The organism is Pseudomonas sp. BF-R-24, from assembly GCF_019947335.1.
GTDB classification, from domain to species: domain Bacteria; phylum Pseudomonadota; class Gammaproteobacteria; order Pseudomonadales; family Pseudomonadaceae; genus Aquipseudomonas; species Aquipseudomonas jessenii.
In genome coordinates this window covers 57,672-115,342 of record NZ_JAGYGG010000005.1, presented here as the reverse complement: position 1 = coordinate 115,342, position 57,671 = coordinate 57,672, and the positions used below count along the sequence as shown (strand labels likewise).

At 60.8% G+C, this 57,671-nt stretch carries 52 protein-coding genes and 1 pseudogene (2 of these 53 cut by a window edge); 23 read left to right on the top strand and 30 right to left on the bottom strand.

Annotated elements, in window-relative coordinates; translation table 11 throughout:
* Positions 1 to 555: the 3' portion of a lipid II-degrading bacteriocin gene (locus KGA98_RS05915; protein WP_223501833.1), read on the top strand. Its footprint begins 387 nt before the window's first position; the window shows 555 of its 942 coding nt (coding positions 388-942); its start codon lies off the left edge, out of view; its stop codon occupies positions 553 to 555.
* 543 nt (positions 556 to 1,098) lie between these two features.
* Here the strand turns inward: KGA98_RS05915 and KGA98_RS05910 are convergent.
* The gene (locus KGA98_RS05910) at positions 1,099 to 1,998 is read right to left on the bottom strand and encodes a LysR family transcriptional regulator (RefSeq protein ID WP_223501832.1); all 900 of its coding nucleotides are present in this window, start codon (positions 1,996 to 1,998) and stop codon (positions 1,099 to 1,101) included.
* A gap of 118 nt (positions 1,999 to 2,116) precedes the next feature.
* Between KGA98_RS05910 and KGA98_RS05905 the strand changes: the two genes are divergently transcribed.
* On the top strand, positions 2,117 to 3,397 hold the full coding sequence (locus tag KGA98_RS05905; protein WP_223501831.1) for an MFS transporter: 1,281 nt from the start codon (positions 2,117 to 2,119) through the stop codon (positions 3,395 to 3,397).
* Here the strand turns inward: KGA98_RS05905 and gspM are convergent.
* The 23 genes from gspM to KGA98_RS05790 all read right to left on the bottom strand — a co-directional run bounded on the left by gspM (position 3,390) and on the right by KGA98_RS05790 (position 30,404).
* Positions 3,390 to 3,821 (bottom strand): type II secretion system protein GspM, encoded by a 432-nt coding sequence (gspM, locus tag KGA98_RS05900; protein ID WP_223501830.1) that lies wholly within the window; start codon positions 3,819 to 3,821, stop codon positions 3,390 to 3,392. The genes KGA98_RS05905 and gspM overlap by 8 nt on opposite strands.
* A complete protein-coding gene (gspL, locus tag KGA98_RS05895) occupies positions 3,818 to 4,924 on the bottom strand; it encodes a type II secretion system protein GspL (protein ID WP_223501829.1) in 1,107 nt (368 codons plus the stop codon). The genes gspM and gspL overlap by 4 nt, the downstream gene beginning before the upstream one ends.
* Positions 4,921 to 5,772: a type II secretion system protein GspK gene (locus tag KGA98_RS05890; protein WP_223501828.1), complete on the bottom strand. Its 852-nt coding sequence runs from the start codon at positions 5,770 to 5,772 to the stop codon at positions 4,921 to 4,923. Before KGA98_RS05890 ends, gspL begins: the two co-directional genes overlap by 4 nt.
* The gene (locus tag KGA98_RS05885) at positions 5,769 to 6,311 is read right to left on the bottom strand and encodes a type II secretion system protein GspJ (RefSeq protein ID WP_223501827.1); all 543 of its coding nucleotides are present in this window, start codon (positions 6,309 to 6,311) and stop codon (positions 5,769 to 5,771) included. The genes KGA98_RS05890 and KGA98_RS05885 overlap by 4 nt, the downstream gene beginning before the upstream one ends.
* A complete protein-coding gene (gene gspI, locus KGA98_RS05880) occupies positions 6,304 to 6,687 on the bottom strand; it encodes a type II secretion system minor pseudopilin GspI (RefSeq protein WP_223501826.1) in 384 nt (127 codons plus the stop codon). Before gspI ends, KGA98_RS05885 begins: the two co-directional genes overlap by 8 nt.
* The gene (gene gspH / locus KGA98_RS05875) at positions 6,680 to 7,147 is read right to left on the bottom strand and encodes a type II secretion system minor pseudopilin GspH (protein WP_154910322.1); all 468 of its coding nucleotides are present in this window, start codon (positions 7,145 to 7,147) and stop codon (positions 6,680 to 6,682) included. Before gspH ends, gspI begins: the two co-directional genes overlap by 8 nt.
* A 3-nt stretch (positions 7,148 to 7,150) precedes the next feature.
* Positions 7,151 to 7,606 (bottom strand): type II secretion system major pseudopilin GspG, encoded by a 456-nt coding sequence (gspG, locus tag KGA98_RS05870; RefSeq protein WP_090452696.1) that lies wholly within the window; start codon positions 7,604 to 7,606, stop codon positions 7,151 to 7,153.
* A gap of 3 nt (positions 7,607 to 7,609) precedes the next feature.
* Positions 7,610 to 8,815: a type II secretion system inner membrane protein GspF gene (gene gspF, locus KGA98_RS05865; protein ID WP_223501825.1), complete on the bottom strand. Its 1,206-nt coding sequence runs from the start codon at positions 8,813 to 8,815 to the stop codon at positions 7,610 to 7,612.
* A 3-nt stretch (positions 8,816 to 8,818) separates the two neighbouring features.
* Positions 8,819 to 10,291: a type II secretion system ATPase GspE gene (gspE, locus tag KGA98_RS05860; RefSeq protein WP_223501824.1), complete on the bottom strand. Its 1,473-nt coding sequence runs from the start codon at positions 10,289 to 10,291 to the stop codon at positions 8,819 to 8,821.
* Between the two features lie 4 nt (positions 10,292 to 10,295).
* A complete protein-coding gene (gspD, locus tag KGA98_RS05855; protein ID WP_223501823.1) occupies positions 10,296 to 12,215 on the bottom strand; it encodes a type II secretion system secretin GspD in 1,920 nt (639 codons plus the stop codon).
* Between the two features lie 8 nt (positions 12,216 to 12,223).
* Positions 12,224 to 12,778, bottom strand: coding sequence for a type II secretion system protein N (locus KGA98_RS05850; protein ID WP_223501822.1), 555 nt, complete (start codon positions 12,776 to 12,778; stop codon positions 12,224 to 12,226).
* A gap of 58 nt (positions 12,779 to 12,836) precedes the next feature.
* Positions 12,837 to 14,303 carry an N-acetylglucosamine-binding protein GbpA gene (gene gbpA / locus KGA98_RS05845; RefSeq protein ID WP_223501821.1) on the bottom strand — a complete coding sequence of 489 codons (1,467 nt, stop codon included), beginning with the start codon at positions 14,301 to 14,303 and terminating at the stop codon, positions 12,837 to 12,839.
* Between the two features lie 290 nt (positions 14,304 to 14,593).
* Positions 14,594 to 15,661 carry a uroporphyrinogen decarboxylase gene (gene hemE, locus KGA98_RS05840; protein WP_057712346.1) on the bottom strand — a complete coding sequence of 356 codons (1,068 nt, stop codon included), beginning with the start codon at positions 15,659 to 15,661 and terminating at the stop codon, positions 14,594 to 14,596.
* 252 nt (positions 15,662 to 15,913) lie between these two features.
* The gene (locus KGA98_RS05835; RefSeq protein WP_007997363.1) at positions 15,914 to 17,332 is read right to left on the bottom strand and encodes an FAD-dependent oxidoreductase; all 1,419 of its coding nucleotides are present in this window, start codon (positions 17,330 to 17,332) and stop codon (positions 15,914 to 15,916) included.
* Between the two features lie 32 nt (positions 17,333 to 17,364).
* Entirely contained in the window at positions 17,365 to 21,810 is a 4,446-nt protein-coding gene (gene gltB, locus KGA98_RS05830; RefSeq protein WP_223501820.1) for a glutamate synthase large subunit, read from the bottom strand.
* A 349-nt stretch (positions 21,811 to 22,159) separates the two neighbouring features.
* Entirely contained in the window at positions 22,160 to 23,761 is a 1,602-nt protein-coding gene (locus tag KGA98_RS05825; RefSeq protein ID WP_223501819.1) for an AAA family ATPase, read from the bottom strand.
* 10 nt (positions 23,762 to 23,771) lie between these two features.
* Positions 23,772 to 24,872, bottom strand: a complete 1,101-nt coding sequence (gene aroB / locus KGA98_RS05820; RefSeq protein WP_057712349.1) for a 3-dehydroquinate synthase — start codon at positions 24,870 to 24,872, stop codon at positions 23,772 to 23,774.
* A gap of 151 nt (positions 24,873 to 25,023) precedes the next feature.
* Positions 25,024 to 25,542, bottom strand: a complete 519-nt coding sequence (gene aroK, locus KGA98_RS05815; RefSeq protein ID WP_057712350.1) for a shikimate kinase AroK — start codon at positions 25,540 to 25,542, stop codon at positions 25,024 to 25,026.
* Between the two features lie 4 nt (positions 25,543 to 25,546).
* Positions 25,547 to 27,616, bottom strand: a complete 2,070-nt coding sequence (pilQ, locus tag KGA98_RS05810) for a type IV pilus secretin PilQ (RefSeq protein WP_218495245.1) — start codon at positions 27,614 to 27,616, stop codon at positions 25,547 to 25,549.
* A gap of 13 nt (positions 27,617 to 27,629) precedes the next feature.
* Positions 27,630 to 28,157, bottom strand: a complete 528-nt coding sequence (locus KGA98_RS05805) for a pilus assembly protein PilP (RefSeq protein WP_223501818.1) — start codon at positions 28,155 to 28,157, stop codon at positions 27,630 to 27,632.
* The gene (locus tag KGA98_RS05800) at positions 28,154 to 28,777 is read right to left on the bottom strand and encodes a type 4a pilus biogenesis protein PilO (RefSeq protein WP_223501817.1); all 624 of its coding nucleotides are present in this window, start codon (positions 28,775 to 28,777) and stop codon (positions 28,154 to 28,156) included. The genes KGA98_RS05805 and KGA98_RS05800 overlap by 4 nt, the downstream gene beginning before the upstream one ends.
* On the bottom strand, positions 28,774 to 29,340 hold the full coding sequence (locus KGA98_RS05795) for a PilN domain-containing protein (protein ID WP_223501816.1): 567 nt from the start codon (positions 29,338 to 29,340) through the stop codon (positions 28,774 to 28,776). The genes KGA98_RS05800 and KGA98_RS05795 overlap by 4 nt, the downstream gene beginning before the upstream one ends.
* Entirely contained in the window at positions 29,340 to 30,404 is a 1,065-nt protein-coding gene (locus KGA98_RS05790; protein WP_223501813.1) for a pilus assembly protein PilM, read from the bottom strand. Before KGA98_RS05790 ends, KGA98_RS05795 begins: the two co-directional genes overlap by 1 nt.
* 219 nt (positions 30,405 to 30,623) lie before the next feature.
* Here KGA98_RS05790 and KGA98_RS05785 point away from each other — a divergent pair, with 219 nt between their 5' ends.
* Positions 30,624 to 33,062, top strand: a complete 2,439-nt coding sequence (locus KGA98_RS05785; RefSeq protein ID WP_411736655.1) for a penicillin-binding protein 1A — start codon at positions 30,624 to 30,626, stop codon at positions 33,060 to 33,062.
* A gap of 266 nt (positions 33,063 to 33,328) precedes the next feature.
* On the opposite strand, the gene KGA98_RS05780 is transcribed toward KGA98_RS05785, so the two are convergent.
* The 3 genes from KGA98_RS05780 to rpmE form a co-directional block, all read right to left on the bottom strand.
* Complete coding sequence (locus KGA98_RS05780; protein ID WP_008047852.1) at positions 33,329 to 34,597, bottom strand: malic enzyme-like NAD(P)-binding protein; 1,269 nt, start codon at positions 34,595 to 34,597, stop codon at positions 33,329 to 33,331.
* A 183-nt stretch (positions 34,598 to 34,780) separates the two neighbouring features.
* A complete protein-coding gene (locus KGA98_RS05775) occupies positions 34,781 to 35,569 on the bottom strand; it encodes a thermonuclease family protein (protein ID WP_223501809.1) in 789 nt (262 codons plus the stop codon).
* A 35-nt stretch (positions 35,570 to 35,604) separates the two neighbouring features.
* Positions 35,605 to 35,823 carry a 50S ribosomal protein L31 gene (gene rpmE / locus KGA98_RS05770; RefSeq protein WP_008047849.1) on the bottom strand — a complete coding sequence of 73 codons (219 nt, stop codon included), beginning with the start codon at positions 35,821 to 35,823 and terminating at the stop codon, positions 35,605 to 35,607.
* 294 nt (positions 35,824 to 36,117) lie between these two features.
* On the opposite strand from rpmE, the gene KGA98_RS05765 reads away from it, so the two are divergent.
* From KGA98_RS05765 to KGA98_RS05720, 10 genes are all read left to right on the top strand, one after another.
* On the top strand, positions 36,118 to 38,337 hold the full coding sequence (locus tag KGA98_RS05765) for a primosomal protein N' (RefSeq protein WP_090452665.1): 2,220 nt from the start codon (positions 36,118 to 36,120) through the stop codon (positions 38,335 to 38,337).
* 251 nt (positions 38,338 to 38,588) lie between these two features.
* Positions 38,589 to 40,325, top strand: coding sequence for an arginine--tRNA ligase (gene argS / locus KGA98_RS05760; protein ID WP_223501807.1), 1,737 nt, complete (start codon positions 38,589 to 38,591; stop codon positions 40,323 to 40,325).
* 1 nt (position 40,326) lies between these two features.
* Positions 40,327 to 41,040 carry an SPOR domain-containing protein gene (locus KGA98_RS05755; protein ID WP_223501805.1) on the top strand — a complete coding sequence of 238 codons (714 nt, stop codon included), beginning with the start codon at positions 40,327 to 40,329 and terminating at the stop codon, positions 41,038 to 41,040.
* Positions 41,041 to 41,273: 233 nt separating this feature from the next.
* Positions 41,274 to 41,804, top strand: a complete 531-nt coding sequence (hslV, locus tag KGA98_RS05750) for an ATP-dependent protease subunit HslV (RefSeq protein WP_007975582.1) — start codon at positions 41,274 to 41,276, stop codon at positions 41,802 to 41,804.
* Positions 41,805 to 41,858: 54 nt separating this feature from the next.
* Positions 41,859 to 43,196: an HslU--HslV peptidase ATPase subunit gene (gene hslU, locus KGA98_RS05745; RefSeq protein ID WP_057712360.1), complete on the top strand. Its 1,338-nt coding sequence runs from the start codon at positions 41,859 to 41,861 to the stop codon at positions 43,194 to 43,196.
* A gap of 143 nt (positions 43,197 to 43,339) precedes the next feature.
* Complete coding sequence (locus KGA98_RS05740; protein ID WP_223501798.1) at positions 43,340 to 43,711, top strand: gamma-butyrobetaine hydroxylase-like domain-containing protein; 372 nt, start codon at positions 43,340 to 43,342, stop codon at positions 43,709 to 43,711.
* A 259-nt stretch (positions 43,712 to 43,970) separates the two neighbouring features.
* Positions 43,971 to 45,650 carry a class II poly(R)-hydroxyalkanoic acid synthase gene (gene phaC / locus KGA98_RS05735; protein WP_223501796.1) on the top strand — a complete coding sequence of 560 codons (1,680 nt, stop codon included), beginning with the start codon at positions 43,971 to 43,973 and terminating at the stop codon, positions 45,648 to 45,650.
* Between the two features lie 157 nt (positions 45,651 to 45,807).
* Positions 45,808 to 46,662 (top strand): poly(3-hydroxyalkanoate) depolymerase, encoded by an 855-nt coding sequence (gene phaZ, locus KGA98_RS05730; protein WP_057712363.1) that lies wholly within the window; start codon positions 45,808 to 45,810, stop codon positions 46,660 to 46,662.
* 115 nt (positions 46,663 to 46,777) lie between these two features.
* A complete protein-coding gene (gene phaC / locus KGA98_RS05725; RefSeq protein ID WP_223501792.1) occupies positions 46,778 to 48,460 on the top strand; it encodes a class II poly(R)-hydroxyalkanoic acid synthase in 1,683 nt (560 codons plus the stop codon).
* Positions 48,461 to 48,519: 59 nt separating this feature from the next.
* Positions 48,520 to 49,140, top strand: a complete 621-nt coding sequence (locus KGA98_RS05720) for a TetR/AcrR family transcriptional regulator (RefSeq protein ID WP_057712365.1) — start codon at positions 48,520 to 48,522, stop codon at positions 49,138 to 49,140.
* Positions 49,141 to 49,306: 166 nt separating this feature from the next.
* On the opposite strand, the gene KGA98_RS05715 is transcribed toward KGA98_RS05720, so the two are convergent.
* The 3 genes from KGA98_RS05715 to KGA98_RS05705 all read right to left on the bottom strand — a co-directional run bounded on the left by KGA98_RS05715 (position 49,307) and on the right by KGA98_RS05705 (position 51,095).
* A complete protein-coding gene (locus tag KGA98_RS05715) occupies positions 49,307 to 50,143 on the bottom strand; it encodes a phasin family protein (RefSeq protein ID WP_223501785.1) in 837 nt (278 codons plus the stop codon).
* Between the two features lie 10 nt (positions 50,144 to 50,153).
* Positions 50,154 to 50,576 (bottom strand): phasin family protein, encoded by a 423-nt coding sequence (locus KGA98_RS05710; RefSeq protein ID WP_057712367.1) that lies wholly within the window; start codon positions 50,574 to 50,576, stop codon positions 50,154 to 50,156.
* A gap of 243 nt (positions 50,577 to 50,819) precedes the next feature.
* Positions 50,820 to 51,095 (bottom strand): polyhydroxyalkanoic acid system family protein, encoded by a 276-nt coding sequence (locus KGA98_RS05705; RefSeq protein WP_150811973.1) that lies wholly within the window; start codon positions 51,093 to 51,095, stop codon positions 50,820 to 50,822.
* Between the two features lie 155 nt (positions 51,096 to 51,250).
* Here KGA98_RS05705 and ubiE point away from each other — a divergent pair, with 155 nt between their 5' ends.
* The 10 genes and pseudogenes from ubiE to KGA98_RS28625 all read left to right on the top strand — a co-directional run.
* Positions 51,251 to 52,021, top strand: coding sequence for a bifunctional demethylmenaquinone methyltransferase/2-methoxy-6-polyprenyl-1,4-benzoquinol methylase UbiE (ubiE, locus tag KGA98_RS05700; protein WP_007975568.1), 771 nt, complete (start codon positions 51,251 to 51,253; stop codon positions 52,019 to 52,021).
* Entirely contained in the window at positions 52,021 to 52,644 is a 624-nt protein-coding gene (locus tag KGA98_RS05695) for an SCP2 domain-containing protein (RefSeq protein WP_223501783.1), read from the top strand. Before ubiE ends, KGA98_RS05695 begins: the two co-directional genes overlap by 1 nt.
* Positions 52,641 to 54,245, top strand: a complete 1,605-nt coding sequence (ubiB, locus tag KGA98_RS05690) for a ubiquinone biosynthesis regulatory protein kinase UbiB (RefSeq protein WP_223501781.1) — start codon at positions 52,641 to 52,643, stop codon at positions 54,243 to 54,245. Before KGA98_RS05695 ends, ubiB begins: the two co-directional genes overlap by 4 nt.
* An 81-nt stretch (positions 54,246 to 54,326) precedes the next feature.
* Entirely contained in the window at positions 54,327 to 54,728 is a 402-nt protein-coding gene (gene hisI, locus KGA98_RS05685; RefSeq protein WP_007989281.1) for a phosphoribosyl-AMP cyclohydrolase, read from the top strand.
* Entirely contained in the window at positions 54,721 to 55,053 is a 333-nt protein-coding gene (locus KGA98_RS05680; RefSeq protein WP_007975564.1) for a phosphoribosyl-ATP diphosphatase, read from the top strand. The genes hisI and KGA98_RS05680 overlap by 8 nt, the downstream gene beginning before the upstream one ends.
* A gap of 25 nt (positions 55,054 to 55,078) precedes the next feature.
* Positions 55,079 to 55,360, top strand: coding sequence for a twin-arginine translocase TatA/TatE family subunit (locus tag KGA98_RS05675; RefSeq protein ID WP_223501776.1), 282 nt, complete (start codon positions 55,079 to 55,081; stop codon positions 55,358 to 55,360).
* Positions 55,361 to 55,370: 10 nt separating this feature from the next.
* Positions 55,371 to 55,814 (top strand): Sec-independent protein translocase protein TatB, encoded by a 444-nt coding sequence (tatB, locus tag KGA98_RS05670; protein ID WP_150811974.1) that lies wholly within the window; start codon positions 55,371 to 55,373, stop codon positions 55,812 to 55,814.
* The gene (gene tatC, locus KGA98_RS05665) at positions 55,811 to 56,605 is read left to right on the top strand and encodes a twin-arginine translocase subunit TatC (protein ID WP_057712372.1); all 795 of its coding nucleotides are present in this window, start codon (positions 55,811 to 55,813) and stop codon (positions 56,603 to 56,605) included. Before tatB ends, tatC begins: the two co-directional genes overlap by 4 nt.
* Positions 56,602 to 57,309, top strand: coding sequence for a 16S rRNA (uracil(1498)-N(3))-methyltransferase (locus KGA98_RS05660; RefSeq protein WP_223501774.1), 708 nt, complete (start codon positions 56,602 to 56,604; stop codon positions 57,307 to 57,309). Before tatC ends, KGA98_RS05660 begins: the two co-directional genes overlap by 4 nt.
* Positions 57,310 to 57,513: 204 nt before the next feature.
* A pseudogene (locus KGA98_RS28625) lies at positions 57,514 to 57,671 on the top strand (methyl-accepting chemotaxis protein) (its annotated part continues 904 nt past the right edge of the window); the annotation flags it as partial.

Sequence of the window (57,671 nt, the reverse complement as noted above, 5' to 3'; positions counted from 1 at the left end):
TTCAGCGCGAGAGAGGCTATTATTGCAATTGCCAACTCCGGGCATGCAGACAGTACTTCATACAAGCTAGAAACACCAAAACTTTCTGGAGGCACGTTCAGTTCTGTCAAGGCACTTGGGCATTATCTATGGGGTAAGGGGCAAAAGCTTGAAGTCGATATTAACACCATCGGACTTAATATTTTAGAGCACAAACTTCCATTATTAAGACAGGCTATTGAACACACGAAATCACCTGGCGTATATAATCTTATCGACCCACGCATTGGATACGACACACTGGAGGACAGTATTGCAACCGCGGCTTATTTGGGCAGAATCACTTTGAGCATGGCCGGCGACTTTATACGAAGCCATGATGGGTCTTGGCGATTCATTGGCGTCATAAAGGCCTACCATGATATATATGATTTCGACAAGAGTGACAGACCACTTGCATTAGAAGAGTTAACTACTGCTGGCAGAGCACTGCCAGGAACACGTTACGAAATAGACATTTCAGGTGAACACAAAATACATTTGATTGGCAAAGGCTATCAACCACAGCTTTTCTAACTTTTATCAAGGCAGCCAGATCATACCTGACTGCCTTTTCAATAGAGCACTATGACTATGACCAACAAAAAACTTCGAGCATTTTACCTCACAACATTGCTCACCTCTTCAACCACGAACTGCTACATAATCTATTTGAATTATGCAAGCGAAATTTATCCTAGCACACAAGACACAATAGCAATTCCTTTGATTTCTATAATTGGAGTAATGACTATACTTATAATACTATCCATCGTCCAAAATCCGTTTTACAAACAGCAACGCGACCAAAAAACAACAAAAATCACATCGACCATTTCGGCACTATTTGCCACAACAGCCTCCTCAATACTTCTCACTTCAAGCTTTTATTACTGGCTCACCCCGAATCACTTAGTCATTTCCGCACTCTACCTTATCGCACTTTCGACTTATTTAATTTACCAATTCAATCTTTATAAAAACTCACCTCACGAATAAAGCAACAAACATAAAATTGGTGTCTTTCGTGATGAACAGTCGATTCTTGTTTTAAACTAAATAAGCATCATCACGGTATCCTTATGCTTTGGACTCAACCTTCCTCGTCAGCAACTCCACAAACGCTTTGGCCATCGCCGACTTCTGATCCTTGCGCTGCACCAGCCACACCGCCGACACCGCCGCCGGATCCAGCAGCGGCCGATAGACCACGCCATCAATGCGCATCCGCTGATAAGACGCCGGCAGCACCGACACACCGAGCCCCGCCGCCACCAGCCCGATGATGGTCATCGCCTCGCCGGCCTCCTGGGCGAAGTGCGGGCTGAAGCCGGAGTCCCGGGCCAGGCTGAGCAACTGCGCATACAGGCCACTGCCGTAGCTGCGTGGAAAAAACACAAAGGGCTCAAGCGCCAGGGCAGACAGAAACAAGCCCTCCTCGCTACCCTCGACCAGCGGGTGCTTGGAACTGAGCACCGCGACCAGCGGCTCGCGCATCAGTTCGACCACGCTGAGGCAGTCCGGCAGCCCGAGCGGGCGCATGATCCCGACTTCAATCGACTCGTCCACCAGCGCATCGGCCACCTGGGTGCTGCTCATTTCCCGCAGGTTCAGATGCACCGCCGGGAAGCGCTGGCGGAAAGAGAAAATCGCCTGGGGAATGGTCGAGTTGAAGGGTGCCGACGAGGTGAAGCCGATTTTCAGCTCACCCAACTCGCCCAGTTGCGCCCGTCGCGCGACATCCGCCGCTTTGTCGACCTGCGCCAGCACCCGCCGCGCCTCTTCCAGGAACAGCCGACCGGCCTCGCTCAGCTCGACCCGACGATTGGTACGTTCGAACAACCGGGCGCCGACTTCCTGTTCCAGCGCCTGAATTTGCTGGCTCAGCGGTGGCTGGGAGATACCCAGCACTTGTGCGGCGCGGCCGAAATGCAGTTCTTCGGCGACGGCGATGAAGTAGCGCAGATGACGCAATTCCATGGAAACCCCATTAGGTCGTAAAAGCTATCAAACAGGTCGAACAATATATTGGATTGAATCATTAGCCAGCTATATGCTTTTTTCACTGCCTGACCGGCTGCGCCCTCCGAGGTCCAACGTGAAAACTGCTGTCGCCCCACTCGCCCATGAAGTTTCACCTTCAGTGCCGGACGCTATCGCCGCTGAGCTGGCGGAGATCTACATCGAAAAAGGCACCCCGGCGTTCATGCGCACGGTGCTGGCGTTGTTCTGCGGTGGCTTCGCGACTTTCGCCCTGCTCTACTGCGTACAGCCGATGATGCCGCTGCTGTCCGACGAGTATTCCATCAACGCGGCGCAAAGCAGCCTGATCCTGTCTATCGCCACCGGCATGCTTGCCATCGGCCTGCTGATCACTGGCCCGATTTCCGACCGTATCGGACGTAAACCGGTGATGGTGGCAGCTCTGTTCGCCGCTGCGCTGTGCACCATGGCCAGTGCGATGATGCCGAGCTGGCACGGTGTGCTGCTGATGCGTGCGCTGATCGGATTGTCGTTGAGCGGTCTGGCGGCGGTCGCCATGACCTACCTGAGCGAAGAGATCCACCCACAGCACATCGGCCTCGCCATGGGTTTGTACATCGGTGGCAACGCGATTGGCGGGATGAGCGGACGCTTGATCACCGGGGTATTGATCGACTTCGTCAGCTGGCACACGGCGATGCTGGTGATCGGTGGCCTGGCGCTGATTGCCGCGGCGGTGTTCTGGAAAATCCTCCCCGAATCGCGCAACTTCCGCGCCCGCTCACTGCACCCGCGCAGCCTGCTCGACGGTTTCACCATGCACTTTCGCGACGCCGGCCTGCCGCTGCTGTTTCTAGAAGCCTTTGTGCTGATGGGCGCGTTCGTCACGCTGTTCAACTACATCGGCTACCGCCTGCTGGCCGCGCCGTACCACATGGAACAGGCCTTCGTCGGGTTGCTGTCGGTGGTGTACCTGTCCGGCATCTACAGCTCAGCGAAAATCGGCTCGCTGGCCGACCAACTCGGCCGCCGCAAAGTGCTCTGGAGCACCATCGCGCTGATGATCGGTGGTCTCGCCCTGACGATGTTTACGCCATTGCCGCTGGTGATCATCGGCATGCTGATCTTTACCTTCGGCTTCTTCGGCGCCCACTCGGTGGCCAGCAGCTGGATCGGCCGCCGCGCCACCAGGGCCAAGGGGCAAGCATCGTCCTTGTACCTGTTCAGCTACTACGCCGGGGGAAGCATCGCCGGTACGGTGGGTGGCGTGTTCTGGCACCTGGGCGGCTGGAACGGGATCGGGTTGTTCATCGGCACGCTGCTGGTGATTGCACTGCTGATCGCGTTGAAGCTGGCGAAGTTGCCGTTGTTGCCGCAGAACACCTCGGCTACTTGAGCACCACCCGCGCCTCGAGGGCATCGTCACGCTTCTCCAGCGTCAGGGTTTGTAGCGCGACGCCATCGCGCTCGATCCCATCGAGCCACTGCATCAAGGGTTGCGCGTTGCCATTGAGGGTCACGCGCAGCAGATCGATTTCACTCTCCATCTGACGGATTTCCAGCCCCGCCGCCGTGGCGCTTTCGCTGATGCGCAGCGACAGCGGTTGATCGGTGTCGACGGGGACATGGCTGCGCGGTAACGCCCGTTGCAGTTGCGCGGCCAGCACCGCCTGCTGTTGATACTGTCGCTCGACTGTTTCCAGCCGCTGCCGGGTCGGTTGCCAGATCAGGCTGAAAGCCACAACCGCCAACAAAAAAGCCCCCGATACCTGCAACAGCCGCTGTTCTCGCACGGAAATGCGCCGCCATGCCTGCTTCATGCCTCGTCCTCCACGGTGAGGGTGGCGTGCACCCGGCCAGCGGCTTTGTTCGCGCTGTCGAGCCTCACGGGCGTGCCTTGTTGTCGCCCGCGTTCCCGCAACTGCTCCAGCTCGGTAAAGCCGCTGGCGGTCAGCTGGATTTTCCAGCCTTCGCCTGCTCGAAACTCAATGCGCCGGACCTCGACCGGACTGGCGCCAATCACCTGTTCGATCAACCGGACCAGCCCTGCAATGCGGGTGTTTTGCGATTCGACAGGCTGGCTTTGCAGGGCCTTGAGTTGCGCGGCCATGTCGACGATGCGGCTTTGCTCCGGGTAGAGCGTCTTGAATCGCAGTTCATTCTGGATTGCGAGGCGGCTGGCTTCGCTGTCGAGGAAGCGAATCCGCGTTTCGCTGGCACCCCAGGTCAACAGCGCCAGCATCAACAGCGCCCACCCGCCGGCACGCCAGGGCAGACGCTTGCCCCGTGGGGCGAATGCGCCTTGCAGCAGGTTGATGGCCCGGGTCGGGCGCTGAGTCAGGCATTGGTCGATGACGGCGGGGGACTCACGCTCATCCAGCCATTGCATGTCCTTGGGCAATGACTGAGTGAGCAGCGCCAGGTCGTCTTGCGACATCGCCAGGCGCGCCGACAGGCCTGCACCCAACAACCAGCGCCCGAACCACCAGGCGCCGCACGGCTGATCGCCGGACAACAGATCGGCATCGACGAACACCCCGCGCACCTCAATACCCGCTTCGCGCAGCAAGTCGAGCACGGTGGCCAACCGCTCGCGGCCGATGACCATGACCGGGTAGCAGCCTTCACGATCACGAGCGCCAACGCTCAGATGCACAACTTCCAGCGCTTCACTCAGTTGATCTTCCACGGCGTAGGCCATGGCCTGGGCTTCGGGCCTGCGTCGCGAAGGCCATGGCTCGCTGCGAACCCAACTGCACAGTTCCATGGGCAGCAGCACATCGACCGCCTGCCCCTGCAATGCCGAGGCCGCCTGATTCAGTGGCATCGGCTGACGTTGACAGGTTGGCGACCACAGGACGCAGGGCCAGAGGCCGGATGGCGCGTCCTGCCCCTCGGCGGTCAGGTAAAGCCAAGTGTTCATCGCGGTCTCTCGTGGCTACTCATGGGAAGAAAACGTCGTTGCAGCACCGTCAGTTGTCGAGCCTTGGGGTCGTGTCCGACATCCGTGGCCAGGTGCAGTTCGCGCCCGTCCCGGGTCACCTGCACCCTTATCCGATACCAGCGGCTTTGGGTACCAAGTCCGTGATTGCTCAGGCCCTGCCCGGAGAGCAACGGGTCCTGGGTAAACGCCTGGACGCTCGCCCAGGGCGTGGTTGCCGCCTGACGCGCCAGCGCATCGGCGGTCGCAGCGTCCACCTCGCCGAGTGTTCTCAACAGCAGCGCCGGTGCGGTGTTGATGTTCAAGGCGGTGTCGGTGGGCAGCAGCGCCACCCAGGGTTCCAGCCGCTGCAGCAGGCGAGCGTCAATGCCAGGCAGCAAGCGCAGTTGGCTCAGTTCCCCCAGCGGCCCGACCTGGCTCAGTAGCAGAGGAGGCAGTTCAAGCAATTCGAGCAGGCGCGCCCAACGGTTGAGGGTGACCTGATCCACCTGCCCCTGGCGTAACAACGCATTGAGATTGAAGCGCCCGGCGAGGTCATCGATATCGATTCGGATCTGCGCATCTTCAACGTCGAAACCCGGCGCCATGGCCGTCCAGCCTTGAAACCGCTCGACGGGTTTTTCCGCGTCCTGTAACGCGTCGCGCAACAGCAACAACGCCCAGGTTTCCCCGCCCGATGCGAGCTGCCGCAGCTGTATCTGCAGCAACTGTTGCCCACTGCTTTGCAGCGAAAGGTGATGGCTGCGCAACAAGCCGCCGGTGATCAGCAGCGCCAGGCTCATGACCAGCAATACACTGATCAACGCAATGCCGCGTTGGCGCCCGTTCATGGCAATGCACCCGGCATCGGCAACACCCGACGAATCGATTTGAAGCGCCCGGCCGAGACTTGCACCTCCAGCGCCATAAGCGCCTTCGTATCCTGCCCGGCCGACCAATGAGCGACCCAGCCGGACTGGCTGTCGAACAGACGCCAGCGCAACTCACGAACACCTTCGAGCAGTCGTTGCCGTTGCACGAACTCCGTACCTTCGCCCTGGCTTTCGCGCCACAGCACGCTGCCTTCGAGTCGATAGGTCAGCATCTGGCGCTCACTGCGCGGTTGGTCCAGAGGATTGCGCCAGTGACTGCGCTGGAACTGAAAAAGCGGCGGTGCGAGCACCATCGGCTGCGCAGCGACGTGCAGCAGATCCCGCTCGATCACCGCCATCGCTCGTTGCAGGTTCCTCAGCTCTCGCTCGTGGGCCGCCGTGCCCTGTTGCACTCGCAGCACGCTATCGAACAAGCCCCAACTGGCCAGCCCCAGCACGGCGAAGATGGCCATGGCGATGACCAGCTCCAGCAAGGTGAACCCACGCTGCCTACTCATGGCTCGCGGGTATCCAGCCGCTGGCACGATACATCGCGTGCGCACTGTTCGCCGGGCTGACCTGAATGTCGACCTGGAGTAAACGCAGATCGCGGGTGGCGCTGATGTGCTGTTGCAGCACCCAGTCGCGCTGATCCATGGACACGACCTGTTGTTGCTGGCCGACCGCCAGGCCGGATTGCAGGCGTAGCTCGTTCAACCGGTTATCCGCCAGCCACGCCGCGAACAGCCGTGTCTCGACGGCGTTGCGCTGCTTCACCGCATATTGACTGGCCGACAGCACGGCTGCCGCCAGTGTCGCGAAGACCGCCAGGGCCACCATGATCTCCAGCAGCGTGAAGCCGCCCATGGACGACAAGGATGACCGGCTAGCCATCGATCGCCACCTCGCCGATGCCATCGCCGGACAGGCTCAACCAGGTCCTGTTGCCGGACTCGAATGTCAGCGTGAAGGCACTGGTTTCATCGTTGCTGAGCAACAGCAACTGCGGCGGTCCTTCTTCGGCGTCCAGCCCTACCGCATAGCCGTCCTGCTGCAAACGTACTCGCACGCTCAGGGGCCAGTCAGTCAGTTCCTTCACCGGCTCCCACCCACGAACTCCCAGATGCATCAGCCGGTAGCCACGGGCACTCAGCCGCAGGCCATATTCCTGGCCTTCGAACACCGCACGCTCACGCAACTGATGAATCACCTGAACCATCGCCTCGGCTTCCTGCCTGACCTCGCGCGCGGGACTGCCCCCACCGACAAAGCTCACCATGCCCAGCAAGACGCCAACCACGACAATCACGATCATCAGCTCCAATAACGTAAACCCCCGACAGCGGTAACCCACGGATCAATGGCCCCAATTGCCGATTTCGGCTGCAAACCCTTCGCCGCCCGCTACGCCATCGGCGCCCAGGGAATACAGGTCGTAAGTGCCGTCTACCGACCGCACACCCGGGTTGAGGTACTGATAAGGCGTGTTCCACGGGTCGACCGGCATGCTCTTGAGGTAGCCCTGAGGGTTCCAGCCACGCGCCACGGGCAGCCCGGAGGGGCGCTTGACCAGCGCTTCCAGGCCTTGCTGGGTCGATGGGTAATGGGCGTTGTCGAGGCGATACATTTCCAGGGCTGTGGCGATGGCCTGGATATCGATTCTGGCGGCAGTGACCTTGGCTTGATCGGGGCGGCTCATGAACTGTGGCACCACGATAGCCCCCAGCACGCCGATGATGACTACCACCACCATGATTTCGATCAGGGTAAAACCGCGTTGCGCGCGGGAAAGGTTTTTGCAGACAGGTTGCATGGATCAATTCACCAATTGGTTGAGGCTGAGAATCGGGAGCAGGATGGCCATGACGATCAGCAGCACGACGCCGCCCATCAACACCAGCATGGCCGGCTCGAAGAGGCCCACCACCAGCGCAATGCGCGCGGCGAGGCTGTTTTCCTGTTGTTCGGCGGCCCGGGCCAGCATGCGGTCGAGTTCGCCGGCACGTTCGCCGCTGGCGATCATGTGCAGCATCATCGGCGGGATGTCACCGCTCAGCTCCAGGCCACGGGTCAGCGTTGCGCCTTCGCGGACCGAGCGGGCGACATCGACCATCCGCGCGCGGATGGTCAGGTTGCCGATGACCGCGGCAGCAATTTCCAGGGCATCCACCAACGGCACGGCACTTTTGCCGAGGATTGCCAGGGTGCTGGCAAACCGTGCGGCTTCCATGGCACGCAGCACTTCACCGAGGACTGGCGCATTCAGCACCCAACGATGCCAGCGCAGGCGCCACTGCGGCTGCTGCCAGCTCCAGCGCCACAGGCCGAACAGCGTCGCCAGCAAGCCCATCAACAACAGGAAATGGTTGCGCAGGCCGTTGCTCACGCCGATCAGCGCCCGGGTCAGCCAGGGCAACGGCTGACCGCTGTCGACGAAGATCTTCACCACATCCGGTACCACATAACCAAGCAGAAAACCGACGATTGCCAAGCTGGCCAACATCAGGATCAACGGGTACACCAGGGCCATCTGGATCTTTTGCCGCGAGGCCTGGCGGGCCTGGGTGTAGGCCGCCAGTTGCTCCAGCACATGGCCCAGATGCCCCGAGCGTTCCCCGGCGGCCACGGTGGCGCGGAACAACTCGGGGAAGGCCCTGGGAAACTGCCCCAGTGCCGAGGCCAGTGCGTGGCCTTCCATCACCCGGCCTCTGACCGCCCAGAGCAAGCTCGCAACCTTGCGCTTCGAGCTCTGCTTCGCCACCGCATCGAGCGCTTCCTCCAGGGGCAGTCCGGCCTGAACCAGCGTTGACAGTTGCAACGTCAACAACGCCAGATCAGCAGCACTCAGGCGTCCACCTCGCGACTGCTGACCCGCCCCGCCGCCCCTGACCTCGGTCAAGACACGCGGCCACAAACCACGTTCACGCAACAACTGTCGCCCATGGCGGGGCCCATCGGCCTCCAGCCGTCCCTTGCAGGATCGTCCCTGGGCATCGCGGGCGCGGTAGTCGAAGGTCGGCACCGGTCAGTTCTCCTGGGTCACACGCAGCAACTCATCGAGACTGGTCAACCCTTCCAGCACCCGCTGGCGCCCGTCCTGGAACAGGCTGCGCGAGACCTTGCGCGTTTCGTCGACGAGGATTTGCTCGCTGGCGCCCTGATGGATCAACGCCGAGACGGCGGGTGTGACGCTGATCAGTTCATAAATCCCGATGCGTCCGCGATAGCCGTGCTGGCACTGTTCACAGCCCAAGGCCTTGAACAGGGTGTGCGGCGTGCTCGTGTCGAGCCCAAGACGCTGGCAGGCCGCCGCATCGGCGAGGTACGAAACCTTGCAATGAGGGCACAGGGTGCGCAACAGACGCTGGGCCAGAACGCCCACCAGCGAGGACGCCAGCAGATAGGCATCGACGCCCATGTCTACCAGTCGCGTGACTGCGCCGGCCGCGCTGTTGGTGTGCAAGGTCGAGAGCACCAGATGCCCGGTCAAGGACGCCTGGACAGCGATTTCGGCGGTTTCGCGGTCACGGATTTCGCCAACCATCACCACGTCCGGGTCCTGGCGCAAAATCGCCCGCAGGCCCCGGGCGAAGGTCATGTCGACCTTCGGATTGACCGGCATCTGGCCGACACCCGGCAGGTGGTATTCGATCGGGTCTTCGACCGTCAGGATGTTGCGGGTCTGGTCGTTCAGGCTGCTCAGGGCGGCGTACAGGCTGGTGGTCTTGCCGGAACCGGTCGGCCCGGTCACCAGCACAATACCGTGGGGCTTGCCCAACAGATGGCGCAGGGCCGCGAGGATATCGTCCGGCATGCCCAGCCGGTGCAGGTCCAGGCGCCCGGCCTGCTTGTCGAGCAAACGCAGTACCACCCGTTCGCCGTGGGCCGAAGGCAGCGTCGAGACCCGCACATCGACTTCATGCCCGGCCAGGCGCAAGGCCATTCGCCCATCCTGGGGTACGCGTTTTTCCGCGATGTCCAGGCGCGCCATGACCTTGATCCGCGACACCAGCAGTGTCGCCAGTTCGCGCTTGGGCCTGAGCATTTCACGCAGTTGGCCATCCACCCGCATACGCACCGACAGGTACTGTTCGAAGGTTTCCAGGTGCACATCCGAGGCATGCTCACGCACCGCTTCACCGAGCAACGCGTTGATCAGGCGAATGATCGGCGCGTCGCCCTGTTGCTCCAGCAGGTCGGCGGTTTGCGGAACCTGATCGACCAGGCTGAGCAAGTCCAGTTCTTCGTCCAGCCCTTGGGCAACTTGCTCCACCGCACTGCGCCCCTCGCGATAGGCCGCCGCCAGGCGCGAGGCGTACTCATCGGCCCCGACGATTTGAAACGGCAACGCCCGTCCGCACACCCGGCGCGCTTCCGCCAATGCAGTGAGCGGCGCATCACTACGCAGGGCAAGGCGCAGGTCGTCGCCGTCATGCTCCAGCAACACACCAAAACGCCGGGCGAAGCCGAAGGGCAATTGCTCGCAGAGTTCGCTCATGGATTCACTGCGCCTTGCCGCGCAAATCGAACACTGGCGCGTCGGTGGCCGGTTCGAACAACCCGCGCGCCTCGGATGGCAGCAACAACGAGTTGTTTTCCCCCGCCCCTGATTTGCTCAAGTCACGCAGCGCGTTGTAACGCTGCTGGCTGATCTGGGACAGGTCTTCCTTGCTGCGCACGATGGTCGGGCGCAAGAACACCATCAGGTTGCTTTTGGTCTGGGTGTCACGATTCCAGCGGAAGATCGCGCCGAGGTAGGGAATGTCCCGCAACAGCGGCACGCCGCTTTTCTGGGTACGCACGCTGTCCCTGATCAGGCCGCCGATCACGATGATTTCGCCATCGTCGGCGAGGATGGTGCTCTTGAGCGCTCGCTTGTTGGTGATCAGGTCCGAGGAATCAATGCCCGACACCGAAGGCGCGATGTCCGACACCTCCTGCTCGACCTCCAGGCGTAACGTCGAGCCTTCGTTGATGTAAGGCTTGATCTTCAGGCTGATGCCGACGTCCTTGCGCTCGACGGTGGTGAACGGATTCTCCGCGCCGTTGCTGTTGGTGGCATAGGAGCCGGTCTTGAACGGCACGTTCTGGCCGACGATGATTTCGGCTTCCTGATTGTCCAGGGTCAACAGGCTTGGCGTGGACAGCAGGTTGCTGTGGGTGTTGCTGGCCAGGGCCGAAACCAGCGCACCGAAGCGGTCGCCGCCCAGTTGCAGGATCGCCCCTTCCGGCGCCGATCTTTTCTCGTCGAACTTCAGCCCGCCGATGATCGGAATGTCGGTGCCGGGAAAGTTGATGAAGCCCTTGGCGTCACCCGTGTTGAGGTTCCACTGCACGCCGACGGCCTCGGCGATGTCGCCGGAGATTTCGACGATTGCGGCATGGATCAACACCTGGGCCCGTGGCTGGTCCAGCTGACGCACGATGTTTTCGATGGTCCGCACCTGCGCGGGTTCGGCGATCAGCACCAGCGCGTTCTGGCTTTCGTCGGCCTTGATCATGAAGGCCGCACCGCCAGACGTGTCCTTGGCGCTGCCGACGGCGGAAGTCTGCTTTCTGCCCTGCCCCATCGACTCAAGAATCTCGGCCAACTGCTTGGCATCGCTGTGGCGCAGGCGAATCACCCGGGCATTGTCGAGGGTTGTGGTGGCCGGCGTATCGAGACCCCGGGCCAGTTCGATCAAGCGCTGGCGGACGACCGGCGGACCAATGAAAATCAGGCGATTGGTCCTGGTGTCGGCCAGCACCTGTATGGCTGACTCGGCATTGCGCTTGCCCATGGAGGCCTCGATCACCGGCGCGACATCGCCCGCCTGGGCATGCTTGAGCTGGACCACCGCGTGCAGGTTGTTCTGTCCGGAATCCAGTTCACGGATCACCCGGGCGATGCGCTTCACATTGGCGGCCGTATCGGTCAGCACCAACGCGTTGGCCGACACCGAGGGGCCAACATAACCATTGGCAGAGACCAATGGCCGCACCAACCCGGCAATATCGGTGGCGCTACCGGTGTTCAACGCGATGACCTCGGTCACGAACTGCGACGCCGTGGTGGTTTTTACCGTGCCCTGGCCGGCCCGGGTCCTGGCCTCGGCAACCGGGGTGATGAGAATCCGGTCGCCCTCATCGATCACTGTGAAGTTATGGGCATCGAGCACCGAATAGAACAACCGGCGCACCCCTTCACGATCGAGGGCCTGCCGGGACATGACGGTGATTCGACCGGAGACTTTGGGGTCCAGTACCACGGTGGTCCCCAGAATGTTGGAGATCTCTTCGACGATGTCGCGCAGCTCTGCGTTGTTCATCGCCAGTTGCCATTTTTCTTCGGCGCCTCGAAGCGTGCCCGAGAAGGCGGCAGCCGCCAAAACGGCAAGCACAAGCATGGAGCGCAGCCAATACGCGCCGACGAAGCTGTTCATTAAATTCATCACTCTGGTTGCCCGGGGAACGGGCGTAAAAAACGCGTGGTCGTGGTAACCGGTAGAGAATCGACAGATGAATCGAGTCCCTTCAGAAAACGTGCGCCAGAGGGTGCGAGCGTCAGCATCTCCTCTCGTCCCTTGTTCCACAGCACAACCTGATGGGGCTCGATACGACGCAGGAAGCTGCCACCAGGCAAGCGCTCACCCACCTGATAGAGACGAGAACCTTGAGCATTGCCCAGCAGTGCTTTGGATAATCCGCTGCTGACAAAGCTCGCTTGCAATGTCAGCGGCTCGGCGCTCGGCTGCGGCGTGGCCTCCGTAGTCAGGCCGAACACAATGGCAATCGATGCTGCTTCGAGCGGTTCACGTACAAGCACTGTCTGCAGGGTTGCGACGTCGGGCGACGGTGAAGCCAGACGTTCGCGAAATTCCCGCTCCTGCCACGCCAGAAACACCGCGCAGCCCACTGGCAACGCGAGCCAACAAACGTTGATCAGGCATAGCCGAAAGCGTTGTCCGGAGAAATTCGAAACCTTCATCATCAACTCGACACTCAACAGGGGCGCCTGGCTTCAGGCGACCTTTTTCAGGTCGCCTGAAGCCAGTTGCAGGGACTTACAACTTGTCCCACGCCATGTGCCAATGAGCACCGACACCTGGTTCAAAACCGTTGGCAGTGGGGCTGTACTGCTTGCAGTAACCCGACTCGGGGAATGGCTTGCACTCAAAGACTTCGTTGGTCTTCGGTTGCAGAACCTTGGTACCGGCGGTGTAGTCGCCGAGGCCTTCAGGGAACACGAAATCGTATTCGACGCCGGCACCTTCGCCAGTCAGTTGGGTGGTCTGGGTGTCCTGACGGGTGGTGCGGCCATCCAGGGTGGTGCCGACCAGGGTCAGGGTGTGCGCACCCGGGTTGCTGCGTACATCCATGGACAGCCAGGTGGAGCCGCTGGCCACTTGTGCCGACGTGGTGCCTACCGGTTTGTTGTTCTGGTCGAGCAAGGTCGCTTCGACGTTCATCGGACGGTTCGAGATCATGCTGAACTCGACCTTCGCCCGGCCTTTATCCAGAACGTATTCGGCTTGCTGCGAGGCCACCGACATGCGCGCAGCGGCGTCGTCCTTCATGTCCAGCTGCACTTCGTAGCGGACTACCCCGCTTTCTTTTTGTGCGTAAAGGCTGTTGGCGCCTTTAACCGGCTCGACATTGCCGCTCTCGTCACGGATACCGGCGCGAACGAGGGTGTGGGTCTGGTTGATTTTTTCTGCCAGCTTGAACGACCAGTTTTGCGGCGACCCTTCTTCAGCGTTGTCGATGCTGATTTCGACGCTGTAGTCCGGGCTCTCGCCATTGGCGGAGAACGCACGGGCCTTGACCTTGTCACCCACCAGCAACGCGGCTGATGGTGCAATGCTGCCCACCGAGGACCAGCCGCCCGGCAGATCCGGTTCGGCCAGGATGTTCACGTCTGCCGCGTTGTAAAACGCGGCATCGGTGTCACCGACGGTCCAGATGGCCAGGACGACGTGATGACCGGACTTGTCTGCCGGTAGGGTGCAGTTGTGCTTGTCACCGGACTCGGGACGCTGATTGCCGCCGTCGATGGTGCAGAACGGCGTGCTTTCAAAGGAGGCGCGCTTGAGCGACTCATTCGGGTTCCAGCCGTTGCGGGTAATGAAATACTCGTGCTTGGTGGCTGGGTGAACCGCGGTGTAACGCCATTGGAAATCGATGTTGCGGTCCTTGATTTCCGTCAGGTGCCAACGGGTGGCGGACTGCGCATCCATGGCAGAGAACAGCGAGTGACCACCGCTGGCGATCTTGCCGTCGACCGGTCCCTGCAAGGGAGCACCGCCGACGCCGGCCGGAAAGCCTTTGAAGGTTTCACCAACACTCTGCGGCTCGTACTGGGCGCCACCGCAGTTGGTGTTCAAGCCTTTCTGGCAAGCCAGCGCGCGCGAAGGCGGCACTTCCAGATAGCCATGGGCGGAAACGGTTTGAGAGGCCAGCATTGCCGATAACAGGATCATCGATGAAGTGCAGGCGGTTAATGCACTTCTCTTTTCAAACTTGATTTTCATGATGTATTCCAGACTGCTTATCGAAAACAGGGCGCCTTGTGGGCGCCACTGTTCGCTTCGTGATTGTTCGGCGATACGCCGGACAAGGGCCTGGAACCTTACGGGGATGGAAGAAAATTCTATGTAGGAGTAATCGCCGCACGAGGCAGGAACAGTCTCTCCATTCCTCGATCCGACAAAGAAAGAAAACATTCTTACAACAAGTGATGCTTTATCGATTGAGCTTTTGAACGGCACAAAAAAACCTGTCCGGCACGAGGCGGGACAGGCTTTGTCGAAACGGGCAATCGCTATTCGTGATACTGCGCCGACAGCTCATGTACCGCGCGCAGGAACGCGCCAGCATGTTCCGGATCGACTTCCGGCGTGATGCCATGGCCGAGGTTGAACACGTGGCCGCTGCCTTTGCCGTAGCTGGCCAGGATGCGCCCGACTTCCGCACGAATCGCTTCCGGCTTGGCGTAGAGCACGGTCGGGTCCATGTTGCCTTGCAGTGCGACCTTGTCGCCGACACGGGCGCGGGCGCTGCCGATGTCGCAGGTCCAGTCCAGGCCCAGTGCATCAGCACCAGCGTCGGCGATGCTTTCCAGCCACAGACCGCCGCTCTTGGTGAACAGGATCACCGGCACCTTGCGGCCTTCGTGCTCGCGGATCAGGCCGCTGACGATTTTCTTCATGTAGGCCAGGGAGAACTCCTGGTACGCCGCCGCCGAGAGGGCGCCGCCCCAGCTGTCGAAGATCTGCACCGCTTGCGCACCGGCCATGATCTGGCCGTTGAGGTAGCTGGTGACCGTCTGCGCGAGCTTGTCCAGCAGCAGGTGCAGGGCTTGCGGATTGTCGTAGAGCATGGTTTTAGTCTTGCGGTAGTCTTTCGACGAACCGCCTTCGACCATGTAGGTGGCCAGTGTCCACGGGCTGCCGGAGAAGCCGATCAGCGGCACACGGCCGTTCAGTTCGCGGCGGATGGTGCTGACCGCGTCCATCACATAGCCCAGGTCTTTGTGCGGGTCAGGAATCGGCAAGGCTTCGATGTCGGCCAGGGTGCTGACGACTTTCTTGAAGCGCGGACCTTCGCCGGTTTCGAAGTACAGGCCCTGGCCCATGGCATCGGGGATGGTCAGGATATCGGAGAAGAGGATCGCCGCGTCCAGTTGTGGATAGCGGTCGAGCGGCTGCATCGTGACTTCGCAAGCGAACGCCGGGTTCATGCACAGGCTCATGAAATCACCGGCCTTGGCACGGCTGGCGCGGTATTCAGGCAGGTAGCGACCGGCCTGACGCATCATCCACACGGGGGTGACGTCTACGGGTTGCTTGAGCAGGGCGCGCAGGAAACGGTCGTTCTTCAGGGCAGTCATGTCGGCATCCGGAAAAAAAGTGAGGGCATTTTCTCAGAGCCGGACGCAAAAGGCACGGTTGCAGGTCAGCCTTTTGTCTATCGGGTCAATTTGTCGCAATGTAAACGCGGTTTTCGCAACACCACGAAACAACTGTGGGAGCGGGCTTGCTCGCGAAGAGGCCGTCACATTCAACAGAAATGTTGACTGACAAACCGCCTTCGCGAGCAAGCCCGCTCCCACATTTGATTGCATTCCAATACAGGAAAGTAATCAGACGCCCAGATAATCCAGGATCCCTTCAGCCGCATTGCGGCCTTCGAAGATCGCCGTCACTACCAGGTCAGAACCGCGAACCATGTCGCCACCGGCGAAGATCTTCGGGTTGCTGGTCTGGTGCTTGTACTGACCTTGCTCAGGCGCCACCACGCGGCCCTGGCTGTCGGTCTGGATTTCGAACTGTTCGAACCACGGTGCCGGGCTCGGACGGAAACCGAAGGCGATAACCACGGCGTCGGCCGGGATGATCTCTTCGGAGCCCGGGATCGGCTCGGGGCTGCGACGGCCACGGGCATCCGGCTCGCCGAGACGGGTCTCGACCACCTTCACGCCTTCGACCTTGTCTTCACCGACAATGGCGATCGGCTGGCGGTTGTAGAGGAACTTCACGCCTTCTTCCTTGGCGTTCTTCACCTCTTTGCGCGAGCCCGGCATGTTCGCTTCGTCACGACGATAGGCGCAGGTCACCGACTTGGCGCCCTGGCGGATCGACGTACGGTTGCAGTCCATCGCCGTGTCGCCACCACCCAGTACCACGACCTTCTTGCCTTTCATGTCGACGAAATCTTCCGGCGACTTTTCAAAGCCAAGGTTGCGGTTGACGTTGGCGATCAGGAAGTCCAGTGCGTCGTACACGCCCGGCAGGTCTTCACCGGCAAAACCGCCCTTCATGTAGGTGTAGGTGCCCATGCCCATGAATACGGCATCGTATTCTTCGAGCAGTTGCTCCATGGTCACGTCCTTGCCCACCTCGGTGTTGAGGCGGAACTCGATGCCCATGCCGCTGAAAACTTCGCGACGATTGCTCAGCACGGTCTTTTCCAGCTTGAACTCGGGGATACCGAAGGTCAGCAGACCGCCGATTTCCGGGTTCTTGTCGAACACCACCGGCGTCACGCCACCGCGCACCAGCACGTCGGCACAACCCAGGCCCGCCGGGCCCGCACCGATGATCGCGACACGCTTGCCGGTCGGCTTGACCTTGGACATGTCCGGGCGCCAGCCCATGGCGAACGCGGTGTCGGTGATGTACTTCTCCACCGAACCGATGGTCACCGCGCCGAAGCCGTCGTTGAGGGTGCAGGCACCCTCGCACAGACGGTCCTGCGGGCACACCCGGCCGCAGACTTCCGGCAGGGTGTTGGTCTGGTGCGACAACTCGGCGGCCTGGAGGATGTTGCCCTCGGCCACCAGTTTCAGCCAGTTGGGAATGAAGTTGTGCACCGGGCACTTCCATTCGCAATACGGGTTACCGCAACCCAGGCAGCGGTGGGCCTGGTCGGCCGACTGCTGGGGTTTGAAGGGTTCGTAGATTTCCACGAACTCTTTCTTGCGTTGACGCAACAGTTTCTTCTTCGGATCCTTGCGCCCGACCTCGATGAACTGGAAGTCATTATTCAGACGTTCAGCCATTTTAAAACCTCATCAAACTCTTCAGGCGCATATCACTGCGGGTTGGCACGGGTGCTGGAAAGCAACGTTTTCAAGCTGGCAGCCTTGGGCTTGACCAACCAGAAACGGCGCAGGTAGTCATCGAGGTTCTCGGCGAGTTCACGACCCCATTCGCTGTCGGTTTCCTCGACGTACTCGTTCAGCACGCGTTGCAGGTGGCTACGGTAGGCTTCCATCGCCTCGCCGCTGATCCGCTGGATTTCCACCAGTTCGTGGTTGACCCGGTCAACGAAGGTGTTGTCCTGGTCGAGCACGTAGGCGAAACCGCCGGTCATGCCAGAGCCGAAGTTGTAACCGGTCTTGCCCAATACGCAGACGAAACCACCGGTCATGTACTCGCAGCAGTGATCGCCAGTGCCTTCCACGACGGTGTGGGCACCGGAGTTACGCACGGCGAAACGCTCGCCCGCGGTGCCGGCGGCAAACAGCTTGCCGCCAGTGGCGCCGTACAGGCAGGTGTTGCCGATGATGGCACTGTCCTGGGTGCGGTAGACACTGCCCTTCGGCGGAACGATCACCAGCTTGCCGCCGGTCATGCCCTTGCCGACGTAGTCGTTGGCATCGCCTTCCAGGTACATGTGCAGGCCACCGGCGTTCCACACGCCGAAGCTTTGCCCGGCCGTGCCTTTGAAGCGGAACGTGACCGGCGCGTTGGCCATGCCCTGGTTGCCGTGCTTGCGCGCGATTTCGCCGGAGATCCGCGCGCCGATGGAACGGTCGCAGTTGCAGATATCCAGGGCGAATTCAGCGCCGCTCAGGTCGTTGATCGCCGAGGTGGCCATATCGACCATTTTCTCGGCCAGCAGGCCCTTGTCGAACGGCGGGTTGCGTTCAACGCCACAGAACTGCGGCTTGTCCGCCGGCACGTGGTCGCTGCCCAGCAATGGAGTCAGGTCCAGGTGATGCTGCTTGGCGGTCTGGCCTTCGAGGACTTCCAGCAGATCGGTACGGCCGATCAGTTCTTCGAGGGAACGCACGCCCAGCTTGGCCAGCCACTCACGGGTTTCTTCGGCGACGTAGGTGAAGAAATTCACCACCATGTCGACGGTACCGATGTAGTGATCCTTGCGCAGCTTCTCGTTCTGGGTCGCGACGCCGGTGGCGCAGTTGTTCAGGTGGCAGATGCGCAGGTATTTGCAGCCCAGGGCGATCATTGGCGCAGTGCCGAAGCCGAAGCTTTCAGCGCCGAGGATTGCCGCCTTGATCACGTCGAGGCCGGTTTTCAGGCCGCCGTCGGTCTGCACCCGCACTTTGCCGCGCAGGTCGTTGCCACGCAGGGTCTGGTGGGTTTCGGCTAGGCCGAGCTCCCACGGAGCGCCCGCGTACTTGATCGAGGTCAGCGGCGACGCGCCGGTGCCGCCGTCGTAGCCGGAGATGGTGATCAAGTCCGCGTAGGCCTTGGCCACACCGGCGGCGATGGTGCCAACGCCGGCTTCTGCTACCAGTTTCACCGAGACCAGTGCCTTCGGGTTGACTTGTTTCAGGTCGAAAATCAGCTGCGACAAGTCTTCGATCGAGTAGATGTCGTGGTGCGGCGGCGGCGAAATCAGGGTCACGCCCGGCACTGCGTAACGCAGTTTGGCGATCAGACCGTTGACCTTGCCACCTGGCAGTTGACCGCCCTCGCCGGGCTTGGCGCCCTGGGCGACCTTGATCTGCAGCACTTCGGCATTGACCAGGTATTCCGGGGTTACACCGAAACGGCCGGTTGCCACCTGCTTGATTTTCGAGCTCTTGATGGTGCCGTAGCGCGCCGGGTCTTCGCCGCCTTCGCCGGAGTTGGAACGCGCACCGAGGCGGTTCATGGCTTCGGCCAGGGCTTCGTGAGCTTCCGGCGACAGGGCGCCCAGGGAGATACCGGCGGAGTCGAAGCGCTTGAGCACCGATTCCAGCGGTTCGATCTCGCTCATATCCAATGGAGTGTCGAGGGTTTTGACTTTCAGCAAGTCGCGGATCATCGACACCGGACGGTTGTCCACCAGCGACGTGTATTCCTTGAACTTGCTGTAGTCGCCCTGCTGCACAGCGGCTTGCAGGGTGTTGACCACGTCCGGGTTGTAGGCGTGGTACTCGCCACCGTGGACGAACTTCAGCAAACCACCCTGCTGGATCGGCTTGCGCGGGCTCCAGGCTTCGGTGGCCAGCGCTTTCTGCTCGGCTTCGATGTCGACGAAACGCGCACCCTTGATGCGGCTCGGCACGCCCTTGAAGCTCAGGTTGCAGACTTCCTCGGACAGGCCGATCGCTTCGAACAGTTGTGCTCCGCGATAGGAGGTGATGGTCGAGATGCCCATCTTCGACAGGATCTTGAGCAGGCCCTTGGTGATGCCTTTACGGTAGTTCTTGAACACCTCATAGAGGTCGCCCAGCACTTCACCGGTACGGATCAGGTCGCCCAGCACTTCGTAGGCCAGGAACGGGTAAACGGCAGAGGCGCCGAAACCGATCAACACGGCGAAGTGGTGCGGATCGCGAGCGGTCGCGGTTTCCACCAGGATGTTGGAATCGCAACGCAGGCCTTTTTCGGTCAGACGGTGGTGCACCGCACCGGTGGCCAGGGAAGCGTGGATCGGCAACTTGCCCGGGGCGATGTGACGGTCACTCAGCACGACCTGGGTACGACCGGCGCGCACGGCTTCTTCAGCCTGATCGGCCACGTTGCGGATCGCCGCTTCGAGGCCGACGCTTTCGTCGTAGTTGAGGTCGATGATCGCGCGCTCGAAGCCCGGACGATCGAGGTTCATCAGCGAGCGCCACTTGGCCGGGGAAATGACCGGCGAGCTGAGGATCACGCGCGAAGCGTGTTCCGGCGACTCCTGGAAGATGTTGCGCTCGGCACCGAGGCAGATTTCCAGCGACATGACGATGGCTTCACGCAGCGGGTCAATCGGCGGGTTGGTGACCTGCGCGAACTGCTGGCGGAAATAGTCGTACGGCGTGCGCACGCGCTGGGACAGCACGGCCATCGGCGTATCGTCACCCATCGAGCCCACGGCTTCGTAGCCTTGCTCGCCGAGCGGACGCAGCACCTGGTCGCGCTCTTCGAACGTGACCTGGTACATCTTCATGTATTGCTTGAGCTGATCGACGTCGTAGAACGCCGAACCGTGGTCGTTGTCTTCCATGGTCGCCTGGATGCGCAGGGCATTCTTGCGCAGCCATTGCTTGTACGGGTGACGGGACTTCAGACGGTTGTCGATCGCATCGGTGTCGAGGATCTGACCGGTTTCGGTGTCCACGGCAAAGATCTGGCCCGGGCCAACGCGCCCCTTGGCGATCACGTCTTCAGGCTGGTAGTTCCAGACGCCGATTTCCGAAGCCAGGGTGATGAAACCGTTCTTGGTGGTGACCCAACGCGCCGGACGCAGACCGTTACGGTCGAGCAGGCACACCGCGTAGCGACCGTCGGTCATTACCACGCCGGCCGGGCCGTCCCACGGTTCCATGTGCATCGAGTTGTATTCGTAGAACGCACGCAGATCCGGGTCCATGGTCTCGACGTTCTGCCACGCAGGCGGAATGATCATCCGCACGCCACGGAACAGGTCGATGCCACCGGTGACCATCAGTTCCAGCATGTTGTCCATGCTCGAGGAGTCGGAACCGACGCGGTTGACCAGCGGGCCGAGTTCTTCCAGGTCCATCAAGTCGTTGGTGAACTTGGTGCGACGAGCCACGGCCCAGTTGCGGTTGCCGGTGATGGTATTGATCTCGCCGTTGTGCGCCAGGAAGCGGAACGGTTGAGCCAGTGGCCATTTCGGCAAGGTGTTGGTGGAGAAGCGCTGGTGGAACACGCAAATCGAGGTTTGCAGGCGCTCATCGCTCAGGTCCGGATAGAAGGCGGTCAAGTCCGCCGGCATCATCAGGCCTTTGTAAATGATGGTCTTGTGGGAAAAGCTGCAGACGTAGTGGTCGGTGTCGGCGGCATTGGCCACGGACGAGCGACGACGGGAGGTGAACAGCTTGACGGCCATGTCCTGATCGCTCAGGCCTTCACCACCGATGAACACTTGCTCGATCTGCGGCAGGCGCTCAAGGGCGAGGCGACCGAGGACGCTGGTGTCGATCGGCACTTTGCGCCAGCCGACCAGTTGCAGACCGGCGGCCAGGATCTCGCGGTTCATGTTCTCGCGAGCGGCTTCGGCCTTGACTGGGTCCTGGTTGAAGAAAACCATGCCCACAGCGTATTGCTTGGGCATTTCGACGCCGAAGGTTTCCTGGGCGATGGCTCGCAGGAACACGTCCGGCTTTTGAATCAGCAGACCGCAACCGTCACCGGTCTTGCCGTCGGCATTAATCCCACCGCGGTGGGTCATGCAGGTCAGGGCCTCGATGGCCGTTTGCAAAAGGGTATGACTGGGCTCGCCCTGCATATGGGCAATCAGGCCGAAACCGCAGTTATCCTTGAATTCATCTGGTTGGTACAGACCTGCTTTCATAGACACTTTCTCACCAGGCTGCTTCTCGCGAAGCAAATTTCTTTTCAATTCAACCACTTACCAACCGCGCCGAACGTACGCCGGCTTTGCGGGGGCAAAAGGGAGGTCATTGTACACACCGACACAGAGGCTCACAAATTTGACGACGAAATGTCGCAAATCTATGTCGCATTTGTGAAAGGTTTAAAGCGATCTGCTGTGCTAGTCAAAACTTTTTTTAATTCTGACCGCAACGACTCAAAGACTACTGTGACGCAGACACCACAAGGCACGCAGCCCGGAAGGTTGCGCGCACTTGTAGAAATTTTGAGGTGCTTGGAGAGGCGGCCTGGGTAAGGCCGCCGAATCTTCAGCGAGTTGTTGCCAGTTCCTGTTGGACGCTGGCGACAGTGCGAGGCCAAGGTTTACCAGCCTGAACCTTCGCTGGCAAGGCCTTGATGGCGGAAACGGCTGCATCACGATTGGCGAAGTTGCCGTAGGTGATCACGTAGAGCGGCTTGCCATTGAGGACTTTCTTGAAATAACGGTACTCGCCGCCCTGCTCCTTGACGAAGCTTTGTGCGGCAGTTTCGGAGCTGGTGCCGAGGATTTGCACTACATAGTTACCCGGTGCCTGACCGGCGTACCAGGTGCCGCCAGCGGCCTTGGCCGCCGGAGCCGGTTTCTCGGCAGGCTTGGCCGCCGCGGCAACGACTGGCTTGGCTGGCGCTGGTGCAGGCTTGGCCACTGGAGCAGGCGCTGGTACAGGCGCTGGCTTGGCGGTGGCGACCTGAGTCGGCGCAGGCGTCGGCTTGGCCGCTGGTGTCGGCGCAGGGCCGGCAGGAACGCCCACAGGCGGCGCAGTGGTGGTCACGGTCGGCGGAGTGGCGCTGGAGCCTTCAACCGGCACCCCGTCGTCACCTTCGGTAATGCCACCTGCCGCTTCAGCCAGCGGACCGCGCATCACCGGTTGCGAGTTACCGACCAACGGCAACGGCATCGGCTGCGTGTTGCCAGCGAACTCTACGGCCGGAGCGCCGCCATTCGCTGTTGGCTGACCCTGGCCAAGCGGCAGTTGCGCCTGTTCATTGGCCGGCGCACCGGTGGTCGGTGCCTTGTTGCGACCTGGAATCAACCAGGCGGCAGCTACCGCGACCACGACCACGGCGGAAATCGCCAACACGTGTTTCTTCGGCATATTGAACCCCATTTTTGGACGCTTGACCGCTGAGCGGCTGGCGATCATGGCTTCGATCATTGCATCGCGGGCGACCTGATTGATGCTGCCAGGCCAACCTTCGGAGCTTTCGTGAATATCAGAGATCTGATCCGCGGTGAAAAGTTCGATACCGCGACCAGCGCCTTCGAGCCGCTGCTCCAGATATTCGCGGGTTTCCTCTTCGGTGTAGGGCTGCAGCTCGATGACGTGGAAACGCTCTTCCTCGAGATGCAAAGCCTCAAGCTGAGCAATCAGCGAGGTCTCACCGAACAGGAACACATGCGGGCGGCCTTCCGGCGCACCGGCAGCCAGGACCATCAGAGCCTCAAGGGCGGACTCGTCGAGTTGTTCGGCGTCATCGACCAGCAGATAGACTTCCTGCCCGGTCAGTGCAAGCTGCACCACCTGGGCCAGAATAGCGTCGGCATCAGCCTGGCCGACGTTCAACGCCTGGGCCACCTGACGCAATACCCCGGCCGCATCGCCGGCGCCGCGGGCAGAAACCACCACGCTTTGGACCGATTGCTTGTTGGTGCTGGCGACCAGAGCCTGACGCAACAGGGTCTTGCCACTGCCTTCTGGGCCAGTGACCACTAGCAGCAACTGACTGTAGCGGGCCAGGTGATGCAGTTGTCCCAGCACGGGTTTGCGCTGGGCCGGGAAAAATTTGAAGCCAGGTACCCGTGGAGCAAAAGGGTCATGACTCAACTGGTAATGGCCGAGGAAGGCCTCGTCGGCATGCAAACTAGTCATTGTGTTCTTATTAACCTTTAAGCTGAGCCAGGGCGCGGTAGTCTGCCCCCAGCGTGGCCTGTAGAACCTCTTTCGGATAATCGTCGGTCACCACCGCTTCACCCATGTGGCGCAGCAGCACCAGGCGTAAACGACCGTCGATCACTTTTTTGTCAATGGACATATGTTCGAGGAAATCGGCTTCTGTCATTTCTTCCGGCGGAACGACCGGCAGCCCCGCACGCTGGAACAGACGAATGCCGCGATCACGCTCCTGCTCGCTGATCCAGCCGAGGCGCGCGGACATTTCCAGCGCCATTACGGTGCCAGCAGCCACTGCCTCACCATGAAGCCACACACCATAGCCCATGTGGGTTTCGATGGCGTGGCCAAAAGTGTGGCCCAGGTTCAGGGTGGCACGCACGCCCGTCTCTTTCTCATCGGCACCGACCACTGCCGCCTTGGCCGCACAGGAACGCTCGATGGCATAGGTCAGGGCTTGCTGGTCCAGATTGCGCAGGCGATCGACGTTGTCTTCGAGCCAGGTCAGGAACGGCTCATCACAGATCAGCCCGTACTTGATGACTTCGGCCAGCCCGGCGGACAGCTCGCGCGCCGGCAGGGTATTGAGGCTGGCGGTATCGATCAGCACCACGTTCGGCTGATAGAAGGCGCCGACCATGTTCTTGCCCAGCGGATGGTTGATCCCGGTCTTGCCGCCCACCGAGGAGTCGACCTGCGACAGCAGCGTGGTCGGAACCTGGATGAAATCGACGCCGCGCTGGTAGCAGGCGGCGGCAAAGCCGGCCATGTCACCGATCACACCGCCGCCAAGGGCGATCACCGTGGTGCGGCGGTCATGCCGGGCGGTCAGCAGACCATCGAAAATCAGTTGCAGGGTTTCCCAGGTCTTGAAGGCTTCGCCGTCGGGCAGTACCACGGAAATCACCGAGAACTGCGCCAGGCTGCGGGTCAGACGCTCGAGATAGAGCGGCGCAACAGTCTCGTTGGAGATGATCGCTACTTGCCGTCCGCGAATGTGCGGGGCTAGCAGCTCGGGCTGATCCAACAAACCTTCGCCAATATGAATCGGGTAGCTGCGCTCGCCTAGATCGACCTTGAGTGTCTGCATGTGTCCCCACAGTGAAGATGGAATCAGGCGTACTGCCTTGAGTTAACGAATATCCACGGCCTCTGCTGGTGTGACGCCGTTCGGTAGCCATCCGCCACAACCTCGAACGGTCATGGCGGGACGCCGAGGATAGCGCATTTCGCGCGGCGCTTTAACGGGGTGGCAACTGCTGCAGACGCTCTAGAATGTCGAGTACGACCATTCGTGGCGGCCGCTCATCGGTTTCGACCACCAGGTCGGCAATTTCCCGATAAAGCGGATCGCGGATCGCCAGCAGATCCCGCAGGGTCTTGGCCGGATCGGCGGTGCGCAGCAATGGCCGATTACGGTCGCGGGACGTGCGGCCGACCTGCTGCTCGACTGACGCATGCAGATAAACCACCCGCCCACCGGCATGCAGTGCCCGACGATTGGCTTCGCGCATGACCGCGCCCCCGCCTGTCGCCAGCACCACACCGTCGCAATCGCACAGCTCGGCAATCATTGCCTGCTCGCGATCACGAAAACCCGGTTCGCCTTCCTTATCGAAGATCCAAGGGATATTGGCGCCCGTGCGCAATTCAATTTCCTTATCGGAATCTTTGAATGGCAGGCGCAGCTCTTTGGCCAGCAACCGGCCGATGGTGCTTTTTCCAGCACCCATCGGTCCAACAAGAATCAAATTTCGCACAGAATCAATGACTCACAGCAATCGCCCGATTATTCATGATACGCGGAGTGAGGAATACCAACAGCTCGGATTTTTTCTCCGAAACCACATCACGCCGGAAAAGGCGGCCAAGATACGGCACATCGCCAAGAAATGGCACCTTATCTACAACCTTGCTCTGAGTATTTGAGAAAACACCACCAATGACGATGGTCTCGCCATCGTTGACCAGGACCTTGGCGTTGACTTCGTTTTTCTTGATGGGGGGTACATCCTGAACCTTGTTCAGGTAGTCCGGTTCGTCCTTGGTCACCTTGACTTCCATGATGATCCGGTTGTCGGGCGTGATCTGCGGTGTCACTTCCAGCGACAGCGAAGCCTCCTTGAACGACACCGAAGTCGCGCCACTGGAGCTGGCTTCCTGATAGGGAATTTCCGTGCCCTTGAGGATTTTGGCGGTTTCCTTGTCGGACGTGACCACCTTGGGCTGCGAGACGATTTCCCCGTTGCCGGTTTTCTCCATGGCCGTCAGCTCCAGGTCCAGCAAGACGTTATCGGTGATGAAGGCGATGCCGATTCCCGAGGTGTTGTTGGCTACGCCCATGTCGACGAACGGTGAGTTGGTGCTGGTACTGCCGGGCGTGCCAATGGTCGATGACCCATTGAGTCCATTGCTGACGCCGGAGGTGTTCCAGTTGCCCTTGTTCTGTATCGAACCACCCCAGCGCACCCCGAGGCTTTTGTCATAGTCGACGTTGGCTTCGACAATGCGCGCCTCGATCATCACCTGACGCACAGGGATATCCAGCTGCGTGACGATCCTGCGCAGCTCATCCAGCCGGTCCTGGGTCTGGTAGGCAATGATGTTGTTGGTGCGTTCATCGACGGTGATTGATCCCCGTTCGTCGGGTTTCGCTTCGGCACTGGTCACCGACTGGAAGAGCTTGGCGATATCCGCCGCCTTGGCGTAATTGACCTGCAACAGCTCCCGACGCAACGGCGCCAGATCGGCAATCTGCTTCTGCGATTCGAGCTCCTGACGCTCACGGGCAGCAATTTCATCGGCCGGCGCAACCAGCAGGACATTGCCGACCTTGCGCTTGTCCAGCCCCTTGGTTTTCAGCACCAGATCCAGCGCCTGATCCCACGGCACGTTCTGCAAGCGCAGGGTAATTCCCCCCTGGACCGTGTCGCTGGCCACCAGATTGAGGTTGGTGAAGTCGGCGATCAGTTGCAGCACCGAGCGCACATCGATGTCCTGGAAGTTCAGCGATAGCTTCTCGCCACTGTAGGCCTGTTGCCCGGCATTGCGTTTTTGCAGTTCGTCGACCGTCGCCGGGCGAACGCTGACCGTGAGCTTATTGTCAGTCTGATAGGTCGAGTAATCGAACGTGCCGCCGGGTTCAATGCTGATGGTGGCTCGATCGCCGCTCGCGCTGGCGTTGACGAACTGCACGGGCGTGGCGAAATCCTTCACGTCCAGACGCACGCGCAATCGCTCGGGCAATAAGGTTTTGGCAAATCCGACGATGATCCTGCCTTCGCGCTCTTGTATGTCGGGGGCAATCGATGGATCCGACAAGTCGATCACCACGTTGCCTTCGCCCTGGGTTCCCCGCTGGAAATCCACACCCCGAATGGCCTTGCCTGCCGTCGCGACGGCTCGTGCCGGAACCGGCGTTGCTGCGGCCGCCGGCCTGGATGTCGACGGTTTGACTCCCTGCCCGACAACGACCAGCAGATTGTTACCTTCTATTCGCGAGTCGTACGGGGCCGGCTGGGTCAGGTTGATGATCAATCGCGTACGGTCCCGGGCCTCCACCACCGTCGCACTTCGGGCATTTCCACTGCCGAGATCGTGAGTCTTGCTCGCCAGCTGACTGGCGACACCCGGCAAATCCAGGGCAATCCGGGCTGGCGAATCCGTCGTGTAGCCGTGGGGCACCGGGGGCGGCGCATCGAACGACAACTTCAACTCGACACGGTCACCCGGCAGCGCTGCGACATCCAGCGCCTTGAGATTGGCCGCTTGTACCATCGGCGACAACAACGCTATCCATAGCGAAAGGCCGACGGTGGAAAGAATCCTGTTCATTATTGGAGTTCCACTATGAGTGCTCTTTCAAAGGGATGGTCCGGGGACGCTCCAGCCACGCACCCTGACCATCAGGGACAATTTCAACCATATCGACTTGAGAGCCACTGATCGCAACGATCCGTCCGTGGTTACGCCCCAGGTAATCGCCGACTTTCAGCCGGTGCACCCCACCCGCCCCGCGCAGCAGGGCATAGGAGCCCGTTGCATTGGAAAGGGTGCCGACCATTTCAAACTGCTCGATGTTGAAGCCTTCGAGGTATTGCTTGACCCGACCCGGGTCGGGTTTGACGTTACCCGAACCCCGCCGCCGGGCCGCCAGATCAGTGCTGATCTGCGGCGAAAACGGGCTGCGCAGATTCGCCGCGTTGTAAGTGAATGCAGGGTAAGACTGGAATACTGGCGTTGGTTCAATCTTCCCTGGCCCTAGCAGGCGCATTTCGTTCATGTATGCGTCCAGATCGGTGTAGTCATCGCCCCCTCCACAACCGGACAGGGCAGCCAGCAACACCACCACCGAAAAACAACGTGCCGGGCTCATTGATGCTGTCCCTTGTCGTTGTAACGGTAGGTCTTGGCGAGGATGGTCAAGCGCAGTTTCGGACCACCCTCAGGGCTGACAGGAGCCAGATCGAAATCGTGCAAGGTAACGATTCGCGGCAACCCGGCCACACCACTGACGAAGGTGGCCAGGTCGTGGTAATCCCCGGTGACCGTGATCTGGATCGGCAGTTCGATGTAGAACGGCTGGGCCACCTCCGGCAGCAACTTGATCTCTTCGAACTCCAGGCCACTGCCGAGGCCCGTACGCGTGATGTCTTCGAGCAAGCCGGGCACTTCGGTATCGCTGGGCAGTTGCCGCAACAGCACGACGAAGGTGTTCTCCATCTCTTTCAACTGCCGGGTATAGAGATCCAGGTTCGCCGCCATGCGGGCCTTGCTGGCGAACTGCTCCTTGAGTGTCGACTCTTCCTCGCGCTTGAGATCGAGCTGGCTCACAAGGTCGCTGGTGGAAAAGTTATAGCTAAAGGCCGGCACCAGAAGCACGAGCAAAGCAGTCACCAGACACTTGATCGCCGGCGGCCAGGCGCCCATGTTGCTGGTATCCAGATCATTGATGTCGATTTTGCGCAGCCCTTCGAACCATTCGGACAGACTCATTTGCCCCCCTCCGGTGTTGCGGGTTGAGTCTGGCGGACGGTCAACTGGAAGACGTTTGCCTGCTCCAACTGGCCGGCAGCCGTGGCCTTGACTTCGGTCAGGCTCGGCGCATCGAACCAGTCTGATGCCTCGAGGTTGCGCATCAATTCTGAAACGCGGTTGTTGGATTGCGCGGCACCGGTGATGGACAAGGTCTTTGCGGTCATTTTCACTTCGGTGAAATACACGCCGTCGGGCAGGGCTCGCGCCAACTGGTCAAATATTCGCCCGCTGATTTGGCGATTGCCTTGCAGGCCCTGGATGACAGCCATGCGCTCGACCAATTGCTGACGGCGCGCCTTGAGATCATTGATCTGGCTGATTCGCTCATCGACCACGGCGACTTGCTTGCCGATGTAATCGTTACGGGCGACTTGCTGGTCGATGGCACCGCTAATGACCCGGTTCGCGACCAGCACCGCCCCCATCGCGCCCACCATTGCCGCCACCAGGATCAGCAGGAAGCGCTTGCGGCGGACTTCACGCCGCTCCTCGCGCCAGGGTAAAAGGTTGATCCGTGCCATCAGTCGAAGCTCCTGAGGGCCAGACCGCAGGCGATCATCAACGCCGGGGCATCACTCGCCAGGGCAGCGCCATTGACCTTGCTGCCCAGAGTCATTTCGCAAAACGGGTTCGCGACCTGGGTCGGCGTGCCCAATTGCTGCTCGATCAAACGGTCCAGCCCCGGGATCGACGCCGTACCGCCGGCCAGCAGGACATGATCGACGGCGCTGTACTGGCCGGAAGCAAGGAAGAAGTGCAACGAGCGCGACACCTGCTGCACCAGCGCCTCTCGAAATGGCTGCAAGACCTCAGCGGCATAGTCATCCGGCAACCCGCCCTTCTTTTGCGCCAGCCCCGCCTGCTCCAGCGTCAGGCCGTAGCGACGCTGGATTTCCTCGGTCAGTTGCCGACCGCCGAACAGCTGTTCGCGGGTGTAGATAATCCGCCCGTTGTGCAGCACGCTCAGGGTGGTCATGGTGGCGCCGATGTCCACCACTGCGACCGTCAAAGGTTTCTCGGAAACCGCGAATCGACTGGCCAGAAGTTCGAATGAACGCTCCAGCGCGTAGGCCTCGACATCGACCACGCGGGCGGTCAGCCCCGCCAGGGCCAGGGCGGCCTCGCGGACTTCGACGTTTTCCTTGCGACAAGCGGCGAGCAGCACGTTGACGCGCTCGGGATTACGCCCGGAGGTGCCCTGGACTTCAAAGTCGATCGCGACTTCGTCCAGGGGATAAGGAATGTACTGGTCAGCCTCGATTTTCAGCTGGTTTTCCATTTCGTCTTCGCAAAGACCGGCATCCATCTCGATGGTCTTGGTGATCACCGCTGAGCCCGCCACGGCCACGGCCACGTTCTTGAGGGCGGTTCTGGCCTTGGCCAGCGCGCGAGTGAGGGCCAGCCCCACACCTTCGAGCTCGGCGATATTCTTTTCGATCACCGCGCCGACCGGCAATGGTTCGACCGCATAGGCCTCGACCCGGTAGCGCTCACCCTGACGGCTCAACTCAAGAAGTTTCACCGAGGTGGAACTGATGTCGATTCCCAGCAGCGTATTGGATTTTTTCTTGAAGAGTCCTGGCACTACCAATTCCCTATGACTTTCCGTGAGTTACGGACTCTGCAATGTCCATTGCGTTCAATCCACCCGTCTTGACAGCAGCGCCAGCCACGCTCCCGATCAGAAAAATGCTTATAATGCCCAGCGTTTTTTTTCCGCTTTTTGCTCAAGCGCGGGTCGTTCTCGTTTAGCCTGAACCCTGTTGCCCAATTCATTTTTTACCCTGGATATCCAAAAGCCTTGATTCGTCTGCTGAAGTTTTTCGGTTGGTCCATCGTCGCGGTTTTCTGCGGACTCCTTCTGGGTCTGAGCGGGGCGTACCTTTACCTTAGTCCCGGACTACCGTCCGTGGAGGCGCTGAGAAGCATCCAGTTGCAGATCCCTTTGCGGGTCTACAGCAGCGATAACAAGTTGATCGCAGAATTTGGCGAAATGCGCCGTACACCGATCCGTTTCGCCGACATTCCCCCCAATTTCATCAATGCGTTACTAAGTGCTGAAGACGACAATTTCGCCAACCACTACGGCGTCGATCCGAGCAGCCTGATGCGTGCCGCGACCCAACTGGTCAAAAGCGGACACATCCAGTCCGGCGGCAGCACGATCACCATGCAGGTGGCGAAGAACTTCTTCCTGACCAGCGAACGCAGCTTTTCACGCAAGACCACCGAGATCCTGCTGGCCCTGCAGATCGAACAGCAGCTGACCAAGGACGAGATCCTCGAGCTGTACGTCAACAAGATCTATCTGGGTAACCGCGCCTACGGCATCGAGGCGGCGGCGCAGGTCTATTACGGCAAATCGATTCGCGATGTCAGCCTGGCGCAGATGGCGATGATCGCCGGCCTGCCCAAGGCGCCGTCGCGCTTCAACCCGCTGGCCAACCCGGCGCGCAGCAAGGAGCGTCGCGACTGGATCCTGGGGCGCATGTACAAGCTCGGAAAAATCAGCGAGGCCGACTACACCACTGCAGTCAACGAGCCACTGAACGCCAGCTATCACGTGCCGACCCCGGAAGTGAACGCCCCGTACATCGCCGAAATGGCCCGTGCCGAAATGGTCGGGCGTTACGGTAGCGACGCGTATACCGAAGGCTTCCGCGTCACGACCACGGTACCGAGCGACCTCCAGGAGCTGGCCAACACCGCGGTCCACGAAGGCCTGATGACCTACGATCAGCGTCACGGCTATCGCGGGCCAGAGTCGCGGCTGCCGGGCAAGACCCGCGAGGCCTGGGCAACCGAGCTGACCAAACAACGCATCATCAGCGGCCTGGAACCGGCCATCGTGACCCAGGTCGACAAGACCGGCCTGCAGGTGCTGACCCGCACCGGCCAGGAACACGTGAACTGGGACACCATGAAGTGGGCCCGGCCGTTCCTGAACACCAACAGCATGGGCGCCAACCCAAAACAACCGTCGGACGTGGCCCAGGTCGGCGATCTGATTCGCGTGCAGCGTCAGCCGGACAATTCGCTGAAGTTCAGCCAGATCCCGCAGGCCCAGGGCGCCCTGGTGTCCCTGGACCCGCAGAACGGCGCCATTCGTTCGCTGGTGGGCGGCTTCGCCTTCGAACAGAGCAACTACAACCGCGCATTGCAGGCCAAGCGCCAGCCGGGCTCGAGCTTCAAACCGTTCGTCTACGCCGCCGCACTGGATAGCGGCTACACCGCCTCCAGCCTGGTGAACGACGCACCGATCGTGTTCGTCGACGAGTACCTGGACAAGGTCTGGCGCCCGAAGAACGACACCAACACCTTCCTCGGCCCGATTCGCCTGCGTGAAGCGCTGTACAAGTCGCGCAACCTGGTGTCGATCCGCTTGCTGCAAGCGATGGGCGTCGGCAAGACCATCGACTACATCACGCGCTTCGGCTTCAACAAACAGGACCTGCCACCCAACCTGTCCCTGGCGCTGGGCACCGCGACCCTGACGCCAATGGAAATCGCCACCGGCTGGAGCGCCTTCGCCAACGGCGGCTACAAGATCACCCCGTACATCATCGACAAGATCGAAAGCCGCAACGGCGACACCCTGTTCGTCGCCAACCCGCCGAGCGTGCCTCAGGGCGGCGCTGCCAGCGATGGCATTGCCGTGCCTACCGCCCAAGCCTTCACGGTCAACGCAACGCCGGGCGAGGCACCGGGCACTACGCCGACACCACAAGCACCCGCCGTGGCCGAACGCATCGTTGATGGGCGCACCACGTACATCCTCAACAGCATGCTTGAGGATGTAATCAAGCTCGGCACCGGTCGCCGCGCGCTCGCCCTGGGCCGCCCTGACATTGCCGGCAAGACCGGTACGACCAACGAATCCAAGGACGCCTGGTTCTCCGGCTACAACGCCGATTACGTGACGACCGTGTGGACCGGCTTCGATCAACCGGAAAGCCTGGGTCGCAAGGAATTCGGCGGCACCGTCGCGCTGCCGATCTGGATGAACTACATGGGCGCCGCGCTCAAAGGCAAACCACCGCATACTCAACCGGAGCCCGAAGGCATCCTCAGCCTGCGAGTCGATCCGATCAGCGGTCGCGCGGCCAGCCCGGGCACCCCGGGGGCCTACTTTGAACTGTTCAAGGTCGAAGATACGCCACCGTCCGGGAACGAGCTGGGCAACGGTCTGGCACCTGGCAGCCCGCTGCCGGCGGATGAAGCGGCGCCGATCGATTTGTTCTGATCACGGCAATATTAAAACGCCCTGCCTTCGAGAGAAGAGCGGGGCTTTTTATTGCCTGCCGGCTTTGATGTTGGCCGACCCGGCCTCTTCGCGAGCAAGCCCGCTCCCACAGGATTGGAGGCGAACACAAAACCTGTACTCACCCTCGTCCAATGTGGGAGCGGGCTTGCTCGCGAAGAGGCCATCAGAAACCCCACAAAACCTTCAGGCACAAAAAAGCCCCGACTCTCACAAGCCGGGGCTTTTCGTTGAAGCGCTACAACGGCTTAGCCGTTGAACACGTCATCCACGCTTTTGAGCGGGTAGTTCTTCGGATACGGCAGGGTCGCCACGCCGGTCTCGATGGCAGCTTTGGCCACGGCATCGGAGATCAGGGTGATCAGACGGGCATCCATTGGCTTCGGAATGATGTACTCACGACCGAATTCCAGCTTGATGCCGCCGTAGGCGTCGCACACTTCCTGAGGTACCGGCAGCTTGGCCAGTTCACGCAGGGCGTTGGCCGCAGCTACTTTCATTTCTTCGTTGATGCGCTTGGCGCGAACGTCCAGGGCACCGCGGAAGATGAACGGGAAGCCCAGTACGTTGTTGACCTGGTTCGGGTAGTCGGAACGACCGGTGGCCATGATCACGTCGCTACGGGTAGCGTGCGCCAGCTCCGGGGAGATTTCCGGATCAGGGTTCGAGCAGGCGAACACGATCGGGTTAGGCGCCATGGACAGCAGGCCTTCAGCGCTCAGCAGGTTCGGGCCGGACAGGCCTACGAACACGTCAGCGCCTTGCAGGGCGTCAGCCAGGGTGCGCTTGTCGGTCGCGTGAGCGAACACCGCCTTGTACTGGTTCAGGTCGTCACGGCCGGAGTGGATCACGCCGGTACGGTCGACCATGTAGATGTTTTCGATGTTGGCGCCCATGCTCACCAGCAACTTCATGCAGGAGATGGCGGCAGCGCCGGCACCCAGGCAGACGATCTTGGCTTCCGGCAGGGTTTTGCCAGCGATTTCCAGGGCGTTGATCATGCCGGCGGCGGTCACGATAGCGGTGCCGTGCTGGTCATCGTGGAATACCGGAATATCGCACTGCTCGATCAGAGCGCGCTCGATTTCAAAGCACTCTGGTGCCTTGATGTCTTCCAGGTTGATGCCACCGAAGGTGATGGAGATGCGCTTGACGGTGTCGATGAAGGCTTGCGGGCTTTCAGAGTCGACTTCGATGTCGAAAACGTCGATGCCGGCGAAGCGCTTGAACAGTACGCCTTTGCCTTCCATCACTGGCTTGGAAGCCAATGGGCCGAGGTTACCCAGACCGAGAATCGCGGTGCCATCGGAAATGACTGCAACCAGGTTGCCTTTGCCGGTGTACTTGTAGGCCAGTTCAGGATCGCGGGCGATCTCGCGTACTGGTTCGGCTACGCCCGGGCTGTAGGCCAGCGACAGGTCGCGAGCGGTAGCAGTGGCCTTGGTGAGCTCGACACTCAGCTTCCCTGGACGAGGATTGGCGTGATATTCGAGAGCGGCAGTTTTCAGATCAGACATTTTGGCATTCCGCTTTTTACTGTTGGACAGACTGGTCAGCGAGGATACGCGCCTCGCAAAGTCCCCACAAGACTGACTGGTCACCCCTGTCAAGCGCCCGGCCCTACGACTTTGGGCCAAGAGCCACGGCATACAAGGGTTAGACTGTTCACAATCAGCGCAAAAAATGTCTACAATTTTTTATCACTGCACGACTTGAAACATCGCCGGGTCGGTCAAGGGCAACATCCAGCGCGCCTGACCTTCTTTCAGTCCGCCACGTCGCGAACGATCCAGCACCCAACCGCGCGCCTCGATCTGCTTGCCTTCGAGCCTTTCCAGCAAGGCCGCATCAAACCGCCCCAACAGATTGGGTGCAACGCGCAATACAACCGAATCCTGTAACTCGATCCAAACCCCGCCACGATTGCGTTGAACCTTGCTCACACGACCGCTGAGCACGGCGAAACCGGAAGTGCTGATCTGCTCCGCCTTCAGTACAGGCGACTGGCGCCATACACCGAGCCCGGCCTGTCGAGCGCTGGTTTCTGCAGCTTGCTGACAGGCGACCAGATCGACATTCGGCGCCACGGCCACCTGAAAACCCAGGCCTTCGGCGAGCATTTGCGCTTCGAGGTTGGCGCCATTGGCACCGTAGACATGAGCCAGGGTGCGGCCGTAATGGTCCTTGCCTTCTTTGCCAGGCAGCAAACCAACTTGCCCGTCACTCGCCGCCACCAAGGCTTCGAGTCGCTTGCGCGCGACCACGGCGAACGGTTCGTCGGAACGGCCATTCTTGCCCAGCTCCGGCGTGTTCAAGCCGATCATGCGCACACTGCGGCCATCGCTCAGGCGCAGGGTGTCGCCGTCCACCACCCGCTGCACCGCGACGGGCGCCAGGCCGCTGGGTGCAGGGCAAAATGCCTGGGCGCCGGATAGCCAAATCGCGGACATAAAAAAGGCGCCCGCGAGGGACGCCTTTTTCATCAGCATGGAAAAACCGGAACGGCTTCCCAAGTTGATTGGCCTTAGGCCTTTTTCGCGCCGAAAGCACCGAAACGGTCGGCGAAGCGCTGTACGCGGCCGCCAGTGTCCAGAGTCTTCTGCTTACCGGTGTAGAACGGGTGGCATTCGTTGCAAACGTCGATCGCCAGGGCTTTGCCGAAGGTCGAACGGGTTTCGAACTTGTTGCCGCAGCTGCAGGTAACAGCAACTGCTGGGTATTCTGGATGGATATCAGCTTTCATGGTGTCTTCCTCAGGCTAGCGTGCCGCCACCCAACACTATTGTTGAATACCGCACGTAATTAGGCCGCGGATTCTACCAGACAATGCCAATCACGCAAGCTGTCCCTGAGACCGACCGTCTGCTAGGCTCCCGGCCTCAAGCGCATTCCCATGTGGGAGCGGGCTTGCTCGCGAAAGCGGTGTGTCAGGCGATAAATGCGTTGACTGACACTCCTTCTTCGCGAGCAAGCCCGCTCCCACAATTGATCTGCGTCCACCCCTTCTTTTGTTGCCTGCTAATCGAGATCCCCCCGCGTGCCCGACGCCATTTTGCGCCTCGCCCTGCCTTCGCCGCTGCGCCGCCTGTTCGACTACCGCGCTCCGGCCGGCGTCCTGCGCGCCCAGTTGCACCCCGGCATGCGCCTGCGGGTACCGTTCGGCCGACGGGAGATGATCGGTATTCTGGTGGAAGTCACCGACACCAGCGAAGTGCCGGTCGAGAAACTCAAGCCGGCCCTGGCCCTGCTCGACGCTACGCCACCGCTGCCGCCCGCGCTGTTCAAGCTGTGCCTGTGGACGTCCCAGTATTACCAGCACAGCCTCGGCGACACCTTGAGCTGGGCGCTGCCGGTTTTACTGCGCCAGGGTGAATTAGCCGAAGCACGCCAGGAGCGCTTCTGGTCCGCCGCCCCTGGGGCCAGCCTCGACGATCCGCGCATCGCCCGCGCCCCGCGCCAGCGTGAAGCCCTGGCCACGCTGGCCCAACATCCCCATGGCGTCGCCCATCAATTGCTGAGCAAACTGATGCTGAGCAAGGACAGCCTGGATTTGCTGCTGGCCAAGGACCTGGTGCAGGTCGAGATCCGCCGGCACGCCCCGGGCGCACGCCACGAACACTGGCTGGCGCAACCGGAACTCCCCCTAAACCCGGAGCAGCGCGCCGCCTATGAGGCGATTCGCGCCGGCTTCGACAGTTATCACGCGTTCCTGCTGGCCGGCGTCACCGGCAGCGGCAAGACCGAAGTCTATCTGCAGTTGATCCGCGAAACCCTCGAGGCCGGCAAGCAGGCGCTGGTGCTGATCCCGGAAATCAACCTCGGCCCGCAGACCCTGGCGCGCTTCGAACAGCGTTTCAATGCCCGTATCGCGCTGATCCATTCGGCGGTCAATGACCGCGAACGCCTCGAGGCCTGGCTGGCCGCGCGGGACGGTGAGGCCGACATCATTATCGGCACCCGCTCGGCCCTGTTCACACCGATGAAGAACCCCGGCCTGATCATCATCGACGAAGAGCACGACGGCTCCTATAAACAGCAGGAAGGTTTGCGCTACCACGCCCGTGATCTGGCATTGGTGCGGGCGCGACAGGAAAACATCCCGATCGTCCTCGGTTCCGCCACCCCTTCGCTGGAAAGCCTGCACAACGCCTACACCGGCCGCTACGGGCTACTGCGCTTGAACGAGCGAGCCGGCGGCGCCAAACAACCGCGCTTCCTGCGTCTGGACGTGAAAAGCCGCCCGCTGGACAGCGGCATTTCCGGGCCGATGCAACAAGCCATCGGCCAGACTCTGGCCGCCGGACAGCAAGTCCTGGTGTTCCTCAACCGCCGCGGCTTCGCCCCGACCCTGCTGTGTCATGACTGTGGCTGGATGTCCGAGTGCCAGCGCTGTGACGCGCGAATGACCGTGCACCAGCGTTACGGCGAGTTGCGCTGCCACCATTGCGGCTACGTCGAACGCGTGCCGCGCCAGTGCCCGAAGTGCAACAAGGTCGATCTGCGCCCCGTTGGCGCCGGCACCGAACGGGCCGAGGAGCGCCTGGCGATTCTGTTCCCGGACTATCCGGTGCTGCGGGTCGACCGCGACAGCACATCGCGCAAGGATGCGATGAACCAGTTGTTCGCGACCATTCAAAAAGGCCAGCCGTGCATCCTGATCGGCACGCAGATGCTTGCCAAAGGTCACCACTTTCCACGGGTGACGCTGGTGTCGATCCTCGACGCCGACGGCGGCCTGTTCTCCGGCGACTTCCGCGCCAGCGAGCGCATGGCTCAATTGATCGTGCAGGTCGCCGGCCGCGCAGGTCGCGCCGAAGAGCCGGGCAAGGTGATTATCCAGACGCACCTGGCCGACCACCCGCTGCTGGTGCAATTGACCGAGCAAGGCTATTTCGCCTTTGCCGAACAGGCCTTGAGCGAACGCCGCGCGGCCGGACTGCCGCCGTTTGCGCACCTGGCGCTGCTGCGGGCCGAGGCGCATAAACCGGGTCAGGCCGAAGGCTTCCTGGATGAGGCTTGCAGCGAGGCGGAGCGTTTGCTGGCCGAGCAGAATCTGACCGGGATCGAGTTATTGGGACCGGTCCCGGCACCGATGGAGCGCCGGGCCGGGCGTTATCGTGCACAGCTGTTGGTACAGGCTACGGCGCGAGCACCCTTGCATCGATTGCTGGCCAGTTGGTTGCTGGTGCTGGAGCAGATGCCGAGCGGGCGGGCGGTGCGTTGGTCTTTGGATGTCGACCCCGTAGATCTATATTGATTTTGAGATCGCTTTCGCGAGCAAGCCCGCTCCCACAGTGGTTCTCGGGTGGAACTAAATTTTGTATCCACCTCAAAACCTGTGGGAGCGGCGGTGCGACGATTCGACTTGCTCGCGAAGAGGCCCTAATTGTCACCACACATCCACATCCTGCCTGCTAAGGTTGGCAAGCCCGTCTTCGCAACGGATAATGCCCAGTTTTTCCACCAGCGCATGATGCGCCGCCGCGCCTGCGGTCGAAAGAGAAGACCATGAAAGACACCATTCGCCAGCTGATCCAACAAGCCATCACCCAACTCGTCAACGAAGGTGTGTTGCCTGAAGGCCTGTCGCCGGCGATCCAGGTGGAAAACTCCCGCGACAAGAAGAACGGCGATTTCGCCAGCAACATCGCCATGATGCTGGCCAAGCCCGCCGGCATGAAGCCCCGCGACCTGGCGGAAAAAATCATCGCCGCCCTGCCGGCTGACGAAAATGTCGCCAAGACCGAAATCGCCGGCCCGGGCTTCCTGAACTTCTTCCAGAACACCGACGCCCTGGCCGCACGCCTGGACGCGGCCCTGGCCGACACCCACATCGGCGTGCGCAAGGCCGGCCCGGTGCAGCGCACCGTGGTCGACCTGTCGGCGCCGAACCTGGCCAAGGAGATGCACGTCGGTCACCTGCGCTCGACCATCATCGGCGACGGCGTGGCCCGCGTGCTGGAGTTCCTCGGCGACACCGTGATCCGTCAGAACCACGTCGGCGACTGGGGCACCCAGTTCGGCATGCTGATGGCTTACCTGCAGGAAAACCCGATCACCAGCGACGAGCTGTCGGACCTGGAGAACTTCTACCGCGCCGCCAAGCAACGCTTCGACGAATCCGAAGAGTTCGCCGACCGTGCCCGTGGCCTGGTGGTCAAGTTGCAGGCCGGCGACGCCGATTGCCTGGCCCTGTGGACCAAGTTCAAGGACATCTCGCTGTCCCACTGCCAGAAGATCTACGAACTGCTCAACGTTAAACTGACCATGGCCGACGTGATGGGCGAAAGCGCCTACAACGACGACCTGATCAACGTGGTCAACGACTTGAAGGCCGCTGGCATGCTGGTCGAGAGCAACGGCGCCCAGTGCGTGTTTCTCGACGAGTTCAAGAACGCCGACGGCGACCCGCTGCCGGTGATCATCGTCAAGGCTGACGGCGGCTACCTCTACGCCACCACCGACCTGGCGGCCGTGCGCTACCGCAGCGGCAAGCTCAAGGCCGATCGTGCGCTGTACTTCGTCGACCAGCGTCAGGCCCTGCACTTCCAGCAAGTGTTCGCCGTGGCGCGCAAGGCCGGTTTCGTGACCCATCCGATGGAAATGGAACACATGGGCTTCGGCACCATGAACGGCGCGGACGGTCGTCCGTTCAAAACCCGTGATGGCGGCACCGTGAAGCTGATCGACCTGCTGACCGAAGCCCAGGAGCGCGCCTACACCCTGGTCAAGGACAAGAACCCGGAACTTGCCGAAGCCGAGTTGCGCAACATCGCCAAGGTGGTGGGCATCGGCGCAGTGAAGTACGCCGACCTGTCCAAGCACCGCACCAGCGACTACAGCTTCAACTTCGACCTGATGCTCAACTTCGAAGGCAACACCGCGCCGTACCTGCTGTACGCCTACACCCGCGTGGCCGGTGTGTTCCGCAAGCTCGGCAAGGACTTCAGTGAAGTCGACGGCCAGATCGTCCTCGAAGCGGCACACGAACATGAACTGGCGGCGAAGCTCGCGCAGTTTGGCGAAATCCTGAACAACGTGTCCGAAAAAGGCACCCCGCACATCCTTTGCACTTACCTGTACGACGTCGCCGGCCTGTTCTCCAGCTTCTACGAGAACTGCCCGATCCTCGCCGCCGATACCCCGGCACAAATGCAGAGCCGCCTGCGCCTCGCCGCGCTGACCGGACGCACCCTCAAGCAAGGCCTGGAACTCTTGGGCCTGGAAACTCTGGAGCGTATGTAAGTTGGCTGCCAAGAAAAAACCTGCACCCAAGCGTGGCGCCAGCCGTTACCAAGCTCCTGCAAAGCAACCGATTCCGGGTTGGTTGTGGATGGTCATCGGCCTCACGGTCGGTGCGTTCCTTGTGTTTTTGATGAAACTGGAGCCGGGCAAGGGCAGCGACACGGTCAAGCGTGAAAAGGTCGAGCAACAGCAACAGCAGAAAGCCAGCAAGATCGCCGAGGCCAACAAGACCCCGCCGAGCCCGACGCAACCGGTGAAGCCGAAGTACGACTTCTACACCTTGTTGCCGGAATCGGAAGTCATCGTGCCGCCGGATGCCGTGCCGGAAAAAACTCTGCCGACGCCGCAAGTGCCTGCCATCCCGACCACGCCGGTCACCCCGGCCGAAGCGGCGAAGATCGACACCGCACGGGCCCAGGCTGCCTTGGCCGGGATTACTCCGCCTCCTGCACCACCGGTCAAGGCTGCGCCCGTGACCAAGTTCTTCCTGCAGGCCGGTTCGTTCCGCAAAGAAGCTGACGCGGACAAGGTTCGCGCGCAGATCATCCTGCTTGGTCAGGCTGTGGCGGTTGAGTCCGGGACGGTGAAGGACGAAACCTGGTATCGGGTATTGGTCGGACCGTTCAGCAACCGTGAGCAACTGACCACTGCGCAGAAGCAACTGGCTGGCGCAGGTTTCAGCAATCTGCTGTTACAACAACGCCAGAGCCGCTGATCGATTGCCCCAGACACCGCGTCATCGTTCTTCGCGAGCAAGCCCGCTCCCACATTCGACCGCATTCCAATGTGGGAGCGGGCTTGCTCGCGAAGGCGCCCTGGTAAACACCACAGACTCCATCTGACTCACACCGCTCGTCCCCCGCCGCGTCCTACAGTTGAAATCCACTCCAGCACCCCCATATGAATGGGCATAAGGCATTTTCGCCCCGCTGCGTGGAGACTCTTCCCTTGACCACCATCGTTTCAGTTCGCCGCCACGGCAAAGTCGTCATGGGCGGCGACGGCCAGGTTTCCCTTGGTAATACCGTGATGAAAGGCAACGCGAAAAAAGTTCGCCGCCTGTACCACGGTCAGGTCATCGCCGGTTTTGCCGGTGCCACCGCTGACGCCTTTACCCTCTTCGAACGCTTCGAAGGCCAGCTTGAAAAACACCAGGGTCACCTGGTGCGCGCCGCCGTCGAACTCGCCAAAGAATGGCGCACCGACCGCTCCCTGAGCCGCCTTGAAGCCATGCTCGCGGTCGCCAACAAGGACGCCTCCCTGATCATCACCGGCAACGGCGATGTGGTTGAGCCCGAAGACGGCCTGATCGCCATGGGTTCCGGTGGCGCCTACGCCCAGGCCGCGGCCAGCGCGCTGCTGAAAAAGACCGACCTGTCAGCCCGGGAAATCGTCGAAACCGCCCTCGGTATCGCCGGCGACATCTGTGTATTCACCAACCACACCCAGACCATTGAGGAGCAGGACTGCGCCGAGTAAGCCCGTGCAGCCATCGCACCACGGCTCATTCTTGCTTGAGGTCCACCGAATATTATGTCCATGACTCCCCGTGAAATCGTCCACGAACTCAACCGCCACATCATCGGCCAGGACGATGCCAAGCGCGCCGTCGCCATTGCCCTGCGCAACCGCTGGCGCCGCATGCAACTGCCTGAAGAGCTGCGCGTTGAAGTAACGCCAAAGAACATCCTGATGATTGGCCCGACCGGTGTCGGTAAAACCGAGATTGCCCGTCGCCTGGCCAAACTGGCCAATGCACCGTTCATCAAGGTCGAAGCGACCAAGTTCACTGAAGTCGGCTATGTCGGCCGCGACGTCGAATCGATCATTCGTGACCTGGCCGATGCGGCGATCAAGCTGCTGCGCGAACAGGAAATCGTCAAGGTTCGCCACCGCGCCGAAGACGCCGCCGAAGAGCGCATCCTCGATGCACTGCTGCCACCGGCGCGCATGGGCTTCAGCAGCGACGACGCCCCGACTGCCGACTCCAACACCCGCCAACTGTTCCGCAAGCGCCTGCGCGAAGGTCAGCTGGATGACAAGGAGATCGAAATCGAGGTCGCCGAAATGGCCGGCGTCGATATCTCCGCGCCACCGGGCATGGAAGAAATGACCAACCAGTTGCAAAGCCTGTTTGCCAACATGGGCAAGGGCAAGAAGAAAGCCCGCAAGCTCAAGGTCAAGGAAGCGCTCAAGCTGGTGCGCGACGAAGAAGCCGGTCGCCTGGTCAACGATGAAGAGTTGAAGGCCAAGGCCCTGGAAGCGGTCGAACAGCACGGCATCGTGTTCATCGACGAAATCGACAAGGTCGCCAAGCGTGGCAATTCTGGTGGCGTCGATGTGTCCCGCGAAGGCGTGCAGCGCGACCTGCTGCCGCTGATCGAAGGCTGCACCGTCAACACCAAGCTGGGCATGGTCAAGACCGACCACATCCTGTTCATTGCTTCGGGTGCGTTCCACCTGAGCAAGCCGAGCGACCTGGTGCCCGAGCTGCAAGGCCGCCTGCCGATCCGTGTCGAACTCAAGGCCCTGACCCCTGAGGATTTCGAACGCATCCTCAGCGAGCCTCACGCCTCGCTCACCGAGCAATACTGCGCTCTGCTGAAAACCGAAGGCCTGGGCATCGAGTTCCAGCCGAGCGGCATCAAGCGCATCGCGGAGATCGCCTGGCAGGTCAACGAGAAAACCGAAAACATCGGTGCCCGTCGCCTGCACACCCTGCTCGAGCGCCTGCTCGAAGAGGTGTCGTTCAGCGCCGGCGACCTGGCCAGCGCCCATGACGACAAGGTGATCCAGATCGACGCCGACTACGTCAACAGCCACCTGGGTGAATTGGCACAGAACGAAGACCTGTCCCGTTATATCCTGTAAGCCATACTTACAGCGATAGAGATCCTGTGGGAGCGAGCTTGCTCGCGATGAGGCCATCTCATTCGACATAGATGTTGAATCTGATACCGCTATCGCGAGCAAGCTCGCTCCCACAAGGTTCTGCACAAGACGGACATCTGGCCATGATCCCCACCGACATCAAGCTGCACAAAGCCTCGAAAACCCTGACGCTCAAATACGCGTCCGGCGAGGAGTACACCCTGCCCGCCGAGTTCTTGCGCGTGCACTCTCCTTCCGCCGAGGTCCAGGGCCACGGCAAACCCATCCTGCAATTTGGCAAGATCAACGTAGGACTGACCAAGGTAGAACCCGCCGGTCAGTACGCACTGAAATTGACCTTCGATGACGGCCACGACAGCGGCTTGTTCACCTGGGAATATCTGTACGAGCTGGGGCGACGTTATGACGCACTCTGGGAAGATTATCTGGCCGAGCTAAAAGCCGCCGGAAAAACCCGCGATCCGAACGAATCCGTCGTCAAGCTGATGCTCTAATCCGAGCCTCTTGCTCTTTAGAGGGCATTTTCTAATTTCATCTGTTTGAATGCTCCGCTCCAGGGCCGCCGATTGGCCTGCTTGCGAAAAAAATTAAACTCGGGTAACCAATGGAACTGGCAAGTTCCCTGCAGTGCTCTCTGCATTAAAAAAGCAGCGATGCAGTATTAACGGTCACCCCGAGCAGCAGTACCTGGCATTGGCTGTGTGACTACACAGCAGGACCCGGTACTCGTCTCAGGACAATGGAGCGTCGTAGATGAGTAACAAGAATAACGATGACTTGAAGAGTCAAGCCTCGGAAAACACCTTGGGGCTGAATCCTGTCGTTGGACTGCGTGGAAAGGATCTACTGGCTTCTGCTCGAATGGTGCTCAGGCAGGCCATCAAGCAACCGATTCACAGCGCCAGGCATGTCGCTCATTTCGGCCTGGAACTCAAGAACGTGCTGCTCGGCAAATCCGAGCTGCTACCGACCAGCGATGACCGTCGTTTCGCGGATCCGGCCTGGAGCCAGAACCCGCTCTACAAACGTTATCTGCAAACCTACCTGGCGTGGCGCAAGGAACTCCACGACTGGATCGACGACAGCAACCTGCCGGCCAAGGACGTCAGCCGCGGGCACTTCGTGATCAACCTCATGACCGAGGCCTTCGCCCCGACCAACACGGCGGCCAACCCGGCGGCGGTCAAGCGCTTCTTCGAAACCGGTGGCAAGAGCCTGCTCGACGGCCTCTCGCACCTGGCCAAGGACCTGGTGCATAACGGCGGCATGCCGAGCCAGGTCAACATGGGTGCATTCGAGGTCGGCAAGACCCTTGGCGTGACCGAGGGCGCGGTGGTCTTTCGCAACGACGTGCTGGAGCTGATCCAGTACAAGCCGATCACCGAGCAGGTGCATGAACGCCCACTGCTGGTGGTACCGCCGCAGATCAACAAGTTCTACGTTTTCGACCTGAGCCCGGAAAAGAGCCTGGCGCGGTTCTGCCTGCGCAACAACATGCAGACCTTCATCGTCAGCTGGCGCAACCCGACCAAGGAGCAGCGCGAGTGGGGCCTGTCGACCTACATCGAAGCGCTCAAGGAAGCGGTTGATGTGGTCACCGCCATCACCGGCAGCAAAGACGTGAACATGCTCGGAGCCTGCTCCGGCGGCATCACCTGCACCGCGCTGCTGGGCCACTACGCGGCAATCGGCGAGAACAAGGTCAACGCCCTGACCCTGCTGGTCAGCGTGCTCGACACCACCCTGGACAGCGACGTGGCCCTGTTCGTCGACGAGCAAACCCTGGAAGCCGCCAAGCGCCAGTCGTACCAGGCCGGTGTACTCGAAGGCCGCGACATGGCGAAAGTCTTCGCCTGGATGCGCCCCAACGACCTGATCTGGAACTACTGGGTCAACAACTACCTGTTGGGCAACGAACCTCCGGTATTCGACATTCTGTTCTGGAACAACGACACCACCCGGTTGCCCGCCGCGTTCCATGGCGACCTGATCGAGATGTTCAAAAGTAACCCGTTGACCCGTGCCGATGCACTGGAAGTGTGCGGTACGCCGATCGATCTGAAGAAGGTCACCGCCGACATCTTCTCGCTGGCCGGCACCAGCGACCACATTACCCCGTGGCGCTCCTGCTACAAGTCGGCGCAACTGTTCGGCGGCAACGTTGAATTCGTGCTGTCCAGCAGCGGACACATCCAGAGCATTCTGAACCCGCCGGGCAATCCGAAATCGCGCTACATGACCAGCACTGAAATGCCCGTCAATGCCGATGACTGGCAGGAAGAGTCGACCAAGCACGCCGACTCCTGGTGGCTGCACTGGCAGGCGTGGCAGGCACAGCGTTCGGGCAACCTGAAAAAAGCTCCGCTGAAATTGGGCAACAAGGCCTATCCCGCGGGTGAAGCCGCGCCAGGCACCTATGTGCATGAGCGGTAACTGACACACCTCGACTTCCCTGTGGGAGCGAGCTTGCTCGCGATGACGGTGGCAGGTTTGGCATATGCGCTGACTGACACTCCGCTATCGCGAGCAAGCTCGCTCCCACAAAGGGATCGAGGAAGAATTTGAGAAAGCGACCCACAGGGCCAGAAGCATGCCGCAACCCTTCATATTCCGTACCGTCGATCTGGATGGCCAGACGCTCCGCACGGCGGTACGCCCCGGCAAGCCTCACTTGACGCCCCTGCTGATTTTCAACGGCATCGGCGCCAACCTGGAGCTGGTGTTCCCGTTCATCGCGGCACTGGACCCGGACCTGGAAGTCATCGCCTTCGACGTACCCGGCGTCGGCGGTTCATCGACACCAAACCGGCCGTATCGTTTTCCGAGCCTTGCGAAGCTCACAGCGCGGATGCTCGACTATCTCGACTACGGGCAGGTCAACGTCATCGGCGTGTCCTGGGGGGGCGCCCTGGCTCAACAGTTCGCCTACGACTATCCGGAGCGCTGCAAGAAACTCGTGCTGGCGGCAACGGCGGCGGGTGCAGTGATGGTACCGGGCAAGCCGAAAGTGCTGTGGATGATGGCCAGCCCGCGACGCTACATCCAACCGTCCCACGTGATCCGCATTGCGCCGATGATCTACGGCGGCGCTTTCCGTCGCGACCCGACGCTGGCCGCGAGCCATGCGGCCAAGGTGCGTTCAGCGGGCAAGCTCGGATACTACTGGCAGCTGTTCGCCGGCCTCGGCTGGACCAGCATCCACTGGTTGCACAAGATTCGTCAGCCGACCCTGGTACTGGCCGGCGACGATGACCCGCTGATCCCGTTGGTCAACATGCGCTTGCTGGCCTGGCGGATCCCCAACGCCCAGTTGCACATCATCGATGACGGGCATTTGTTCCTGATTACCCGGGCCGAAGCGGTGGCCCCGATCATCATGAAATTCCTGGAAGAGGAGCGCCAGCGCGCGGTGATGCATCCGCGTCCGGCGCCATTGGGCAGCTAAACCGCTGCATCAGCGGTCGGCAGGACGCCACGCCGCGCAACAACCCGTTACAGCGTCTATGGTGTTCTGGTTCGGTGTGTTTGTTTTTAGCCTGAAGACGAAGGAGTGTTGACTCATGCGCGAGAAACCAGCGAGGGAATCCTTACCGACTCCCGCCGCGTTCATCAATGCACAGAGTGCGATTACCGGCCTGCGCGGTCGGGATCTGTTATCGACCCTGCGTAGTGTGGCCGCCCATGGCTTGCGCAATCCGGTGCACAGTGCCCGACATGCCCTCAAACTCGGCGGCCAGCTTGGTCGTGTGCTGCTGGGCGAAACCCTGCACCCGACCAACCCGCAGGACGCTCGCTTCACCGATCCGGCATGGAGCCTCAACCCGTTTTATCGGCGCAGCCTGCAGGCCTATCTTAGCTGGCAGAAGCAGGTCAAGAGCTGGATCGACGAGAGCGACATGAGCCCGGACGACCGCGCCCGTGCCCACTTTGCGTTCACCTTGCTCAACGACGCCGTATCACCCTCCAACACCCTGCTCAATCCACTGGCGGTCAAGGAGCTCTTCAATTCCGGCGGTAACAGCCTGGTGCGTGGCATCAGCCATTTGGTGGACGATCTGCTGCACAACGACGGCCTGCCCCGGCAAGTCACCAAGCAAGCATTCGAGGTTGGCAAGACGGTCGCCACCTCCACCGGAGCCGTGGTGTTTCGCAACGAACTGCTGGAGTTGATCCAGTACAAACCGATGAGCGAAAAGCAGTATTCCAAGCCCCTGCTGGTGGTGCCGCCGCAAATCAACAAGTACTACATTTTCGACCTGAGCCCCCACAACAGCTTCGTCCAGTACGCGCTGAAAAACGGCCTGCAAACCTTCATGATCAGCTGGCGCAATCCGGATGTGCGTCACCGCGAATGGGGGCTCTCGACCTACGTGGAAGCCGTAGAAGAGGCCATGAATGTCTGCCGGGCGATCACCGGCGCACGGGAGGTCAACCTGATGGGCGCTTGCGCCGGCGGTCTGACCATTGCCGCGCTGCAAGGACACCTGCAGGCCAAACGGCAGCTGCGCAGGGTGTCCAGTGCGACTTACCTGGTGAGCCTGCTCGACAGCCAGATGGACAGCCCCGCGACGCTGTTCGCCGACGAACAGACTCTGGAAGCCGCCAAACGCCGCTCCTATCAGAAAGGTGTACTGGACGGCCGCGACATGGCCAAGGTCTTCGCCTGGATGCGCCCCAACGATTTGATCTGGAGCTACTTCGTCAACAACTACCTGTTGGGCAAGGAGCCACCGGCGTTCGACATTCTCTACTGGAACAACGACAACACGCGCCTGCCGGCCGCCCTGCATGGTGACCTGCTGGACTTCTTCAAGCACAACCCGCTGACTCATCCGGGCGGCCTGGAAGTGTGTGGCACGCCGATCGACTTGCAGAAGGTCACCGTCGACAGCTTCAGCGTCGCCGGCATCAACGATCACATCACGCCGTGGGACGCGGTGTATCGCTCGACGCTGTTGCTCGGTGGCGAGCGGCGCTTCGTGCTGTCCAACAGCGGCCATGTGCAGAGCATCCTCAACCCGCCGAGCAACCCGAAAGCCAACTACGTCGAGAACGGCAAATTCAGCAGCGACCCACGGGCCTGGTACTACGACGCCAAGCGTGTCGATGGCAGTTGGTGGACCCAATGGCTTGGCTGGATTCAGGAACGCTCCGGTGCGCAGAAGGAAACCCACATGGCGCTCGGCAACCAGAACTATCCACCGATGGAGGCAGCACCCGGTACTTACGTGCGCGTGCGCTGACGTTCAACGAGCCACGGCCACTGTCGGCCGTGGCAAGACCCGATCATTAAGAAGACTGGATGAAAACCCGCGACCGGATCCTCGAATGTGCCCTGCAGTTGTTCAATCAGAAGGGCGAACCGAATGTCTCCACCATGGAAGTTGCCAATGAGATGGGCATCAGCCCGGGCAACCTCTACTACCACTTCCACGGCAAGGAGCCTCTGATTCTCGGGCTGTTCGAGCGTTTCCAGGGCGAACTGGCCCCCTTGCTCGATCCACCGGCCGATGCCGAACTGGCACCCGAAGAATACTGGCTGTTCCTGCACCTGATCGTCGAACGCCTGTCCCACTACCGGTTCCTGTTCCAGGATCTGTCGAACCTCGCCGGGCGCCTGCCGAAACTGGCCAAGGGCATTCGCAACCTGCTCAATGCACTCAAGCGCACACTGGCGTCGCTGCTGGCACGATTGAAGGCGCAAGGGCTGCTGGTCAGCGATACCCAGGCACTGGGGCAACTGGTGGAGCAGATCACCATGACGCTGCTTTTTTCACTGGACTATCAGCGGATTCTTGATCGTCAGGGCGAAGTGCGATTGGTGGTTTACCAGATCATGATGCTGGTGGCGCCGCACCTGCTGCCATCGATGAAGGCCGCGACCGAACAGATGGCGATGGAGTACCTGGAAGACCACGAATAACCCTGGCCACAACGCCCCCCCTGTAGGAGCGAGCTTGCTCGCGAAAAAGGTACAGCCGACGCTACACAGCGCCTGCAATACCATCGCGAGCAAGCTCGCTCCTACAACTCACACAAACAAAAACGCCCGACCTTCACAGGCCGAGCGTTTTCTTGAGCCCTGAAAATCAGGACTGACTGGTTGGCGTCGATGGAACTGGCGCGACAGTCGGGGTGACCGCAGGGGTCGGTGCGGTAGCGGAGTTCGAAGCGCTGACCGGAGCTGCCGGCGTTGCTGTTTTGGCAGCTGCCACTGCTGGTTTTGGCGCGGCGGCCTTTGGAGCTGCCGGCTTTTTCACCGCTGGTTTTTTCGCCGCAGCAGGTTTGGCCGCTGCAGTTTTCGCTGCAGGCTTGGCGGCCGGTTTAGCCGCTGGTTTGGCGGCGGCTTTTGCAGCCACCGGCTTGGCTGCAGGTTTGGCTGCGGCCGGTTTGGCGGCTGCAGTTTTAGCCGCAGGCTTGGCAGCAGGTTTAGCCGCTGCTTTTGCCAGTGGCTTGGCTGCGGTTTTGGCAGCAGGCTTGGCTGCCGCGGTTTTCGCCGCAACAGGCGCAACCTTGGCACCGGTCAGTTTTTCGATTTGCTTGGTCAGGGTTTCGACCTTGCTGTGCAGTGCCTTGACCTCGTTGCGGCTCGGTACGCCCAGACGCGAAATGGCGCTGTTCAGACGCTTGTCGAAAGCACCTTCCAGCTCATCCCACTTGCCCAGTGCGCGATCTTTCACGCCGCTGATGCGCGACTTGGCCGAAGAAGCGGAGTCCTTGGCGGCGTCGACAGTCTTGCCAACAGCGCTCTTGGTGAGCTTCTCGGCTTTCTCGCCGTCCTTAACCAATGCATCGAAGAGTTTGCTGCCGTCAGTGTCGATCTTCGAGTACACGCCTAAACCAGCCAGCCAGATTTTTCGGGAGTAATCTTCAACCTTCCCGATCCACGAGCTGCCTTCTTTTTCGGTTTTCTTTTTAACAGCCATCCCGTTCTCCTTAAGATTTACGCGCGACACGTTCGAGCAATGCCGTCAGCTCATCGAGCTTAGCAGAGAGTGTCTCAACGTCATGTTTAGACGGAATACCGATACGATTCAAGGTACTTGCGACACGCGTGTCGAACGCCTTCTCGACCTTGTCGAGTTGAACCTCGACCTTGCCTTTGAAAGTGCTGACTTCACTCTTGGCTTCATCGATCTCGGCATTGGCCGCTTCAAGCTTCTCAGCGACTACCTTTTTGCCTTTCTTTTCAACAACCTGACCAGCCTTGATCAGCTCTTGAAAGTACTCGCTGCCCTCTTGGCCGACCTTGGCGTAGGCACCCAGGCCTGCCAGCCAGATCTTGCGGGCATAGGATTTGACGTCGCCCAGCGTGCCGGTCGACGGGTCGATTTTTTTCTTCAAAATAACTTTGGCCATGGTGCACCTCACGCGCAGAAGGTTTGAGGAACTGCCCGGGTAAGTGTCGGGCTCTGGCACAAAGTAGGGAGAAAAATTAGAAACGGCACCCTAACAACTGACATAAACAGCAGAGGCACCACAAAACAAATGTGGGAGCGGGCTTGCTCGCGAAGGCAGTGTGTCAGTCGACATAAATGCTCAATGACATACCGCTGTCGCGAGCAAGCCCGCTCCCACAGGGGATGTGATTTCATTCGGAAATCAGGCCAGGGCCTTGTCGAGCGCCTTTTCGATTTCCGCTTTGATCATGCCGCTCATGGCCGACATCATCAGGCCCAGCTCCACGTCGACCTTGATCGAATCTTCACTGACATGCACCGCACCCTTCACACCCGAGCGCTTGAGGTTGAGGGTGTCGCCGGACCACTGCGGCTCCAGGCCATACTGATCGGAAAGTTTCTGCGCCAGCTTGTCGGCCTTCTCGCGAGCCGCTTCCTTACCCAGGCCATGGGCACGTTCAACACTAATACGGGCCATCAAATGACTCCTGCTTTATGGATGCTTTCCCGAGGCATCTTGACCTCTGCTGCGTCAAAACGTCCCGATGGTTGCCCATCTTACCTTCAGCCTTGCCAAGACAAAGCATGCCTTGGGGATTAGAATGTCGCGCATTCTCTTTTGGTGACAGCGATATGACTGATCAGCGCAAAGGCAGCGATGCCGAACCCACCACTCACTTCGGCTTCAAAAACGTTCCGGAAAGCCAGAAAGCGGAAAAAGTCGCTGAGGTTTTCCACTCGGTAGCCGCCAAGTACGACCTGATGAACGACCTTCTGTCGGGCGGCATGCACCGTCTGTGGAAGCGTTTCGCGATCGAGCTGTCGGGCGTTCGTGCCGGTAACCGCGTGCTCGACATCGCCGGCGGCACTGGCGACCTGACCAGAAAATTCTCGCACCTGGTAGGCCCTACCGGCCAGGTCGTGTTGGCCGACATCAACGAATCCATGCTCAAGGTCGGTCGTGACCGCCTCCTGGACCTCGGTGTGGCCGGCAACGTCGAATTCGTCCAGGCCGACGCGGAAAAACTGCCGTTCCCGGACAACCATTTCGACTGCGTGACCATCGCCTTCGGCCTGCGCAACGTGACCCACAAGGAAGATGCCCTGCGCTCGATGCTGCGCGTGCTCAAGCCGGGCGGCCGCTTGTTGGTACTGGAGTTCTCCAAGCCGACCAACGCACTGATGTCCAAGGCCTACGATGCTTACTCGTTCGCCTTCATGCCGCTGATGGGCAAGCTGATCACCAACGACTCGGAAAGCTATCGCTACCTGGCCGAATCGATCCGCATGCACCCGAACCAGGAAACCCTGAAGTCGATGATGGTCGAGGCCGGTTTCGACCGCGTGACCTATCACAACATGACCGCAGGCATCGTTGCCCTGCACCGCGGCATCAAGCCCTGATGCTGCTCGCCGGCCTGCTCGCCAGCGTTGAACTCGGCCTGAACCGGGTGCTGCGTCTCGACAGCACGGCGCTGCCGCGGCTGGCGCATTTGACCGGCAAAGTGATTGCCGTCGATTGCCGCAGCCCGGTGCTGCAACTGTTCATCCTGCCTAGCGACGAAGGCCTGATGCTCGCCTCCCAGTGGGAAACCGGCGCCGACTGCACCTTGCGCGCACCGGCCTCGAGCCTGTTGAAACTGGCGATGAACAAGGACAAGACCTCGGTCCTGCACGCCCCTGAAGTCGAACTCGACGGCGACAGCGGCGTGCTGCTGGAACTGGCGGCGATCCTCCAGGACCTGGAGCTGGATTGGGAGTACGAACTCTCGCGCTGGCTGGGACCTGTGGCCACGCAACTGGTCGGCGGTCACCTGCGCAGCCGCGCCCGCTGGTATCAGCAAGGGTTCGCCAGCCTCAACCAGAACCTGGGCGAATACCTGGCCGAAGAATCGCGCACCCTCGTCGGCCAGCGCGAAGCCGAAGCCCGATTCAGTGAACTGGACCAGATCAAGCTTGATCTTGAACGTCTCGAGGCGCGTTTCGAGCGCCTTTCCCGATCCCTCGACCCAAGCGATAACGCATGAAGCTGCTTGCCGTCCGCCGTCTGTTGCGCATCCAGCGCGTCGTGATCCGCTACCGCCTCGATGACCTGCTGTTCGCCCTGCCGCTGCCCTGGTTCTTGCGGGCGCTGCGTTACGCCTTGCCGTGGCGCTGGTTTCCGCGCAAGACCCTGGACCTGAGCCGTGGCGCGCGTTTGCGCCTGGCGTTGCAGGACCTGGGGCCGATCTTCATCAAGTTCGGGCAGATCCTGTCCACTCGCCGCGACCTGTTGCCCGAGGACATCGCCGACGAACTGATGAAGCTGCAGGACCGCGTACCGCCATTCGACTCGCAAGTGTCGGTCAAGCTGATCGAAGAACAGCTGGGCAAGAAAATCAGCGAAGTCTTCAGCCGTTTCGACGTCGAACCGCTGGCCTCGGCCTCGGTGGCGCAGGTGCACGCCGCGCAACTGAAAACCGGTGAAGAAGTGGTGGTCAAGGTGATCCGCCCGGGCCTCAAACCGGTGATTGCCCAGGACCTGGCGTGGCTGTTCATCCTCGCCCGCGCCGCCGAAAAACTCTCGGCCGATGCGCGCCTGCTGCACCCGGTGGACGTGGTCAGCGATTATGAAAAAACCATCTACGACGAACTCGACCTGCTGCGCGAGGCGGCCAACGCCAGCCAATTGAAGCGCAACTTCGACGGCTCGCCGCTGCTGTACGTCCCGCAAGTCTATTGGGACTGGTGCCGGCCGAAAGTGCTGGTGATGGAACGCATCTACGGTATTCAGGTTACCGATCTGGCGACTCTGGCCGACCAGCGCACGGACATGAAAATGCTCGCCGAGCGTGGCGTGGAGATTTTCTTCACCCAGGTGTTCCGCGACAGTTTCTTCCACGCCGACATGCACCCCGGCAACATTTTCGTCAGCACCGTGAATCCGTGGAGCCCGCAGTACATTGCGATCGACTGCGGCATCGTCGGCAGCCTGACCCCGGAAGACCAGGATTACCTGGCGCGCAACCTGTTCGCCTTCTTCAAGCGCGATTACCGTCGCGTGGCGCAGTTGCACATCGATTCGGGCTGGGTGCCGGCGGAAACCAAGCTCAACGAATTCGAAGCGGCGATCCGTACCGTGTGCGAGCCGATCTTCGAAAAACCGTTAAAAGATATTTCCTTCGGTCAGGTGCTGATGCGCCTGTTCCAGACTGCGCGCCGCTTCAACATGGAAGTGCAGCCACAGTTGGTCCTGCTGCAAAAAACCCTGTTGAACATCGAAGGCCTGGGCCGCCAGCTGTACCCGGACCTCGATCTGTGGAACACCGCTCAGCCATTCCTCGAACGCTGGATGCGCGAGCGGGTCAGCCCCAAAGCCCTGCTCGGCAACGTGCACAGCCAGTTCGAACAGATCCCGCACCTGGCCAACATGGCCCGCGACCTGCTCGAACGCATGTCCCAACCCCACGCCTACGACCCGCCGCCACTGTGGCATCGACGCCGTGACGACTGGTTCCTGCGCCTGCTCGGTACGGCCCATCTGGCCGGTGGCGCCGTCCTTGCCGCTGGCGGACCGCTGAACCAGTTGGCCTATTGGCCGGCGGGAATCATGATGGCGGTCGGTTTGTATCTGGTCGTGCGCCGATAGCCAGTTGTGTGAACGACTGGCACACTGTTTGAACGCCTGAGCTCGGCTATTGAAGTGTCGAGCCCGCTGTCGGAGTCGAAGATGAAAAACTGGCTGGACGAGATCAAGTGGGACGCTGACGGCCTGGTGCCGGCCATTGCCCAGGATCACAAGACCGGGCGCGTCCTGATGATGGCCTGGATGAACCGCGAAGCACTGGAACTGACCGCTGCCGAGAACCGTGCCATTTACTGGTCACGTTCCCGTGGCAAGCTGTGGCGCAAGGGCGAAGAGTCCGGCCACGTGCAAACCCTGCACGAGATGCGCCTGGACTGCGACGCCGACGTCATCATCCTGATGGTCGAGCAGATCGGCGACATCGCCTGTCATACCGGCCGCCAGAGCTGCTTCTACCGCGTCTATGAGAACGGCGACTGGACAACCGTCGACCCGGTCCTGAAAGATCCGCACGCCATCTATTCCGCAGGGCACAAACATGAGTGACACTCTCACCCGCCTCGCCGAGGTACTGGAGGAGCGCAAAGGCGCCGCCGCCGACAGCTCGTATGTCGCCAGCCTGTACCACAAGGGCTTGAACAAGATTCTGGAAAAAGTCGGCGAAGAGTCGGTCGAAACCATCATCGCCGCCAAGGACGCCGCCGTCAGCGGCGACTGCAGCGATGTGATCTACGAAACCGCCGACCTGTGGTTCCACAGCATGGTCATGCTCGCCCAATTGGGGCAGCATCCACAGGCTGTACTCGATGAACTGGACCGTCGTTTCGGTCTCTCCGGACACGCCGAGAAAGCCTCGCGCCCGTCCGCCTGAATAACTATTAGAGAGGAACAGCAGCATGGGCATTTTTGACTGGAAACACTGGGTCGTCATCCTGGTTGTCGTGGTACTGGTGTTCGGCACCAAGAAACTGAAAAACCTCGGCACTGACGTCGGCGAGTCGATCAAGGGCTTCCGCAAAGCCATGAACGACGATGAAAAACCGGCCGACCCGAACGCGACCCCGGCCCAACCGGTTCCTCCGGTTCCTCCGGTTCAGCCACAGGCATCCGTGAACCAGCCGCACACCATCGACGTGCAGGCACAGAAAGTCGAAGAGCCGATCCGCAAAGACGTGTGAGCACTGACTAATGTTTGGTATCAGCTTCTCTGAACTGCTGCTCGTCGGCCTCGTCGCCCTGCTGGTGCTGGGTCCCGAGCGCTTGCCGGGCGCTGCGCGCACCGCCGGCCTGTGGGTCGGGCGCCTGAAGCGCAGCTTCAACGCAATCAAACAGGAAGTTGAACGTGAAATCGGTGCCGACGAGATTCGTCGGCAACTGCACAACGAGCACATCCTGTCGCTTGAGCAGGAGGCGCGGAAAATCTTCACGCCGACCCAGCAGGAGCCGACGCCGGTGGAACATGTGGGTACACAGACGATTCTTGCGCCTGCCGCGGCTGTCGACCCGACACCTGCTCCGACGGCGGAACCTGCGCCTGTTGTGGCAGCGATGCCGGTTGAACCCGTTGCTCCAGCCGCCGCGCCGACAACGCCAGCGCCCAATGACACCACTTTGCCGCCGCGAGCCCCATGAGCGATCTCCCTGAAAACGACCAGCACATGCCGCTGGTTTCGCACCTCACCGAGTTGCGTACCCGTCTGCTGCGCTGCGTAGCGGCGATCTTCATCATTTTTGCCGGGCTGTTCGCCTTCACCCAGCAGATCTACACCTTCGTCTCCACGCCACTGCGCGCGTACCTGCCCGCTGGCGCGACAATGATTGCCACTGACGTGTCGTCGCCGTTCCTGACGCCACTGAAGCTGACGATGATGGTCTCGCTGTTCCTGGCCATTCCGGTGATCCTGCACCAGATCTGGGGTTTCATCGCCCCCGGCCTGTACAAGCATGAAAAGCGCATCGCCGTGCCCTTGCTGGTCTCCAGCATCTTTCTGTTCTACGCCGGCATGGCTTTCGCCTATTTCCTGGTGTTCCCGCTGATCTTCAAGTTCTTCGCTGCCGCCACCCCGGCCGGCGTGGAAATGATGACCGACATCACCAGCTACCTCGATTTCGTCATGACGCTGTTCTTCGCCTTTGGCGTAGCGTTCGAGATTCCGGTGGCCGTGGTGCTGCTGGTGTGGATCGGCGTGGTCGATGTCAAATACCTGAAGAAAATCCGTCCGTACGTGATCATCGGCTGCTTCGTGGTCGGCATGATCCTGACACCACCGGACATCTTCTCGCAGACCCTGCTGGCCGTTCCGATGTGGCTGTTGTTCGAGATCGGCATCCTGTTCGGCAGCCTGATCAGCAAGCGCGGCGACCATCCGGAAGACCAACCGGCTGACGATCACAACGACCAGCCGCCAGCGACCCAAGCGTGAACCTGCTGCTCCTCGAAGAGGCCGATTTCATTGCGGCCGACCGCGCGATCCTGCGTGATCGCCGGTTGACCCACATGCAGGAGGTCCACCGCTGCGAAGTCGGTGACACCATGCGCGTCGGGCGAATCGGCGGTTTGATGGGTTCGGCCGAAGTGCTGCGCCTGGACGCCGACGAAGCGGAATTGCGCGTCACCCTCGACCAGCCACCACCGGCCAAGCTGCCATTGACCCTGGTATTGGCCCTGCCACGGCCCAAGATGCTGCGCAGGGTGTTCCAGACCGTGGCGGCCATGGGTGTGCCACGGGTCGTGCTGGTCAACAGCTATCGCGTCGAGAAGAGCTTCTGGCAGACCCCGTTCCTGGAGCCAGAGGCGATTCGCGAGCAGTTAATCCTCGGCCTGGAACAGGCGCGGGACAGTGTGTTGCCGGAAGTCGTGATCGAGAAGCGCTTCAAGCCCTTCGTCGAAGACCGTCTGCCCGCGATCACCGAAGGCACCCTCGGCCTGGTGGGGCATCCGGGCAATTACCCGCCCTGCCCTCGCGCACTCAGCGAACCGGTGACCCTGGCCATCGGCCCCGAGGGTGGCTGGATTCCCTACGAGATCGACCTGCTGGGCAAATCCGGCCTGCAACCGGTGCAACTGGGCGAGCGCATCCTGCGGGTCGAAACCGCCGTGACCGCGTTGCTGGCACGCCTTTTCTAAACCCCGACACAATTTCTGTGGGAGCGGGCTTGCTCGCGAACTCGGTGTATCAGTCGGCATTGAAGTGACTGGCACACCGCATTCGCGAGCAAGCCCGCTCCCACAGGTCATCATTCGCCCGTATATCGGGCAGCGCCTACAGATTCAGGCTCCCCTGCCGATACACCCCCCATAAAACCAAATTGTGGTCCGGGGAGTTTCAGCATGTACCAATGGCTAGCCGAGAATCTGGGAAACGTCAGCGTCAAACGCAAGCTGGGGATCGGCTTCGGTCTGGTGCTGCTGCTGACCCTGCTGATCACCTTCACCGGCTGGAGCGGCCTGAGCGGCGTGACCAGCCGCGGCGATAAACTGGGGTTCAT

Excerpts from the sequence above, each read along its gene's own strand:
- KGA98_RS05910 (WP_223501832.1), bottom strand. The coding sequence starts at position 1,998 with ATGGAATTGCGTCATCTGCGCTACTTCATCGCCGTCGCCGAAGAACTG.
- gspM (WP_223501830.1), bottom strand. The coding sequence starts at position 3,821 with ATGAAGCAGGCATGGCGGCGCATTTCCGTGCGAGAACAGCGGCTGTTG.
- gspL (WP_223501829.1), bottom strand. The coding sequence starts at position 4,924 with ATGAACACTTGGCTTTACCTGACCGCCGAGGGGCAGGACGCGCCATCC.
- KGA98_RS05890 (WP_223501828.1), bottom strand. The coding sequence starts at position 5,772 with ATGAACGGGCGCCAACGCGGCATTGCGTTGATCAGTGTATTGCTGGTC.
- KGA98_RS05885 (WP_223501827.1), bottom strand. The coding sequence starts at position 6,311 with ATGAGTAGGCAGCGTGGGTTCACCTTGCTGGAGCTGGTCATCGCCATG.
- gspI (WP_223501826.1), bottom strand. The coding sequence starts at position 6,687 with ATGGCTAGCCGGTCATCCTTGTCGTCCATGGGCGGCTTCACGCTGCTG.
- gspG (WP_090452696.1), bottom strand. The coding sequence starts at position 7,606 with ATGCAACCTGTCTGCAAAAACCTTTCCCGCGCGCAACGCGGTTTTACC.
- gspE (WP_223501824.1), bottom strand. The coding sequence starts at position 10,291 with ATGAGCGAACTCTGCGAGCAATTGCCCTTCGGCTTCGCCCGGCGTTTT.
- gspD (WP_223501823.1), bottom strand. The coding sequence starts at position 12,215 with ATGAACAGCTTCGTCGGCGCGTATTGGCTGCGCTCCATGCTTGTGCTT.
- gbpA (WP_223501821.1), bottom strand. The coding sequence starts at position 14,303 with ATGAAAATCAAGTTTGAAAAGAGAAGTGCATTAACCGCCTGCACTTCA.
- hemE (WP_057712346.1), bottom strand. The coding sequence starts at position 15,661 with ATGACTGCCCTGAAGAACGACCGTTTCCTGCGCGCCCTGCTCAAGCAA.
- KGA98_RS05835 (WP_007997363.1), bottom strand. The coding sequence starts at position 17,332 with ATGGCTGAACGTCTGAATAATGACTTCCAGTTCATCGAGGTCGGGCGC.
- gltB (WP_223501820.1), bottom strand. The coding sequence starts at position 21,810 with ATGAAAGCAGGTCTGTACCAACCAGATGAATTCAAGGATAACTGCGGT.
- KGA98_RS05825 (WP_223501819.1), bottom strand. The coding sequence starts at position 23,761 with ATGACTAGTTTGCATGCCGACGAGGCCTTCCTCGGCCATTACCAGTTG.
- aroB (WP_057712349.1), bottom strand. The coding sequence starts at position 24,872 with ATGCAGACACTCAAGGTCGATCTAGGCGAGCGCAGCTACCCGATTCAT.
- pilQ (WP_218495245.1), bottom strand. The coding sequence starts at position 27,616 with ATGAACAGGATTCTTTCCACCGTCGGCCTTTCGCTATGGATAGCGTTG.
- KGA98_RS05805 (WP_223501818.1), bottom strand. The coding sequence starts at position 28,157 with ATGAGCCCGGCACGTTGTTTTTCGGTGGTGGTGTTGCTGGCTGCCCTG.
- KGA98_RS05800 (WP_223501817.1), bottom strand. The coding sequence starts at position 28,777 with ATGAGTCTGTCCGAATGGTTCGAAGGGCTGCGCAAAATCGACATCAAT.
- KGA98_RS05795 (WP_223501816.1), bottom strand. The coding sequence starts at position 29,340 with ATGGCACGGATCAACCTTTTACCCTGGCGCGAGGAGCGGCGTGAAGTC.
- KGA98_RS05780 (WP_008047852.1), bottom strand. The coding sequence starts at position 34,597 with ATGTCTGATCTGAAAACTGCCGCTCTCGAATATCACGCCAATCCTCGT.
- KGA98_RS05775 (WP_223501809.1), bottom strand. The coding sequence starts at position 35,569 with ATGCTGATGAAAAAGGCGTCCCTCGCGGGCGCCTTTTTTATGTCCGCG.
- rpmE (WP_008047849.1), bottom strand. The coding sequence starts at position 35,823 with ATGAAAGCTGATATCCATCCAGAATACCCAGCAGTTGCTGTTACCTGC.
- argS (WP_223501807.1), top strand. The coding sequence starts at position 38,589 with ATGAAAGACACCATTCGCCAGCTGATCCAACAAGCCATCACCCAACTC.
- hslU (WP_057712360.1), top strand. The coding sequence starts at position 41,859 with ATGTCCATGACTCCCCGTGAAATCGTCCACGAACTCAACCGCCACATC.
- KGA98_RS05740 (WP_223501798.1), top strand. The coding sequence starts at position 43,340 with ATGATCCCCACCGACATCAAGCTGCACAAAGCCTCGAAAACCCTGACG.
- phaC (WP_223501796.1), top strand. The coding sequence starts at position 43,971 with ATGAGTAACAAGAATAACGATGACTTGAAGAGTCAAGCCTCGGAAAAC.
- phaZ (WP_057712363.1), top strand. The coding sequence starts at position 45,808 with ATGCCGCAACCCTTCATATTCCGTACCGTCGATCTGGATGGCCAGACG.
- phaC (WP_223501792.1), top strand. The coding sequence starts at position 46,778 with ATGCGCGAGAAACCAGCGAGGGAATCCTTACCGACTCCCGCCGCGTTC.
- KGA98_RS05720 (WP_057712365.1), top strand. The coding sequence starts at position 48,520 with ATGAAAACCCGCGACCGGATCCTCGAATGTGCCCTGCAGTTGTTCAAT.
- KGA98_RS05715 (WP_223501785.1), bottom strand. The coding sequence starts at position 50,143 with ATGGCTGTTAAAAAGAAAACCGAAAAAGAAGGCAGCTCGTGGATCGGG.
- KGA98_RS05710 (WP_057712367.1), bottom strand. The coding sequence starts at position 50,576 with ATGGCCAAAGTTATTTTGAAGAAAAAAATCGACCCGTCGACCGGCACG.
- KGA98_RS05705 (WP_150811973.1), bottom strand. The coding sequence starts at position 51,095 with ATGGCCCGTATTAGTGTTGAACGTGCCCATGGCCTGGGTAAGGAAGCG.
- ubiE (WP_007975568.1), top strand. The coding sequence starts at position 51,251 with ATGACTGATCAGCGCAAAGGCAGCGATGCCGAACCCACCACTCACTTC.
- KGA98_RS05695 (WP_223501783.1), top strand. The coding sequence starts at position 52,021 with ATGCTGCTCGCCGGCCTGCTCGCCAGCGTTGAACTCGGCCTGAACCGG.
- ubiB (WP_223501781.1), top strand. The coding sequence starts at position 52,641 with ATGAAGCTGCTTGCCGTCCGCCGTCTGTTGCGCATCCAGCGCGTCGTG.
- hisI (WP_007989281.1), top strand. The coding sequence starts at position 54,327 with ATGAAAAACTGGCTGGACGAGATCAAGTGGGACGCTGACGGCCTGGTG.
- KGA98_RS05680 (WP_007975564.1), top strand. The coding sequence starts at position 54,721 with ATGAGTGACACTCTCACCCGCCTCGCCGAGGTACTGGAGGAGCGCAAA.
- KGA98_RS05675 (WP_223501776.1), top strand. The coding sequence starts at position 55,079 with ATGGGCATTTTTGACTGGAAACACTGGGTCGTCATCCTGGTTGTCGTG.
- tatB (WP_150811974.1), top strand. The coding sequence starts at position 55,371 with ATGTTTGGTATCAGCTTCTCTGAACTGCTGCTCGTCGGCCTCGTCGCC.
- tatC (WP_057712372.1), top strand. The coding sequence starts at position 55,811 with ATGAGCGATCTCCCTGAAAACGACCAGCACATGCCGCTGGTTTCGCAC.